The 57671-nt window shown below is 43.2% G+C and carries 49 protein-coding genes (2 of these 49 only partly in view); 36 read left to right on the top strand and 13 right to left on the bottom strand.

Features of this window, described 5'->3' with window-relative positions:
* From JEZ96_RS13360 to JEZ96_RS13350, 3 genes are all read left to right on the top strand, one after another.
* Nucleotides 1–218, top strand: the 3' portion of a protein-coding gene (locus tag JEZ96_RS13360) for a hypothetical protein (protein WP_011788693.1). Its footprint begins 85 nt before the window's first position; 218 of the gene's 303 nt are visible here — the last part of the coding sequence; its start codon lies beyond the left edge, outside the window; its stop codon occupies nt 216–218.
* Nucleotides 219–387: 169 nt separating this feature from the next.
* Entirely contained in the window at nt 388–900 is a 513-nt protein-coding gene (locus JEZ96_RS13355) for a GNAT family N-acetyltransferase (RefSeq protein WP_011919662.1), read from the top strand.
* A 60-nt stretch (nt 901–960) separates the two neighbouring features.
* Nucleotides 961–1494, top strand: coding sequence for a GNAT family N-acetyltransferase (locus tag JEZ96_RS13350; RefSeq protein WP_011788695.1), 534 nt, complete (start codon nt 961–963; stop codon nt 1492–1494).
* A 129-nt stretch (nt 1495–1623) separates the two neighbouring features.
* Here the strand turns inward: JEZ96_RS13350 and JEZ96_RS13345 are convergent, their stop codons facing one another.
* Nucleotides 1624–2319, bottom strand: a complete 696-nt coding sequence (locus JEZ96_RS13345) for a pirin family protein (protein WP_011788696.1) — start codon at nt 2317–2319, stop codon at nt 1624–1626.
* Between the two features lie 11 nt (nt 2320–2330).
* Nucleotides 2331–2774, bottom strand: a complete 444-nt coding sequence (locus JEZ96_RS13340; RefSeq protein ID WP_011788697.1) for a DoxX family protein — start codon at nt 2772–2774, stop codon at nt 2331–2333.
* Nucleotides 2775–2940: 166 nt separating this feature from the next.
* On the opposite strand from JEZ96_RS13340, the gene JEZ96_RS13335 reads away from it, so the two are divergent.
* A complete protein-coding gene (locus tag JEZ96_RS13335) occupies nt 2941–3834 on the top strand; it encodes a LysR substrate-binding domain-containing protein (RefSeq protein WP_061783212.1) in 894 nt (297 codons plus the stop codon).
* Between the two features lie 29 nt (nt 3835–3863).
* Here JEZ96_RS13335 and JEZ96_RS13330 read toward each other — a convergent pair whose 3' ends face one another.
* A complete protein-coding gene (locus tag JEZ96_RS13330) occupies nt 3864–5609 on the bottom strand; it encodes a bifunctional metallophosphatase/5'-nucleotidase (protein WP_025008706.1) in 1746 nt (581 codons plus the stop codon).
* A 139-nt stretch (nt 5610–5748) separates the two neighbouring features.
* Nucleotides 5749–6840: a CNNM domain-containing protein gene (locus JEZ96_RS13325; protein ID WP_011788700.1), complete on the bottom strand. Its 1092-nt coding sequence runs from the start codon at nt 6838–6840 to the stop codon at nt 5749–5751.
* A gap of 144 nt (nt 6841–6984) precedes the next feature.
* Here JEZ96_RS13325 and JEZ96_RS13320 point away from each other — a divergent pair, with 144 nt between their 5' ends.
* From JEZ96_RS13320 to der, 8 genes are all read left to right on the top strand, one after another.
* Entirely contained in the window at nt 6985–8106 is a 1122-nt protein-coding gene (locus JEZ96_RS13320; protein WP_011919657.1) for a bifunctional tRNA (adenosine(37)-C2)-methyltransferase TrmG/ribosomal RNA large subunit methyltransferase RlmN, read from the top strand.
* Nucleotides 8107–8138: 32 nt separating this feature from the next.
* Nucleotides 8139–8927 (top strand): type IV pilus biogenesis/stability protein PilW, encoded by a 789-nt coding sequence (pilW, locus tag JEZ96_RS13315; RefSeq protein WP_011788702.1) that lies wholly within the window; start codon nt 8139–8141, stop codon nt 8925–8927.
* On the top strand, nt 8924–10009 hold the full coding sequence (locus JEZ96_RS13310; protein WP_061783214.1) for a RodZ domain-containing protein: 1086 nt from the start codon (nt 8924–8926) through the stop codon (nt 10007–10009). The genes pilW and JEZ96_RS13310 overlap by 4 nt, the downstream gene beginning before the upstream one ends.
* A 49-nt stretch (nt 10010–10058) precedes the next feature.
* Nucleotides 10059–11174, top strand: coding sequence for a flavodoxin-dependent (E)-4-hydroxy-3-methylbut-2-enyl-diphosphate synthase (gene ispG, locus JEZ96_RS13305; RefSeq protein WP_011788704.1), 1116 nt, complete (start codon nt 10059–10061; stop codon nt 11172–11174).
* A 130-nt stretch (nt 11175–11304) separates the two neighbouring features.
* Nucleotides 11305–12582 (top strand): histidine--tRNA ligase, encoded by a 1278-nt coding sequence (hisS, locus tag JEZ96_RS13300; protein WP_011788705.1) that lies wholly within the window; start codon nt 11305–11307, stop codon nt 12580–12582.
* A gap of 13 nt (nt 12583–12595) precedes the next feature.
* Nucleotides 12596–13216, top strand: coding sequence for a tetratricopeptide repeat protein (locus JEZ96_RS13295; RefSeq protein WP_011919655.1), 621 nt, complete (start codon nt 12596–12598; stop codon nt 13214–13216).
* Nucleotides 13217–13227: 11 nt separating this feature from the next.
* Entirely contained in the window at nt 13228–14415 is a 1188-nt protein-coding gene (gene bamB / locus JEZ96_RS13290; RefSeq protein WP_011788707.1) for an outer membrane protein assembly factor BamB, read from the top strand.
* A gap of 79 nt (nt 14416–14494) precedes the next feature.
* Nucleotides 14495–15961 carry a ribosome biogenesis GTPase Der gene (gene der / locus JEZ96_RS13285; RefSeq protein ID WP_011919654.1) on the top strand — a complete coding sequence of 489 codons (1467 nt, stop codon included), beginning with the start codon at nt 14495–14497 and terminating at the stop codon, nt 15959–15961.
* An 82-nt stretch (nt 15962–16043) separates the two neighbouring features.
* On the opposite strand, the gene xseA is transcribed toward der, so the two are convergent.
* Entirely contained in the window at nt 16044–17390 is a 1347-nt protein-coding gene (xseA, locus tag JEZ96_RS13280) for an exodeoxyribonuclease VII large subunit (RefSeq protein ID WP_025008709.1), read from the bottom strand.
* A gap of 120 nt (nt 17391–17510) precedes the next feature.
* Between xseA and guaB the strand changes: the two genes are divergently transcribed.
* Nucleotides 17511–18977, top strand: a complete 1467-nt coding sequence (gene guaB, locus JEZ96_RS13275) for an IMP dehydrogenase (RefSeq protein ID WP_011788710.1) — start codon at nt 17511–17513, stop codon at nt 18975–18977.
* Between the two features lie 117 nt (nt 18978–19094).
* Nucleotides 19095–20672: a glutamine-hydrolyzing GMP synthase gene (guaA, locus tag JEZ96_RS13270; RefSeq protein ID WP_025008710.1), complete on the top strand. Its 1578-nt coding sequence runs from the start codon at nt 19095–19097 to the stop codon at nt 20670–20672.
* Nucleotides 20673–20737: 65 nt separating this feature from the next.
* Here the strand turns inward: guaA and JEZ96_RS13265 are convergent, their stop codons facing one another.
* Nucleotides 20738–22123 (bottom strand): IS4-like element ISSpu12 family transposase, encoded by a 1386-nt coding sequence (locus tag JEZ96_RS13265; RefSeq protein ID WP_025008858.1) that lies wholly within the window; start codon nt 22121–22123, stop codon nt 20738–20740.
* A 152-nt stretch (nt 22124–22275) separates the two neighbouring features.
* Between JEZ96_RS13265 and tadA the strand changes: the two genes are divergently transcribed.
* Complete coding sequence (gene tadA, locus JEZ96_RS13260; protein ID WP_025008386.1) at nt 22276–22800, top strand: tRNA adenosine(34) deaminase TadA; 525 nt, start codon at nt 22276–22278, stop codon at nt 22798–22800.
* A gap of 457 nt (nt 22801–23257) precedes the next feature.
* Here the strand turns inward: tadA and mltF are convergent, their stop codons facing one another.
* Complete coding sequence (gene mltF, locus JEZ96_RS13255) at nt 23258–24691, bottom strand: membrane-bound lytic murein transglycosylase MltF (RefSeq protein WP_011788713.1); 1434 nt, start codon at nt 24689–24691, stop codon at nt 23258–23260.
* A 278-nt stretch (nt 24692–24969) separates the two neighbouring features.
* Here mltF and purL point away from each other — a divergent pair, with 278 nt between their 5' ends.
* The 5 genes from purL to JEZ96_RS19535 all read left to right on the top strand — a co-directional run bounded on the left by purL (nt 24970) and on the right by JEZ96_RS19535 (nt 33393).
* On the top strand, nt 24970–28851 hold the full coding sequence (gene purL / locus JEZ96_RS13250; RefSeq protein ID WP_198779881.1) for a phosphoribosylformylglycinamidine synthase: 3882 nt from the start codon (nt 24970–24972) through the stop codon (nt 28849–28851).
* A 1243-nt stretch (nt 28852–30094) separates the two neighbouring features.
* Nucleotides 30095–31651, top strand: a complete 1557-nt coding sequence (locus JEZ96_RS13245) for a cytochrome ubiquinol oxidase subunit I (protein ID WP_011788715.1) — start codon at nt 30095–30097, stop codon at nt 31649–31651.
* A gap of 15 nt (nt 31652–31666) precedes the next feature.
* A complete protein-coding gene (gene cydB, locus JEZ96_RS13240) occupies nt 31667–32806 on the top strand; it encodes a cytochrome d ubiquinol oxidase subunit II (RefSeq protein WP_011788716.1) in 1140 nt (379 codons plus the stop codon).
* A gap of 29 nt (nt 32807–32835) precedes the next feature.
* On the top strand, nt 32836–32952 hold the full coding sequence (gene cydX, locus JEZ96_RS13235; protein WP_011788717.1) for a cytochrome bd-I oxidase subunit CydX: 117 nt from the start codon (nt 32836–32838) through the stop codon (nt 32950–32952).
* Nucleotides 32953–33207: 255 nt separating this feature from the next.
* Entirely contained in the window at nt 33208–33393 is a 186-nt protein-coding gene (locus tag JEZ96_RS19535; protein WP_233058881.1) for a hypothetical protein, read from the top strand.
* Between the two features lie 66 nt (nt 33394–33459).
* Here JEZ96_RS19535 and JEZ96_RS13230 read toward each other — a convergent pair whose 3' ends face one another.
* The 3 genes from JEZ96_RS13230 to JEZ96_RS13220 all read right to left on the bottom strand — a co-directional run bounded on the left by JEZ96_RS13230 (nt 33460) and on the right by JEZ96_RS13220 (nt 39878).
* Entirely contained in the window at nt 33460–35463 is a 2004-nt protein-coding gene (locus JEZ96_RS13230) for a methyl-accepting chemotaxis protein (protein WP_011788719.1), read from the bottom strand.
* Nucleotides 35464–35688: 225 nt separating this feature from the next.
* Nucleotides 35689–38766, bottom strand: coding sequence for an efflux RND transporter permease subunit (locus JEZ96_RS13225; protein WP_128090278.1), 3078 nt, complete (start codon nt 38764–38766; stop codon nt 35689–35691).
* Nucleotides 38766–39878 carry an efflux RND transporter periplasmic adaptor subunit gene (locus tag JEZ96_RS13220; protein ID WP_014610996.1) on the bottom strand — a complete coding sequence of 371 codons (1113 nt, stop codon included), beginning with the start codon at nt 39876–39878 and terminating at the stop codon, nt 38766–38768. The genes JEZ96_RS13225 and JEZ96_RS13220 overlap by 1 nt, the downstream gene beginning before the upstream one ends.
* 138 nt (nt 39879–40016) lie before the next feature.
* Between JEZ96_RS13220 and JEZ96_RS13215 the strand changes: the two genes are divergently transcribed.
* Nucleotides 40017–40646, top strand: coding sequence for a TetR/AcrR family transcriptional regulator (locus JEZ96_RS13215; protein ID WP_025008389.1), 630 nt, complete (start codon nt 40017–40019; stop codon nt 40644–40646).
* 117 nt (nt 40647–40763) lie between these two features.
* Nucleotides 40764–41708 carry a DUF6268 family outer membrane beta-barrel protein gene (locus JEZ96_RS13210; RefSeq protein WP_128090279.1) on the top strand — a complete coding sequence of 315 codons (945 nt, stop codon included), beginning with the start codon at nt 40764–40766 and terminating at the stop codon, nt 41706–41708.
* An 18-nt stretch (nt 41709–41726) separates the two neighbouring features.
* Here JEZ96_RS13210 and JEZ96_RS13205 read toward each other — a convergent pair whose 3' ends face one another.
* From JEZ96_RS13205 to JEZ96_RS13195, 3 genes are all read right to left on the bottom strand, one after another.
* Complete coding sequence (locus JEZ96_RS13205) at nt 41727–42287, bottom strand: chalcone isomerase family protein (RefSeq protein ID WP_025008390.1); 561 nt, start codon at nt 42285–42287, stop codon at nt 41727–41729.
* 38 nt (nt 42288–42325) lie between these two features.
* Nucleotides 42326–42805 (bottom strand): DUF2947 domain-containing protein, encoded by a 480-nt coding sequence (locus JEZ96_RS13200; protein ID WP_128090280.1) that lies wholly within the window; start codon nt 42803–42805, stop codon nt 42326–42328.
* A 116-nt stretch (nt 42806–42921) separates the two neighbouring features.
* Nucleotides 42922–45387 carry a 6-hydroxymethylpterin diphosphokinase MptE-like protein gene (locus JEZ96_RS13195; RefSeq protein WP_025008392.1) on the bottom strand — a complete coding sequence of 822 codons (2466 nt, stop codon included), beginning with the start codon at nt 45385–45387 and terminating at the stop codon, nt 42922–42924.
* A gap of 380 nt (nt 45388–45767) precedes the next feature.
* On the opposite strand from JEZ96_RS13195, the gene pseB reads away from it, so the two are divergent.
* The 14 genes in view from pseB to JEZ96_RS13125 are tightly spaced (at most 53 nt apart) and all read left to right on the top strand, a layout consistent with a single transcriptional unit that may run on beyond the window.
* Nucleotides 45768–46763 (top strand): UDP-N-acetylglucosamine 4,6-dehydratase (inverting), encoded by a 996-nt coding sequence (gene pseB / locus JEZ96_RS13190; RefSeq protein ID WP_061783051.1) that lies wholly within the window; start codon nt 45768–45770, stop codon nt 46761–46763.
* Nucleotides 46760–47908 (top strand): UDP-4-amino-4,6-dideoxy-N-acetyl-beta-L-altrosamine transaminase, encoded by a 1149-nt coding sequence (gene pseC, locus JEZ96_RS13185; protein ID WP_011788728.1) that lies wholly within the window; start codon nt 46760–46762, stop codon nt 47906–47908. Before pseB ends, pseC begins: the two co-directional genes overlap by 4 nt.
* Nucleotides 47905–48609, top strand: coding sequence for a pseudaminic acid cytidylyltransferase (gene pseF / locus JEZ96_RS13180; RefSeq protein WP_011788729.1), 705 nt, complete (start codon nt 47905–47907; stop codon nt 48607–48609). The genes pseC and pseF overlap by 4 nt, the downstream gene beginning before the upstream one ends.
* Nucleotides 48606–49721 carry a UDP-2,4-diacetamido-2,4,6-trideoxy-beta-L-altropyranose hydrolase gene (pseG, locus tag JEZ96_RS13175; RefSeq protein WP_011788730.1) on the top strand — a complete coding sequence of 372 codons (1116 nt, stop codon included), beginning with the start codon at nt 48606–48608 and terminating at the stop codon, nt 49719–49721. The genes pseF and pseG overlap by 4 nt, the downstream gene beginning before the upstream one ends.
* Before the next feature lie 3 nt (nt 49722–49724).
* On the top strand, nt 49725–50774 hold the full coding sequence (gene pseI, locus JEZ96_RS13170) for a pseudaminic acid synthase (protein WP_011788731.1): 1050 nt from the start codon (nt 49725–49727) through the stop codon (nt 50772–50774).
* A 53-nt stretch (nt 50775–50827) separates the two neighbouring features.
* On the top strand, nt 50828–51355 hold the full coding sequence (locus tag JEZ96_RS13165) for a GNAT family N-acetyltransferase (protein ID WP_227498147.1): 528 nt from the start codon (nt 50828–50830) through the stop codon (nt 51353–51355).
* Nucleotides 51352–51582: an acyl carrier protein gene (locus JEZ96_RS13160; protein ID WP_011788733.1), complete on the top strand. Its 231-nt coding sequence runs from the start codon at nt 51352–51354 to the stop codon at nt 51580–51582. Before JEZ96_RS13165 ends, JEZ96_RS13160 begins: the two co-directional genes overlap by 4 nt.
* Nucleotides 51582–52328 carry an SDR family NAD(P)-dependent oxidoreductase gene (locus JEZ96_RS13155; RefSeq protein WP_011788734.1) on the top strand — a complete coding sequence of 249 codons (747 nt, stop codon included), beginning with the start codon at nt 51582–51584 and terminating at the stop codon, nt 52326–52328. The genes JEZ96_RS13160 and JEZ96_RS13155 overlap by 1 nt, the downstream gene beginning before the upstream one ends.
* A gap of 32 nt (nt 52329–52360) precedes the next feature.
* Nucleotides 52361–53722 carry an AMP-binding protein gene (locus JEZ96_RS13150; protein WP_011788735.1) on the top strand — a complete coding sequence of 454 codons (1362 nt, stop codon included), beginning with the start codon at nt 52361–52363 and terminating at the stop codon, nt 53720–53722.
* On the top strand, nt 53719–54774 hold the full coding sequence (locus JEZ96_RS13145; RefSeq protein WP_011788736.1) for a LuxE/PaaK family acyltransferase: 1056 nt from the start codon (nt 53719–53721) through the stop codon (nt 54772–54774). The genes JEZ96_RS13150 and JEZ96_RS13145 overlap by 4 nt, the downstream gene beginning before the upstream one ends.
* The gene (locus tag JEZ96_RS13140; RefSeq protein ID WP_011788737.1) at nt 54753–55943 is read left to right on the top strand and encodes an acyl-CoA reductase; all 1191 of its coding nucleotides are present in this window, start codon (nt 54753–54755) and stop codon (nt 55941–55943) included. Before JEZ96_RS13145 ends, JEZ96_RS13140 begins: the two co-directional genes overlap by 22 nt.
* Nucleotides 55936–56781, top strand: coding sequence for a LicD family protein (locus JEZ96_RS13135; RefSeq protein ID WP_011788738.1), 846 nt, complete (start codon nt 55936–55938; stop codon nt 56779–56781). The genes JEZ96_RS13140 and JEZ96_RS13135 overlap by 8 nt, the downstream gene beginning before the upstream one ends.
* 15 nt (nt 56782–56796) lie before the next feature.
* A complete protein-coding gene (locus tag JEZ96_RS13130) occupies nt 56797–57537 on the top strand; it encodes a class I SAM-dependent methyltransferase (protein WP_011788739.1) in 741 nt (246 codons plus the stop codon).
* Nucleotides 57538–57546: 9 nt separating this feature from the next.
* Nucleotides 57547–57671 carry the 5' end (the start) of an HAD-IB family phosphatase gene (locus tag JEZ96_RS13125; protein WP_025008397.1) on the top strand. The gene runs 475 nt beyond the window's last position, so 125 of the gene's 600 nt are visible here — the first part of the coding sequence; it begins with the start codon at nt 57547–57549; its stop codon lies beyond the right edge, outside the window.

Below are 57671 nucleotides of genomic sequence, written 5' to 3'. Positions count from 1 at the left end.
AAGGAACTGTTGTTGATACAATGAACGGCGGTGGTTACACCTATGTTCAGATTAAAGAGGCAGATCAGACTTTTTGGGCTGCTGGTCCTCAAACTGAAGTTAACAAAGGTGATAAAGTGGCCGTTGTTGAACAAATGTGGATGAACGAGTTCACCAGTAAAACATTAAATCGTACCTTCGATAAATTGCTTTTTGTTGGACAAATCGAAAAGAAATAATCGCGTTAATATTGCCATTGGCGAACGCCAGTTATTAAACGGCCTCGAAAATTTCGAGGCCGTTTTGTTTTCAGTGGCGTATTCCCTGCTTATTTAGAGTGCGCTAATGCTGTCGGTAATCTAAAAAATGCGGCAGAATAATCGTTGATTAATTTGGAGCTTGAAATCAATGGTGACTCTTGTTCGACAAGTGGAAATCCAACCTTACCAACCTAAATATGCTCAAGCAGTCAGTGAGCTATTTCACTTGTGTGTCCACAACATTGAGCATGAACGCTATTCGCAAGCGCAGCTTAATGCTTGGTCTAAAGCGCCAAGATCGGCTAAACATTGGCATTTGCGTTTAAGTCGTTCCCAAGCTTGGATTATTTTGGTGACATCGACCGAGAGCTTATCTAAGATTTGTGTTGGTTTTATCAACGTTGAAACCGATTATTACCATCGTGGTTATATTGATAGCTTCTATATTCACCCCGATTGGCAGCGCCAAGGGGTGGGTGGGCGTGTTTATTGTGAGTTAGAACAGTGGGCTAGGGGGCAGGGATATGCCAGCTTAAGTGTTGATGCCTCTTATTTATCTAAGGGGTTGTTTACCCAATTGGGATTTGTCCAAATCCAACGTAACTATCAACAAAAACTGGGGCAAGTGCTCACCAGTTTTTATATGACCAAAAAACTGTAACTGAATGGGATTAGTCTCCCTTTTGTCAATTGACCCTCATTTTCCAGAGGAGTGAACACTATGCAGATACGCTTATTCTCCCCTAAGGATGTTTCACAAATAGCCTCCGTATTTAATGCCAGTGTCATGGAAGGCGCACAGGAATATTACTCATTGACCGAACGTTTAGCTTGGGCACAAAATCAAGGTGAAGCCCGTAGTGATGATTACTGGCTTGCTAAGCTTGAAGATACAACCACTTGGGTGGCAGAGCTGAATGATAAATTAGTGGGTTTTATCACCTTGAAACCTTGTCCTATAGTTGAACTCGATGTGCAAGTTGGTGAGGTGGATTGTTTATTTGTTCACCCTGAATATAGTCGAGCAGGTGTTGCCACTCTGCTATATCTGGCATTGTTTGAAGAAGTCAAAAAACGAGAATTTAAGCGTTTGACCGTCGAAGCCTCATATCAAGCTCGGCCATTTTTTGAAAAGCATGGATTTAACTGTATTCGCCGTAATGAGCTGCGTCGATATTTAACTCCAGAGGATAAGCTACAGGATAAAGCACAGATATTGGTGAACTTTAGTTTGATGCTTTCACTTTCTCACTGATGTGGCATTTATTCACTAAGACTTTACTTGGTTAATGGCTTTTGATGCTATCCCATTTGGGCAATAAAAAAACCGCCAATTTACATATAGGCGGTTTTTTGTATTGAGTCCGACTAAGGCAATCTGACATTAAGCTAAGTCAAATACGAGGGCAGTTACTGTCCCTTGCAATGCCGTAAATGTCAGTGTATCCAGTTCTGTGATGTGGGCACCATCCCCAGGATTTAACAGAGTGCCATTGATACTCAATTGTCCTTCAACTAATTGTACATAGAGATTACGGTTCGTTTGCACTTGCTCCATCGTCACTTGCTCGGCAGGGGCAAGCTGTAGTCGATAGAGTGTTGCATCTTGTTGTACTTTCAGTGTGCCATTTTCACCTGTTGGAGTAACTATTGGCGTAAGCGCCGAAGTTTGAACAAACGCTTTTTGTTGGTAGCCCGCATCAATCCCTAAGGTATCTGGCTGGATCCAAATTTGTAAAAAGTGTAATGGTTCAGTGTTTGAAGCATTGAATTCGCTGTGATAAATCCCTTTACCCGCAGACATCAATTGAAACTCTCCTGCTGGCAAGGTTTTGATATTTCCAAAACTATCTTTGTGGGCGATAGCGCCAGATATCACATAACTGATAATTTCCATGTCTTTATGACCATGGGTATCAAAACCTGCACCGGGCACCACTCTATCATCGTTGATGACTCTTAGGGATGAGATCCCCATATGTGCGGGATCATAATAGCTAGAAAAAGAGAAAGTATGTTGACTCTTTAGCCAGCCTAAGTCTGCTTGACCACGATCCTGTGCTTTTCTTAGTGTGATCATACTATATCCCCTTATTTGATGCGGTTGGCCAATAAGTTGTCTAGCGATAATTTACCAGCACCTGAAATCGCAAGAGAGACAGTTGCTGCTAATAGGGCTAAGCCAAACTCATAACCGTTATTGGCAAGGAACAGGCCATTACCTATATGCACTGAAAAAATCGCGACAACCATAGTGAATGACAATACAAGGGCCGTTGGTCGGGTTAGTAGGCCGAGTAACAGGAATAGGCCGCCGAAGAATTCACTTGAACCTGCCATGAGTGCCATTAAATAGCCTGGTGTTAGACCAATTGATGCCATCCACTGCCCAGTGCCTTCTAAGCCGTAGCCGCCAAACCAGCCAAACAATTTTTGAGCACCGTGGGCGATTAAGATGATCCCTATCGGAATACGCAAGGCCAGTGGTGCAAAGCTAGGAGCTGATGTCAGTGTTTTTACGATGAGTGCTTTCATGGGATATTCCTTATTTCAAATTTTTTAACTAAGTGAGTTAATCGTATTGTTAGGTGGATGTTCTCTTTGAACCTCTCCATTGCTAAACAGTTTAGACTTGACCTTAGGCAAAGAAAATCGGAACATTTTCAATATTAATTTCAAATAATTTGAACAAGAGGCGCTTATGTTGCCAGCCATTAGCCTTGATGGATTAATTGTGCTCGATGCGATTGATAAAAAAGGGAGTTTTTCAGCCGCGGCAGAATCGTTATTTCGAGTACCTTCTGCCTTAACCTATACAGTACAGAAACTTGAAGGCGATTTAGGTGTAAAACTATTTGAACGTAAGGGACAAAGAGCTGAACTGACACTAGTCGGTCAATTAGTATTGCGTCAAGGTCGGGAGATCCTTGCTGCCACATCAAGGCTTGAAGAGGCGGTACGCCAATTGGAAACGGGCTGGGAGTCTTCCTTAACCTTAGCGATAGATACTGTTGTACCGATTTCTCCTTTATTGCAGCTTATTGGTGAGTTTACGGAGTTGGGTAAACAAGTCACGGTGAATATTAGTGAAGAGTCCTTAGGTGGAGGTTGGGACGCGCTCTATTCAGGGCGAGCTGATATTGCTATCGGCGTTACTGGGGAACTGCCAAAAGGACAATATCATTTGGTTGAAATTGGCCATCTTGAGTTTGTATTTGCACTTAATCCAACCCATCCCTTGGCTTTGTATAAGTTGCCGATACCGACTGAGGCGCTGTTACAGTTTCCATCTATAGTGGTTGCGGATAGTTCTATGGCATTAGCACAGCGTTCAAGTGGTTTATTCGATAGTCGACAAGTGATTCGAGTACCCAATATGCAAACTAAGATTAAAGCGCAGCAATTAGGCTTAGGCGTCGGATATATTCCTGCGCACCTTATTACTAAAGAACTGGCATCGGGTGATTTGATTGCCTGTGCAGTCGAGATCCCCCGCTCCGCACAGAAGGTATTTTTGGCATGGCGCAAGGGTAATCAAGGTAAGGCGCAAGCTTGGTTTGCCGAGCGGTTACCCCATTGTGAATGGCTGTTTTAATTTAATATGTCAGGTTAGACAGCTTAGTGCTATCCAGAACGTCTTAAATGGCTAGTGTAGTGAACATGTGGCGATAAAAAGTCCGCTAAATTAGGTGATCTATTTAAAAAGCGAATAAATGCCTGTGGCAAGGTAAGCGATTCCATTGACTCCTGCCAGCGAGCCTGCAATAGAGGGTGATAACCTTCTTTACCTGCAGCCGTATATGAGGTGGATACACCAACATACAAAGACTCGGGTTCGACGGGATACCAAAGCTGTTGGCTATCTTGCTGCATCATTTCAAGTTTAAATAAACGCTCACCCAGTGGGCGTCTACCATCATAGTAATAACGTAAACCATAGGTATAAGGGAAACTACCTGCGCCAGTCCCTCGCACACTATTATTAGTGGCAGCATTAATGGCAGATTCCAGTGCTTGATAGAGGAACTGGCCTTGAATTTCATATTTCACTAGTGGTAATTCAAACGGCAACAATTGCCCCATCACGTCGGCGAGAGTGAGTCGACCTTGAGCAACGGATTGGCGAACACCCCCAGCATTATGCAGTGCAAAATGTACCCGAGGATCTTCAATTTTTGCTTCTTGAAACATACTGCGGCTTACCCAAGGGGCGATTTCGCTGCCATGGGGCAACGCTTTTGATGGTAAGCGAGTGTGAACTAGGTTCTTAGGGACTAGAGCAAGAACTTTATTTTCCATTTCGGCAATCGCAGGGCGATAAATAGCATTAATGACGTCTACGATATCTTCATCTGCGTCATCCCAATAAATATGGGGATGACGGCAGAGCTGTTGACGTACGGCTTGGTAATCGGCATCGCTCACACTTGTGCTAGCACTTAATATAAAGTGCTGATCGAGCATGAAATAGTTGCCACCCTCAAGCTGGATAAATTGGCCATTGGCGTCAAATTCGATCTGAGCTAAGCCTATGGTTTCTGCATATTTCCCAGCATGGACAATCGGCGTGCCATTGATAACTTCACCATAGGGAAGGTTACTTAAACCTAGATCGCGAAAATCCCCCTGCAAAGTATGGGTGTGCCCACCCACAATAAGGCTGATCCCTGAAACTTGTTCGGCAAGGCGTTTATCCTGATCTAATCCTAAGTGACTCAGGACAATAATATGCTTAATCCCTTGGGTATGAAGATAAGCTACTGTTCTTGCTGTGGTGGCGATAGCGTCTACAAAATGGGTGTCAGGATCGGGGCGAGCAATTTCTTTCATTTGATCTAACGTAATGCCAATGATGGCCATTTTTTGATCATAAAAGGGTTTTAGGATATAGCTTGCCAATTGCTGTTCATGGTCATAGGCCAAGATATTCGGCTCGCCTCGTAAACAGCCTGGCTTATTTATATCTTCTTGGCTTAAATCCATATTGCCGGCAAGCAAAGGAAAATCGATTTGTTTGGCGAAATGAGCAAGCAGGGCATTGCCCTCATCAATATCGTGATTGCCGATAACCATCGCATCAGGTGCTAACAAATTGAGTAAATGGGCATTGGCTTTGCCTTTAAAATGGCTGAAGTACAATGTGCCTTGGAAGCTGTCACCACCGTGTAGAAAAATAAAAGGCGTATCGGTTTGTGCAGCGGCGTGACGTGCTTTTGTTATCTGATAGCCTATGCGCGCATAGCCGCCACTATGGCAGGTGACACCGAGCGGTTGTTGACCCACGGTAAGGGAAAATTGCACACGGCTGGGTTCAAAATTTGAATGTGTATCGTTGATGTGCGCGAGTGAGAGAATGTAGCCCTGTGTCATAACTTACCTCTTTTACGGCGGGAGAGTATATACCCAAGCGCCCCCAAAATGCGAGTATTGAAATGAGTTGGGTATTCTCTCTAAAACAATAAAGGGAGCTAAGCTCCCTTTATATTAACAAGTGCTAAATGAAATACTATTAACCCGATCTTGCCTCATCATCATCGGCAGCGGCTTCAAAATCACCGTCATCAGAAAGGCGAATACCTTTTTGTTTCATGCGTTTTGCCCATAACTTACGTGCCAGCTGTTGCATATCCGTAGCAGGATCATTCACATCCACAATCTCTAGACCTAACATAGACTCGATGATGTCTTCTTGTGTCACAATACCTTGGCTACTGCCATATTCATCAACCACCATAGCTATTTGCGTATTACGCTTAATCATTCGCTCAAATAATGGCAGAATTTTGGCGGTTTCTGGTACAACGAAGAGACTACGTTTTAGCTCACCAATTGGAGCATCTGGTGTGTAACGCTCGGCTAGCAGCACATCGGTACGAGTGATATAACCAATAATATCATCGTGATCCTGATCGTATATTGGAATGCGGGTAAAAGGTTTATCACGGTACTCTCGAACAAACTCATTTTGAGTGAGATCAACGGGCAGTGAAAACATCACAGTGCGTGGTGTCATAATAGCAGTGACGGGCATATCTCGTACTTTTAGCATTTGAGTCAAAATTTTTGACTCTTGCTCATCAAGTTCGCCAGATTCCTGGCCAATTTTAGCCATCGCGCTCATCTCTTGGCGAATATATTGCCCTTCTTCGCCTTTACCTAAAAAGTGAGTAACCTTTTGTGACAACCAAATCAATGGCTTCGTCACCTTTTTCATCCAAGTGATCGCAATAGAAACGCTTGGTGCAAGGCGTCGCCAATGGTTTGCTCCCACAGATTTAGGAATAATTTCTGAGAAAAACAGAATAATAAAAGTTAATACGCCAGAGAAAACACCCAGCATTTCATCCCCAAACACTTTTGCAGCCTGTGCACCAGCCACCGCAGCACCAACGGTATGGGCAACAGTATTTAAGGTGAGAATAGATACTAAAGGTGCTTCGACATTGTCTTTGAGTTTACGTAATCTCGCGGCGGCAGCACTGTCGGTTTGCTCAAGTGAGGCGATATAACTCGGGGTAACCGAAAGCAAAACAGCTTCGAAGACACTACACAGAAAAGAGACCGCGACAGCGACAAGCACTATAATGATGAGGGTTAACATATAGGTGGTATTACAACTCCGTATTTTAGGCCAACATTAGCCCAGCGAGATTCTACCATAGTAGAGTTGTGTCGCTGGCTAAAAATTTATTGCATCTGTATAATTCGCCGCCCTGTTGCAGGTTTTGGTGTTGAGGTGAGTGGTATGAGTGAAAAAAAGATCAATTTATTAGACCTTGATCGTAAGGCTATGCGCGCATTATTTGCGGATCTAGGGGAAAAGCCCTTTCGTGCCGATCAACTCATGAAGTGGATTTATCATTTCGGTGTCAGCGACTTCGAAGAAATGACGAATATCAATAAAGTGTTGCGTCAAAAATTGGCTGCACGCTGTGAAATTGTTGCGCCTGAAATTTCCAGTTTCCAAAAGTCCACCGACGGGACAATTAAGTTTGCGATACATGTTGGTGAAGGGCAGGAAGTTGAAACTGTCTATATTCCAGAAGATGACCGTGCGACTTTGTGTGTATCATCTCAGGTGGGATGTGCGCTTGAATGTACGTTTTGCTCAACGGCTCAACAAGGTTTTAACCGTAATTTGACCGTATCTGAAATTGTCGGCCAAATCTGGCGGGTTTCACATTTCTTAGGTTTTGCAAAGGATACTGGCGATCGTCCGATCACCAATGTGGTGATGATGGGTATGGGTGAGCCACTGCTTAATTTAGCCAACGTTATCCCTGCAATGGATATTATGCTGGACGATTTTGGGTTTAGCCTATCAAAACGCCGGGTAACCCTGTCAACTTCTGGTGTTGTGCCAGCCCTTGATAAACTTGGTGATGCCCTTGATGTGGCATTGGCCGTGAGCATTCACGCTCCTAATGATGAGTTACGGGATATTTTAGTCCCAGTGAATAAAAAGTATCCATTGCAGGAGTTCCTTGCAGGGATCCGTCGTTATATTGCGAAATCAAATGCAAACCGTGGCCGTGTAACCGTTGAATATGTGATGCTCGATCATATCAACGACAGCACTGAGCAAGCTCACGAGTTAGCAAAACTAATGGAAGATACGCCTTGTAAAGTGAATTTAATTCCTTTTAATCCGTATCCTGGTTCACCCTATGGTCGTTCATCGAACTCGCGTATTGATCGTTTTTCGAAAGTATTAATGGAATATGGCTTAACGGTGATAGTACGTAAGACCCGCGGTGACGATATTGATGCTGCCTGCGGTCAGTTAGCGGGGGATATTCGCGATAGAACTAAGCGTTTGGCAAAAAAACGCATGCAAGAAAATCAGATTTCAGTCACAATGAATTAACTCATTGTTTGCACAGATTTATAGGCTTGCCCATGAAGCATGGATTGTCAGGGTTTTCATTAGCAATCACCTTGTCATTAGTCATGACAGGGTGTGTCACTGAGCGTACATACACAGGAACAGATATCCCTGTATCAGAGCGAAAATTAGATAGAGTCGCCGCGGCACGGGAGCGAATGCAGCTCGGTTTAACCTATTTGAATCGAGGTAACTCGGAACAAGCCAAATATAACCTTGATAAAGCAATAGAATACGCGCCAGAACTTGAAGATGTTCATGTTGCAATGGCCTATTACTATCAAACCGTGGGTGATCTTGTACGTACCGAACAAGCGTATCAGAAAGCCATTAGTACTAAGGACGCCTCTGGCGATTCCATGAATAATTTTGGGGTGTTTTTGTGCCAGCAAAAGCAATACGAAAAAGCTGAAAAAATGTTTTTGGCCGCAATAGAAATGCCCAAATATACGCGCACCGCTTCGAGCTATGAAAATTTAGGTTTATGTAGCCGAGAGTCGGGAAAAGCAGAAAAGGCACGACAGTATTTTCAGATGGCGTTAAAGTATGACCCGAGACGTTCGGTGTCATTGCTGGAGCTTGCTGAGCTTGAGACTGAACAGGGTGATTTTATTCAAGCGCGTAATCAATTAGCGCGATATCACCAAGTGGCAGCTCAGACTCCAGAGAGTTTAGCGCTCGGAATAAAAATAGAGCAGGCAATGAATGATGATGCTGCCGTTAAGAAATTTGGTATTTTATTGCTTGCCAAATTTCCAGCATCACCTCAGGCCAAGCAATACAGAGTTAATTTGCATCAATGAAAGATCACGAAACCAACGCGTCAATTGAAGTTAACGAAACAGAAACCACGACGCCTGATGTAACGCTCGGAAATATTTTAAAAAATGCCCGTGAGGAAAAGGGATTAAGCATTGCCGATGCCGCAGTGAAATTGCATTTGCGTCCGGGTATTGTTGAAGACCTTGAAGCTGATAATTTTACCAATATAGCGTCACCCACCTATGTTCGTGGTTATGTGAAAAACTATGCACGCATGTTGGGTATTGACTATGCACCAATAGAGGCTTGCCTCGCTAAGCAAGTACCTTTAGTGACATCCCCTGCGATGCAAAGCTTTTCACGCAAAACAACCTATCAAGCGAGCGATACTAAATTAAAGTGGGTCAGCATATTTATTGTCATCGTATTACTCGGGTTGTTGGTTGTATGGTGGATGCAAAAATCGACGTTACTGACAACGGTCGATGTATCACAACCGACAATGGAAGAGGTTGCCGCAGCAAACCTCACGCTACCTGGCGATGTGTTGTTGACTGAAACGGATGTTAGCCAAGGGCTGACTGATATCGCAGTCAATGGATCAATGTCGATAGATGGTCCCATCAAGGATACGGATGCAAACACGATTGATCCAAATCCGATGGATACTGATGCATTAGAGTCTAATGCGTTAACGGCCGGAAATACTCATAGTGTCGCCAGTAGTAATGTTGGCGTGCCTGCGACTTCAAATCAAGCTGTGGTGGCTAATACTCCTCACACTAACAATGCCACAGGTAACATATCTACAGCCTCGTCTTCGGCGACCTTACCCGCGACGAATGCACCTACAGCGCAAGGCACAATTGCCGTTGCTGGGCAGTCTAATCTAAATATTCAACTAGCAGGTGATTGCTGGATTAATATTGTTGATGCTCAGGGCAAAGTGTTAGTTGATGGTGTAAGAGGGGCAGGGGCAAATATCCAAGTGAACGGTACTGCACCGTTTAAAGTAATTTTAGGGGCCCCCCATGTAGCGACGCTAAGTATGGATGGCCAAGCCGTAAGCCTAGCTGATTTTCCTAAAGGCCGAGTTGCTCGTTTAACGCTTCCTAAAGCGTAAGACTGACTAACAGGCGCAGCAGAACGTACCGAAATAGAGCGTATTAAGTATGTATAATGAAACTCCCATAAAAAGACGTCCTTCCACCCGCATTTATGTGGGTAATGTACCGATTGGTGATGGGGCGCCGATTGCCGTTCAGTCAATGACGAATACTAAGACTACCGATGTTGAGGCTACTATTGCTCAAATTCGCGCCTTAGAAAAAGTCGGTGCCGACATAGTGCGCGTTTCCGTACCGACTATGGATGCCGCTGAAGCCTTTAAAATCATAAAACAATCTGTAAATGTTCCCTTAGTGGCAGATATTCACTTTGATTATCGTATTGCCCTCAAAGTTGCTGAATACGGTGTCGATTGTTTACGCATCAACCCAGGTAACATAGGCAATGAAGAACGTATTCGCAGTGTGGTTGAGTGCGCCCGAGATAAAAATATCCCAATTCGTATTGGCGTCAATGGCGGTTCATTAGAAAAAGATTTGATGGACAAATACAAGGAGCCGACCCCCGAGGCATTGCTCGAATCGGCAATGCGCCATGTGGATATTTTAGATCGCATGAACTTCGACCAATTTAAGGTCAGTGTTAAGGCGTCGGATGTGTTCTTGGCGGTTGAGTCCTATCGTTTATTGGCAAAACAAATCCGCCAACCGCTGCATTTAGGCATTACCGAAGCGGGTGGCGCGCGCGCAGGCTCAGTAAAATCAGCCGTTGGCTTAGGCATGTTATTGGCCGAAGGTATTGGGGATACATTACGTATTTCCCTTGCTGCCGATCCCGTTGAAGAAATCAAAGTCGGTTTTGATATCTTAAAGTCGCTACGTATTCGTAGTCGCGGCATTAATTTTATTGCCTGTCCATCTTGCTCGCGCCAAGAGTTTGATGTGATCAGCACGGTGAATGAATTAGAGCGCCGCTTAGAAGATGTCACTACAGCGATGGATGTATCTATTATTGGCTGCGTAGTGAATGGCCCTGGCGAGGCTTTAGTGTCGCATATTGGTTTAACCGGTGGACACAATAAGAGTGGCTACTACGATGAGGGCGAACGTCAAAAAGAACGTTTTGATAATGACAATTTAGTCGATTCCCTCGAAGCCAAAATTCGTGCTAAGGCGAGCCAACTGGCAAACCGTATCCAAGTAAAGGATACAACCGAGTAAAATGTATGCATTGGTGCCAGAGACTTTGAGGTGTGCCCCGAAACCGATGGGGCCATTTTACGTTTCGTCTTCAGGCGTCTATAATGCGGAACATTTTTATTAATCTAGCGAAATCGGACGAGTCGATACAGTGGCAAAACAGATCCAAGCGATTCGCGGAATGAATGACATTCTGCCAACCCAAAGTCCTCTATGGCAAAAAGTAGAAGCGGTACTTCGTTCAAGCGTCAGTGCTTATGGTTACAGCGAAATCCGCACTCCAATAGTGGAAAATACCGATCTTTTTAAACGCTCTATCGGTGAAGTGACTGATATTGTTGAAAAAGAAATGTACACTTTCGAAGACCGTAATGGCGATAGCCTGACCTTACGTCCCGAAGGTACCGCCTCTACTGTGCGTGCGGGTAATGAGCATGGTTTGCTCTATAACCAAGAACAGCGCTTGTGGTATATGGGGCCAATGTTCCGCCATGAACGTCCACAAAAGGGGCGTTACCGTCAATTCCACCAATTTGGTGTTGAAGTTTATGGTATTGGCAGCGCAGATATTGACGCCGAAGTGCTTATGTTATCGGCGCGTCTATGGGAAAAGCTGGGGATTAGCGAACATGTGACGCTTGAGCTTAATACCTTAGGTGATCCCGCTGAGCGTGCGGCTTACCGCGATGCCTTGATTGCTTTTTTAGAGCAGCATAAAGATAAGTTAGATGAAGACAGTCAACGCCGTATGTACAGCAATCCACTGCGCGTACTGGATTCTAAAGATCCTCAAGTTCAGGGGATTTTAACCGATGCGCCAGCGCTGATGGATTACTTAGGTGAAGAATCTTCACAACATTTTGCACAATTACGTGAACTCCTAGACGCCGTTGGCATCCAATACCGAGTTAATCCTCGCTTAGTCCGTGGTCTCGATTATTATAATCGCACTGTATTTGAATGGGTTACCAACAGCTTAGGCTCACAAGGCACGGTACTTGCGGGCGGACGCTATGATGGTTTAGTGGCGCAATTAGGCGGTAAAGATACCCCAGCGGTCGGTTTTGCGATGGGGCTTGAGCGTATTGTATTGCTGCTTGAAACCTTGGGCCTTACACAGGACATTCCCGCGGCAGTTGATGTGTATGTCACCGCCATGGGGGAGAATTGTCTTGTCGAAGCCATTAAAGTTGCACAGGAATTACGTAGTGCGCTGCCACACCTTAAAGTGATGAGTCACTGTGGTGGCGGTAACGTGAAGAAACAAATGAAGCGCGCCGACAAAAGCGGTGCGAGTGTGGCATTACTGATAGGTGAAGAAGAACTTGCCGAAGGTATGGTCACAGTGAAACATTTACGCAATGACAACGAACAACAACAGGTTGCTCGAAATGCCTTAAGTGCATTTTTAGCTGAACTTACCAAATAAAGGGGATGTGCGCGTGGAAATTTATAGCACAGAAGAACAACAAGTTGATGCTATCAAACAGTTCTGGAAAGATTATGGAACTTCCATTTTAATCGGTGCTGTCGTGGGCCTTGGTGGCCTATACGGTTGGAATTATTATTCCGATATGAAAGTGGCTAAAGCGGAGGAAGCGTCAAAAGCCTTTCAAGCATTGACGACCAAATCTGCCGATGAAGCCGCCATGCTAGCGGGTGTTGCTGAGTTTTCAAAAAATCACGATCAAAAAGGTTATCAAGCACTGTTGGATCTTATCGTTGCCAAAACGGCTGTAGAAGCAAAGGATTATCCTAAGGCTATCGATGCGTTGAACAAGGTTATTACGGCCAAGCCAGGGGCCAGTTTAGATACAATTGCAACCTTACGCTTGGCCCGTATTCAGGCGGAGCTTGGTCAAATTGATGCCGGGTTAGCGACCTTAGAAAAAGTATCCGATAAAGCCTTTTTAGCTCAACGTGAAGAGTTAAAAGGTGACTTCCTTGTGCGTCAAGGTGACGTTGAGAAAGCAAAAACGGCTTATCAAACCGCCATGGATAACGGTGGTGTGGTAACAAGCCCGGCACTTAAAATCAAACTTGATAACCTAAATCAGGCATAAGGGATCCCTTGATGAAGTCTTGGTGCAAAAACCTGTTAGCCGCTGGATTGAGTCTAGCGATGTTATCCGCCTGTTCATCGAGTGATGTTGAAGAAGAGCCGGTAAGTGAGTTAACTGCAATTCAGGCAACGGTGTTTCCTGAAGTAAGTTGGAGCGCCTCTGTTGGTAGTGGTGTGGGGGATTATTATTCTCGCCTTATGCCGGCAGTTCGTTACGGTAAAATTTTTGCCGCAGACCGTTACGGTAAAGTCATTGCGTTTGATGAAGCTACGGGTGACCGCGTTTGGACTAAAGATTTTAGCGAAGAGTTTCGTGATAACGCCTTAGCTAAAAATAAAGGTGCTCGCATTGCCGCAGGTGTCACCGCTGCCCGTAATAAAGTCTTTGTGGGTGGTGAGAGTGGGCTGCTTGCAGCACTGAATATCGAAGATGGCCAAGTATTGTGGCATATCGTTGCGGGTGGTGAGCTTTTATCAAAGCCAACGGTTGCTGATGATGTGGTTGTGGTGAGTACGAGCTCCGGTTCACTCGAGGCTTTTAACGTCGATACTGGCGATAAGCTGTGGGTGTACAAGATGCAGTTGCCGAACCTGACGTTACGTGGCACAGGCTCTGCCGCCTATGAAGCGGGTGGTTTCTTTATTGGTACTGCCGATGGCAAAGTGGCTGTTGTGGTGAAAAACAATGGTCAAGCCGCGTGGGAACAAGCGATTTATAATCCAACGGGCGGTAACGAGTTTACGCGTATGGCCGACGTGGATATGACACCGCTTATTCTTGGTGATAATTTATATGCAGTTAGCTATAACGGTAACTTAGTGTCGATGGAATTGCGTACGGGTCGCATAGTATGGACACGTAAGTATTCAAGCTTTAACGAATTAGCATCAGCAGGATTAAGTTTGTTTTTAGTTGACGATCATAGTCGTATCTACTCAGTTGATAGACGAAATGGTTTAGAGCTATGGAGCAACTCTGAGTTAACAAATCGAACATTAACCTCGCCTGCAGTTTATAAAGATTATTTAGTTGTCGGTGATTTCGAAGGTTATCTACACTTTATTGATCGCAGTACAGGGACGATTGTCGGTCGTATTCAAGTCGATAGCTCTGGATTATACAGTCAGCCATTAGTGGTGGATGATAAAATCTATGTTCAAGGTCGCAGCGGAAAGCTGGCTGTTGTAACACTTCCGTAGTTAAAAGTGTTATCCTTGCAGAGCCCCTGGAAGTGTGTTCCGGGGGCTTTTTATTGAAAAGTTTTTTAGAGGCAAAATCATGATCCCTGTAGTGGCCCTTGTTGGTCGACCGAATGTCGGTAAATCCACCCTATTTAATCGTCTTACGCGTACGCGTGATGCGCTGGTTGCTGACTTTCCTGGCCTAACACGTGACCGTAAATATGGTCGAGCATTCTTATCCGGCTATGAGTTCATTGTGGTCGATACAGGCGGTATCGATGGCACTGAAGAGGGGATCGAGACAAAAATGGCAGAGCAATCCCTTGCTGCCATTGAAGAAGCCGATGTGGTTTTATTTATGACCGATGCGCGCGCGGGGTTAACCGCCGCTGACTTGTCGATTGCACAGCATCTGCGTAGCCGTGAAAAAACCACTTTCGTGGTTGCCAATAAAGTTGACGGTATCGATGCCGATTCGGCCTGTGCCGAGTTTTGGTCTTTAGGTTTGGGTGAAGTCTACCAAATGGCGGCATCTCAAGGACGCGGCGTCACCAACATGATCGAATACGCGCTGACACCTTATGCTGAAGCGATGGGCATTGAGCGTCAAGGTGAAGAAGAAGTCGTCGACGAACGCCAATACACTGAAGAAGAAGCCGAAGCTGAGCAAAAGCGTCTACAAGATTTGCCCATTAAGCTGGCGATTATCGGTAAGCCAAACGTAGGTAAGTCAACCCTCACTAACCGTATTTTGGGTGAAGAACGGGTCGTTGTGTACGATGAACCCGGCACAACGCGCGACAGTATTTACATTCCAATGGAACGTGAAGGTCGCGAGTACGTGATTATCGATACCGCGGGTGTTCGCCGCCGCAGTAAAGTGCATCAAGTTATTGAAAAGTTCTCAGTGATCAAGACTTTAAAAGCGGTTGAAGATGCCAACGTGGTTTTACTTATCATCGATGCCCGTGAAGGGGTTGCTGAACAAGATTTAGGTCTATTAGGTTTCGCGCTTAATGCAGGACGTGCCTTAGTGATTGCCGTCAACAAGTGGGATGGCATCGATCAAGGGATTAAAGATCGTGTGAAGAGTGAGCTTGACCGTCGTCTTGGGTTTATTGATTTTGCCCGTATTCACTTTATTTCGGCGCTGCACGGTACTGGTGTTGGCCATTTATTTGAATCGATTGAAGAAGCCTATGACAGTGCCACACGCCGCGTCAGCACTTCTATGCTGACCCGTATTATGCAAATGTCCCAGGACGATCACCAGCCACCATTAGTGAATGGCCGCCGTGTTAAGTTAAAATACGCTCACGCCGGTGGTTACAATCCGCCAATCGTGGTGATCCACGGGAACCAAGTGAGTAGACTGCCTGACTCGTACAAGCGTTACATGATGAACTATTTCCGTCGTTCATTGAAAGTGGTGGGTACGCCTATTCAGCTGCGTTTCCAAGAGGGTGATAACCCATTTGAAAACAAGACTGAGAAGTTAACTATGAGCCAAGAGCGTCGCCGCAAACGCGCACTGAGCCATATTAAAGACAGAAAAACCAAATAGTGTTTTTTACCGAACACATTTGAAACAAAAGGAACCTTAGGGTTCCTTTTGTGTTTTAAGACGATTTCAGCCTTGCTTAGCCTTATTCGAATGGCTTTATCTGGGTGACAGTTGAGATCACTTGGCCATAGCGTAAGCGAGTTTGTAAGTCATCACCGATAGCCAGTTTATCGACGGAGTCGATCACTTGATTGTGAATATCCGTCGTAATGCTATAACCACGACTTAAAGTGGCTAATGGGCTAACGGTTTCTAATTGATGGGCAGCGTATTTTATCCGCTGTTCACTTTGGCTGAGTTTATCCTGCAATGCATCCTGTAAGCGACTCGCAAGATAACTTAGGCGGGTACCCTCAATGGCGAGTTTATGCTTTGGAGATTGTTGTTCAAGGCGGCTTGCGAGCAACTGCTGACGGCGGCTGAGCAGATGCAAGCGATTTGATAGCGCGGACTCCAGTCGTAATTGCATTTCATCGAATCTTTGTTCGAACTGTTGCAAAGTCCGTTTAGGATCTTGGCGTTGTAATCTATGTTCTAACAAACTTAAGCGTCTTTCTTGCTTGAGCTGATAGTGTCTTACACTTTGCTGCAGCCGCGATAATACAGTCGCGAGTCTTTGGGCTTTATTCTCACTATCTTGAGAGAGAAGTTCGGCACCCGCAGACGGTGTAGGGGCACGGATATCGGCGACATAGTCACTGATAGTGGTATCGACTTCGTGGCCTACGGCGCTGACGATGGGCAGGGCGCTGTTATAAATGGTGTGGGCGAGGGCTTCGCTGTTAAAACACCATAAATCCTCAAGTGAACCGCCACCGCGGGTGAGCAGTAATACATCGACCTCCAACCTTTGATTGGCGATATTAATTGCCTGGCATATGCTCAAGTCCGCAGTTTCACCCTGAACTTGAGTCGGATAGATAATGACTTCGATGGAGGGATCGCGCCTTGCTAATACATGTAAAACATCACGAATTGCGGCACCTGTTGGTGAAGTAATAACGCCAATGCGTTGAATGTTTTTGGGCAGTGGCCTTTTGGTGTCAGCGGCGAATAATCCTTCGGCGGCGAGCTTCATCTTAAGAGCATCAAACTGCTGCGCCAGTAATCCATCACCCGCGGGTAACATGGACTCAATTAATAATTGATAGTCGCCTCTGGGTTCATAAACACTGATTGCGCCTTTGACTAACACTTGCTGACCATTGATGGGTTTAAAGCTGACCGTCTGATTACGGCCTTTAAACATGGCGCAGCGGATCTGGGAGTAATGATCTTTTAGGGTTAAATACCAATGACCTGAGCTAGGGGAAGAAAAGTTGGATATTTCGCCATTAAGCCAAATTTTACCCAATTGTCCCTCGAGGATTTGCCTGACTTCACCATTGAGCCGCGAGACAGTATAAATGTTGTTTTTGGTGCCTTGCATCGAATAACTCAAGAAAATGGGGATATTTGCTATTTTCCATTTACCGCGCCCCATATGCAAGGTATAATCCCGCCGCAATATTTCACCTCTAAATCCTACTCAACTGGGGAGATGTTGCTAATGCTACGTTTAATTAAAGAAGCGCTTACTTTTGACGATGTGTTACTTGTTCCTGCGCATTCTACTGTACTCCCAAATACCGCCGTTCTTAAAACTCGCCTAACCAATACTATCGAACTCAACATTCCGCTTGTGTCTGCCGCTATGGACACAGTTACCGAAGCTCGCCTTGCGATTGCGATGGCGCAGGAAGGTGGCTTAGGTTTTATTCACAAAAACATGAGTATTGAGAAACAAGCCGAAGAAGTGCGTAAAGTAAAAATTTACGAAGCTGGCGTGGTTCAACAACCTGTGACAGTGACTCCTTCAACGACACTTGCTGATCTGAAAGTGTTAACCCTGAAAAACGGTTTTGCCGGTTACCCTGTGGTTAACGAAGCGAATGAGCTTGTCGGTATCATTACTGGCCGTGACGTGCGCTTTGTGACGGATTGGAGCAAAACGGTAGAGGAAGTGATGACGCCTAAGTCGCGTTTAGTCACCGTTGCCGAAGGCACTAAGTTAGATGAAGTGCAAAAATTAATGCACTCTAACCGTATTGAAAAAGTGCTGGTTGTCGATGATAACTTCAAATTAAAAGGGTTGATTACCGTTAAAGACTTCGAGAAAGCCGAGCGTAAACCTAACGCCTGTAAAGATGAGTTAGGCCGTTTACGCGTGGGCGCCGCCGTTGGTGCGGGTGCCGGCAACGAAGAGCGCGTTGATGCGCTGGTTAAGGCCGGTGTTGATGTACTGTTGATCGACTCTTCCCATGGACATTCTGAAGGCGTATTACAACGTATTCGCGAAACCCGTGCCAAGTACCCAGATTTACAAATTGTGGGTGGTAACGTCGCCACGGCTGAAGGTGCTTTAGCCTTAGTTGAAGCGGGTGTTAACGCTGTTAAAGTGGGTATTGGTCCTGGTTCTATCTGTACAACCCGTATTGTAACCGGTGTTGGTGTGCCCCAAATTACCGCGGTTTCCGATGCTGCCGAAGCCGTAAAAGGCTTAGGTATTCCTGTGATTGCCGATGGTGGTGTGCGTTTTTCTGGCGACTTAGCCAAAGCTCTTGCCGCGGGTGCATCTTGTATTATGGCGGGTTCAATGTTTGCTGGTACCGATGAAGCTCCTGGTGAAACCGAGTTATATCAAGGGCGTGCATATAAATCATACCGTGGTATGGGGTCATTAGGCGCTATGTCTCAAGGCTCTTCTGATCGTTATTTCCAATCTGACAATGCTGCCGACAAACTGGTGCCAGAAGGCATTGAAGGCCGCGTGCCTTACAAAGGCAAGCTTAAGGAAATCATCCATCAACATATGGGTGGTTTACGTTCATGCATGGGCTTAACAGGCTGTGCAACCATTAGCGAGCTGAATGAAAAAGCGCAATTTGTAAAAGTGACTTCTGCGGGTATGGGCGAGTCCCATGTACACGATGTGACAATCACTAAAGAAGCGCCGAACTACCGTTCAGGCTCTTAAATGTTTGATGTAGTGGGGCGGCAATAAGCCGCCCCACTAACAATATGTGTGATGCTCTCAAGCTTGACGTTGTCAGTTTTGAGCCAAGTTAAACAATAGATAAAATAAAGGTTATCCATGAGCGATATTCATGAGCACAAGATACTGATCCTCGATTTTGGATCCCAGTACACTCAACTGATTGCCCGTCGTATCCGTGAAATTGGCGTTTACTGCGAATTATGGGCATGGGATGTGACCGAAGCCCAAATCCGTGAGTTTGCCCCTAACGGTATTATCTTAGCGGGCGGCCCTGAAAGTGTGACGGCTGAAAATTCTCCCCGTGCACCTGAATATGTCTTTAACGCTGGCATACCTGTTTTAGGTATTTGCTACGGCATGCAGACTATGTCTGAGCAGTTAGGCGGTAAAGTTATTCAAGGTGTGGGCGAAGGTGAATTTGGCTACGCTCAAATTGAAATGCTGACAAAATCTGCGCTGTTCAAAGATATTGAAGATGCAGTCAATAGCGAAGGGAAACCTCTGCTCGATGTATGGATGAGCCACGGTGATAAAGTCTCTGCGATCCCTGAGGGATTTGTGGCGGTCGCTAAAACCGATACTTGCCCATTTGCTGCTATGGCTAATGAAGAAAAACGCTTCTATGGCGTACAGTTCCACCCAGAAGTGACCCACACTCGTCAAGGCATGCGGATGTTATCGCATTTTGCCTTAGACATCTGTGGCTGTGCCGCCAACTGGAAACCCTCATCGATTATTGAAGATGCGATTGAGCGTTTGAAGAAGCAAATCGGCGATGATGAAGTGATTTTAGGCTTGTCTGGTGGTGTCGATTCTTCGGTTGTGGCTATGTTGCTGCACCGTGCCATCGGTAAAAAACTGACCTGCGTATTCGTTGATAACGGTTTATTGCGATTGAATGAAGCAGCACAAGTGATGGAAATGTTTGGCGATCATTTCGGCCTGAATATCATCCACGTTGATGCGGAAAACCGTTTCCTCGATGCGATGAAGGGCGTTGCAGATCCAGAAACAAAACGCAAAATCATCGGCCGTGTATTTGTGGAAATTTTCGATGAAGAATCGAAAAAATGCGCCAATGCTAAATGGTTAGCCCAAGGGACTATCTACCCCGATGTGATTGAATCTGCTGGCAGCGCCACAGGTAAAGCCCATGTGATTAAGTCACACCATAACGTCGGCGGTTTGCCAGACGATATGGCGCTTGGCTTAGTTGAGCCACTGCGTGAACTCTTTAAAGATGAAGTGCGCAAAATTGGTCTTGAGTTAGGTCTGCCTTACAATATGCTTTATCGTCACCCGTTCCCAGGGCCGGGTCTTGGTGTGCGTGTATTAGGTGAAGTGAAGAAAGAATACTGCGATTTACTGCGCCGCGCCGATGCTATCTTTATCGAAGAACTGCATAAAGCCGACCTGTACAACAAAGTTAGCCAAGCCTTTACCGTGTTCTTACCTGTGCGCTCTGTCGGCGTGATGGGCGATGGCCGTAAATACGATTGGGTGGTGTCACTGCGCGCCGTCGAAACCATCGACTTTATGACCGCCCATTGGGCACATCTGCCCTATGATTTCTTAGGTCGCGTATCAAACCGCATCATCAACGAAGTCGATGGCATTTCCCGTGTGGTTTACGATATCTCTGGCAAGCCGCCAGCGACTATCGAGTGGGAATAACGCCCCCGTTACGTTTATTTTATTAAACTTTGTTTAGTTTAAAGGCGCTTAGGCCTATCTCTTGATCACATCTCGTGTTCAAGAGATAGAGCCAATTCGTAGCCTTCAAGGATGGTTTGCAGTTTGAACCATCCTTCCCATAACCGCTCCCAACCTACTACACCCGTTCCTTTACTATCGTGCCAACCCGCTAATTTTCCTAAACTTAGGTAAGCCCAATGCACACTGGGTGCTTGCTTGGGTGGTTTGCATTGTTCAACTTTCAGCCACAGTAATTTCCACGCTTTGCAACCCAACAATGTCTCACAACTTTGTTGCTTTGCCTGTTCTTCTTGTAACCCAAGATGGCGCAACTGCTGAACTCGCACCGCTATAAACGCTAGGATCGTAATCATACGCTCCAAATTACCTTTGCTTTGTAAGCGCAAATCTTCAACCTGAGTCCCACCGCTTTTCCAGGATTTATGAAAGTCCTCTATCAGCCAGCGCTTTTCATACCAGCACAAGATCGTCAGTGCTTGTTCCGTCGTGGTGACGGGCTCCGACGTCAGCAGGTGCCAGCACAATCCATCGTCATTGCCTTTTTCAATACAACTGACATAAAACAACGGCGTACTTTCGCCAACTTTATTGCTGGGCATTTTCAGGGTTACCGGTGCAAAACGGACTTCACAGGTCGCGACTCTGGCTTTGCGGCCACCTTTTTGTACCACCTCTACCATTCGCTCCCCAGCACTTTGCAACGAATGGCCGTACAGATGTAACTTACCTTCGGCTTCTTCTATATGCCGACTTATCATCGAACGCACCACAAACCGTTGCTGATGTTCGAGTTTATATTGCAGGTACTCAATTAAATCCGCTTCGCGGTCACAGACGCTGACCGCATGTGCCATGTGTTGACCCAAACGGTTAGCGACATTTTGTGAGGCCTGCTGCCATTTAAAACTCTCTTTTTCCCAGTAAGGTCTTTTGGTTGCGTTTTTGTGCTTTCCCATCGTAGCTATGTCGCGGGTCCGCAAATGTTGTTCAATTAAACCAATCAGTTGGTTATGTGATGGTGCGTACAGCAATACTGAATGTGCTTGAAATCCGCGGCTCGATAGATGAGATGTAATATGTCCCAGTTCATCACGGACCCCTTTGTGAGAAAAATTTAGCGAGCTGGTGTCTTCCAGTGCCAGTAAGGTGTCAAATGCTAAGGCTTCTTGCTTCGTTGCCATAAAGCCTGCTTCGGCGATGGCATCGGCCGAAATGGCCTCATTGCGGATAAAACGGTAAGCGGCTTCAATATCAGCGGTAGTTTGACTGGCTTGCGGCACAGATTTTCCCATATGAGCAGCCAGCGTTGCCGATAATGCTATCAAGCGTTTGACGCGCCGAGCATCACCTAAACTGGCATGTTGGAAGAGATGTTGGGCCCATTGTGCTGGGTTGGAAATAAAATTCATAGCGTGCGCCTAAAGTTGTTTTGTAGATCAGATCAACAACATCAGCGCGAGTTCAAAAAAATCCCCGAATTTATCGGGGGATTTGTGTATAAGAGACAGGCCAAGTGCGCCTTTTTTATTGGTTATAGGTATAATTGGCCGTATTTTTACAGATGAGTGACAGTCTAGTGGACCAAATGAAGTTGGACGAATATTGGATGCAAGTCGCGATGCAGATGGCAGAGAAGGCTGAAGCTGCGGGCGAGGTGCCTGTGGGTGCGGTTCTGGTCAAAGACGGTCAGCAGATTGCGACGGGTTACAATTTATCCATTAGCCAACACGATCCTACCGCCCATGCAGAGATCCTCTGTTTACGTAGCGCAGGTAAAAAGCTCGAAAACTATCGTCTTTTGGATGCCACCCTTTATATAACCCTTGAACCTTGCGCTATGTGTGCAGGTGCCATGGTGCACAGCCGGATCGCGCGGGTGGTTTATGGGGCTCGGGATGAAAAAACGGGTGCTGCGGGGACTGTGGTGAATTTACTGCAACATCCGGCGTTTAATCATCAAGTTGAAGTGACATCAGGTGTATTAGCTGAGGCTTGTAGCGCACAGTTGAGTCGTTTTTTTAAACGCCGTAGGGATGAAAAGAAGGCTTTAAAACTGGCTCAAAGGGCGCAGCAAGGGATAGAGTAAAAGCGATAGAAAGTGTTTTTAGTCTTGGGATTGGATAAACGTAAAGAAAAGTTTTTGGCGGTTTAATATTCGACGATGGCGTATTTTTAGCAAAGTACGACGACGTGATGCATTGTTATGATGAATAGTTTTTTTTCTCATATTGACCCCATTTTTGATTATTTTTATTGAGCATTATTTATTCGCATTTTTACTTTGATTTAACGCCTGTAACGCTAATGTTTTATCTCAATTGACTAAGACAGTAGCAGTTGAGATAAGCAGCGGCAATCCCCTTATGGTTATCTGCTTTATAAACCAGCAAGTTAAGGCATCAATTGATGCACTTTAGCGCTTATTCTCTTAATTAAAGATTAAAATTTCTAGATTTTAGGTTAAGAAAGTCAATAGTGAGTGTTGGCTCAATTTCTGTGCGTATAAAAATAACGCTTAAGCATCTTTGGCTTACTTAAATAAGTTATTTAGGTTGATCTGGGCTAAGGGAGCCTGCAGGCATACTGGGGAGTTCTTCAGCAATAAGATCGTTTTGCTCGTCCTCTGGCATAGGCTGTTTTGACTGATTATCCACCCACACCAATGTATCGTAGTAGCGGCGAATACTATCCACGTAATGTACAGCTTCACTGCCACGAGCATAACCATAACGGGTTTTTTGGTAATATTTCCGTTTTTGTAGTAGAGGTAAAACTTTCTTTAGATCTCGCCAAGCATTGGGATTTAATTCCATTGATTCTGCGAGTTTTCGCGCATCTTCCACATGGGCATACCCTATATTGTAAGAGGCTAGTGCAAACCACATACGTTGACTTTCAGGGATGGATTCGGGCAAACGGTTAATCATATCCCTTAGATATGCGGCGCCGCCGCGGATACTTTCTTCTGCATCGAGGCGGTTAGTGATGCCAATTTCTTTGGCTGTGGGTTCTGTGAGCATCATCATGCCACGGACTCCCGTGGGGGAGCGGGCATGCGGATTCCAGTGGGATTCTTGGTAACTTGTTGCTGCAAGTTTACGCCAATCTAAATCACCTGCATGGGTCTCAAACAGTTGACGATAACGAGGAAGGACTGTTTCGATAGCACGCAGGAAAGCACGAGTATCGATATAATCGAAACGTTTAACGTGGCCAAAATACTTTTCATTGAGATGATCGAGCGTCCCTGCGAGCTTTTCTTGATGCCAGAAAGCCAATAATTGGCTCATAAGTGCATCGCTGTGAGTCGGTGGTAATAACCAGACCACATCGAGTTTTTCTTCAAGCACAGGGCCAGAACGTAAATCGGGTAGATAACGACGGTTAATTTGCACACTGCTGGAGTCGGCGATGGTGTAATCAATTTCTTTATTCGCGATCATCGCCAGCAACTCTTCACTATCTTTATCTGTTACTTGATCCCAGACTAAACTCGGATGATGTTTTTGCAGTTGAGTCAATGTCTCTACAAACGCTGAGTCAGCAATGATAGTGATTCTTCCTTTTAACTTGCTGATATCTTTGGGAGCTGCCACGCCTTCTCGATAAACGAGCACTTGATTAACGCGATATAAAGGTGGGCCTAGACGGAATTGTTCTCTTCGCGCAGGCGTTTCTGTCATACCTGCGGCAATAATATCAATATCATTCTTTTTTAGGGCGTCATAGAGCTCTGAGCGGTTAGTATAAGGCACCATTTTTAAGGGGACGTTGAGATATTCGGCAAATCGCAGCGCCATATCGTAGTCAAATCCACTATTTCCTTGGCCGGATGTCATATAGATCTGAGGGCCATAAAGGGTTCCCACCCGCAGTTCAGTGAGCTGATGAGGAACGAATTCTGGTTCGTCCACGGTCACCTGCTGACAGGCAGTCAGTAAGAAACCTAAGATGATAATAAGCAGAAATCGAGTCATTAAATGCGCTTTGTTAAATAAAATCAATACGATGAAAAATAGATGGTCAGTGAGGTATCAGAGATAAAATGGCTGACAGTGCTGTGATTATATCCGTTTGTGTGGGATAACGAAAAAAATTTGTACAGGGGAGAAGGAGGAGTCTGATAACACCACGCTTTTTATCTCACAGGAAACACTGTTTTGCGTAAGGTCACAGGTGATTTGTGATAGACATTTCCCTATAATAGCGCCACATCTGACCCCTGCAATAATAAATAATAAGGTGAATAGACGTGATGGAGATCATCCGCGGAGCCCCCGCACTCTCGATGTTTAGAGTGCAAAAGCTAATGGAGGCCTGCGTAAACGCGGCGCTTCCGGTACGCCAAATCTATGCTGAGTATGTGCATTTAGCGGATTTGAGCGAGTTGCTCGACACAAATGAACGCCAGCAACTTGAAAAAATTCTCACCTATGGACCTGCGATAGAAGCTCATATCCCCCAAGGTTCACTCCTGTTTGTTACTCCTCGCCCCGGCACAATTTCCCCATGGTCATCTAAAGCCACTGATATCGCCCACAATTGTGGTCTTGGTAAGGTGAAGCGTTTGGAGCGAGGCGTTGCGTATTATGTCGAGTCAGATGCACTGACAGCGGCTCAACAACAAACCTTAAATGCGTTGCTGCACGATCGTATGGTTGAAATTATCCTCGATGATTTTGCTAAAGCCGATGTGCTGTTCAAACGCACTGAGCCTGCGCCGTTTAAGAGTGTCAATATTCTTGGGGAAGGTCGCCGCGCACTTGAAGTGGCTAACACTGAATTGGGGCTTGCCTTAGCCGAAGATGAAATCGACTATTTAGTCGAGAACTTTGTCCGTTTAGGCCGTAATCCGAACGATATTGAATTGATGATGTTTGCTCAGGCAAACTCTGAGCATTGTCGTCATAAGATTTTTAACGCAGATTGGACCATTGACGGTGAAGTTCAGCCTAAGTCATTGTTCAAGATGATCAAGAATACTTTTGAAACCACGCCTGATCATGTGTTATCTGCCTACAAAGATAACGCTGCAGTGATGGAAGGTTCGGTTGCGGGTCGTTTCTTCCCCGATCCTGATGGGGTATACAACTACCACACTGAACCTATGCACATCCTGATGAAAGTGGAAACCCACAACCATCCAACCGCCATCAGCCCCTATCCTGGCGCTGCAACCGGTTCGGGTGGTGAGATCCGTGATGAGGGTGCTACGGGGCGTGGCTCTAAACCTAAAGCGGGTTTAACAGGTTTTAGCGTATCCAATTTAAAAATCCCAGGTTTTGTTCAGCCATGGGAAGGCAATTACGGTAAGCCTGAACGTATCGTGAGTGCACTGGATATTATGACCGAAGGCCCCTTAGGTGGTGCTGCATTTAATAACGAGTTTGGTCGTCCGGCACTGGTCGGTTATTTCCGTACCTATGAACAGGAAGTCAGCAGCCACAACGGTGTTGAAGTCCGTGGTTACCACAAGCCGATTATGTTAGCCGGTGGTTTAGGTAACATTCGTGAAGAACACGTGCAAAAGGGCGAAATTACCGTTGGCGCTAAGCTGATTGTGCTCGGTGGCCCTGCGATGAACATAGGTCTGGGCGGCGGCGCGGCTTCCTCTATGGCATCGGGGCAATCGAGCGAAGACTTGGATTTTGCTTCTGTGCAACGTGAAAACCCAGAGATGGAACGTCGTTGTCAGGAAGTGATTGACCGCTGTTGGCAGCTTGGCGATAAAAACCCTATCCAATTTATCCACGATGTGGGCGCGGGCGGTTTGTCGAACGCTTTCCCAGAACTCGTGAATGACGGCGAGCGCGGCGGTTTGTTTAATCTGCGTAATGTGCCTTCGGATGAGCCTGGCATGAGTCCGCTGGAAATCTGGTGTAACGAATCACAAGAACGTTATGTGCTGTCAGTTGCCCCCGAAAATCTGGCGCTATTTACTGCCATCTGTGAGCGTGAGCGCGCGCCTTTTGCTGTGGTGGGTGAAGCGACGGCGGAAAAACACCTGACGCTTAGCGACAGCCATTTCGACAATAATCCTATCGATTTACCACTCGAAGTCTTATTAGGCAAAGCGCCTAAGATGAGCCGTGATGTGGTATCGGCCAAAGCGGTATCGCCCGCGTTAGCGCAAGACAAGATTGATGTTAAAGAAGCGGTTAAACGCGTACTGAGCTTGCCGACTGTCGCAGATAAAACCTTCCTTATCACTATTGGCGATCGCACAGTTACAGGTTTAGTGAACCGTGACCAAATGGTGGGCCCATGGCAAGTGCCTGTGGCCGATTGCGCGGTGACTGCGGCAAGCTTTGATACCTACGCTGGTGAGGCTATGTCACTGGGTGAACGTACACCGCTGGCACTGCTTGATTTTGGTGCCTCTGCCCGTATGGCGGTGGCTGAATCCATCATGAATATCGCTGGTGCCGATATCGGTTCATTTAAGCGTATCAAGCTTTCTGCCAACTGGATGTCTGCCGCGGGTCACCCTGGTGAAGATGCGGGTCTTTATGAAGCGGTGAAAGCCGTAGGTGAAGAACTGTGTCCAGAGCTCTGCCTGACCATTCCGGTCGGTAAAGACTCTATGTCGATGAAGACCGCATGGCAGCAAGATGGCGCGGATAAAACCGTGACGTCGCCTATGTCATTGGTGATCACTGCTTTTGGCGTGGTGCAAGATATTCGCAATACAGTGACGCCAGAGCTACGCACAGATAAAGGCGAAACGTCTTTACTGTTAGTAGATTTAGGTGCGGGCAAAAATCGTTTAGGCGGTTCTTGTTTAGCCCAAGTGTTTGGTGAGCTGGGTGATATTGCGCCGGATCTTGACGATGCTGCACTGCTGCGTGGTTTCTTCGAAACCATGCAAAATCTAGTGGCTAAAAAGTCGGTTATCGCTTACCACGACCGTAGCGACGGTGGTTTATTCACTACCTTAGTGGAAATGGCTTTTGCTGGTAATACAGGTTTAGACATAGATGTAGAAGACTTGCAGGGCACGGATTTAGAACGACTCTTTAATGAAGAGCTCGGCGCTGTGCTGCAAGTGAGCCGTGACAACGCTGCGAAAATTGCCGCTCAGTTTGCAATCGCTGGCGTACCTTGCCATGTGATCGGAACCCTCGCCGACGATCAACGCATCACCATTAAAGATGGCGCGCGTGAAATCTTCAGTGATACCCGTGTTGCGCTGCGTACTGTGTGGTCAGAAACCACGTATCGTATGCAAGCTTTGCGTGATAACCCAGCCTGCGCGCTTGAAGAGTTCAAACTTAAGCAAGACGAAACCGATTTAGGCTTAACCGTTAACTTAAGTTTTGATCCAAGCCAAGATGTTGCCGCGCCTTATATTCTTAAGGGCGCTGCGCCTAAGATGGCGATTTTGCGTGAGCAGGGCGTTAACTCCCACGTAGAAATGGCAGCAGCCTTTGATCGCGCTGGCTTTGAAAGCCGCGACGTACACATGTCGGACATTTTATCTGGCCGTATTAGCCTAGAGGATTTCCAAGGCCTAGTGGCCTGTGGTGGCTTCTCCTACGGTGATGTATTAGGCGCAGGTGAGGGTTGGGCTAAGTCGATTCTGTTTAACGAGCGTGCGCGCGATGAGTTTTCACGTTTCTTTGAACGTGACTCAAGTTTCGCCCTTGGCGTGTGTAACGGTTGTCAAATGCTGTCGAACCTGAAAGAAATTATCCCAGGTAGCGAGCACTGGCCACGTTTTGTGCGTAACCGCTCAGAGCGTTTCGAAGCGCGTTTCAGTTTAGTTGAGGTGCAACAGAGCCCGTCGTTATTCTTCCAAGGTATGGCGGGTTCTCGTATGCCTATCGCCGTATCTCACGGTGAAGGTTTGGCTGAGTTTGCCAGCCCTGAAGCGCTGGCGATTGCCGAAGCGTCAGGAACGATTGCGCTGCGTTTTGTTAATGGTAAAGGTGATATCGCGACTCAGTATCCACAAAACCCGAACGGTTCGCCAAATGGCTTGACAGGGATTTGTACCACTGATGGCCGCGTAACCTTGATGATGCCGCACCCCGAACGTGTGTTCAGAACCGTAGCGAACTCTTGGCATCCGGATACTTGGGGTGAAGATAGCCCTTGGATGCGAATGTTCCGTAATGCGCGAGTGACCTTAGGTTAACCTCCTCAAATACAAGAAGTTTAAAGTTTAGGTCATCAAAAAAGGAGCGAATTTTTTCGCTCCTTTTTTATATTCTAAATGCATGTTTTATTAAAATTAGCCATTTCAATATATTAGCCTTTATTGCAAATAATCTATTGTACTTAAGTAACTAAATTCTCGCTTTAATTGCCAATTACCTCTTAATGAGTATGTTGCACACTCGATAAATCTTTAGTCTCAATCTTCTAAAGCGATTTCCCTTACAAAAAATAGGGTATAGGAAAAGAAAAAGCCTCCAACTCAAGGAGAAGGAGGCTGGTTTTGCGCTAACAAAACTTCAAACTAAATCAGGATCTATATCGAGTAATATGTAAAATCTTAAAGCTCGTGTGCTTTATAAAGTTCAACAAAAACAGGCTTGTAGATGTTAATTAGACGTTCAAATAAGTTTGTCATATCGCTGTCTCCATAACAAAGTTAAACCAAGATGTGCGATATCGGGCTTTTCTGGGACGCTTCACCAGAACGATAAAACTGCCGTCTTAGCACTGGACACATATTAAGCAATGAATAAAATCTTATCAAACGAGAAAAAATACAAATAATCATTAGAAAAATTAATCTTAAATTTTTTTAATGATTCAGATTTTAATTTTTAACTTTTCATATGCATATGATTTATATTTTATTTTTTATTGATTATCTATATGTTTGATTTGTTAAGTAATAGTATATTTGTTGTTTTTTGTATACCTATTGTTGATTTGTGGCGTTTGGTTTTGATTTTCATATGAAAGCGATAAAAATGTCACTTTACATTTAATAATTTACGCTATCTACACCTTTTTTGTTGATTTGTCAATTACCGTGAGTGGGGAAGTGTGTGCCTTGCCGCAAAACCCATCTAAACCCCTGAGTTTGATTGATTTGAATCAAAAGCAGGTGGTATAAAATACTCACAAATGAAAACGAGTAAATATCCTAACTATCTGATATTTATATCGATGGGATCATTTGATTGGTTAGGTTGTGAGGCATTAGTCTCAATGCTATGTGATAGTGTGACGCTTGTCCCAATATGTGATGGAAATTGATACTTTTAGCCCTTGCTGCTTCGATGTAATGCAAAAGATTAATTTTAACGGTTTATACTGTCGCCAGATATAAACACAAAATGAAACTCACTATCCTACAAAGGCACTTGCTATAAACAATTCGGATTTCGTTGTAGCAATTGGACGCACCACGTAAGGAGTTACCGATGATTGTTGAAGAGGTTGTTGAGCTATCGCGGTTGCAGTTTGCGCTGACAGCCATGTATCACTTCCTATTTGTTCCTTTAACTTTAGGGTTAGCATTTTTGCTGGCTATCATGGAATCACTCTATGTGATGACTGATAAACAAATTTATAAAGATATGACTAAGTTCTGGGGTAAGTTATTTGGTATTAACTTTGCCTTGGGTGTTTCAACGGGCTTGGCGATGGAGTTCCAGTTTGGTACTAACTGGTCTTATTATTCGCATTATGTTGGTGACATCTTTGGTGCACCACTTGCCATTGAAGGTTTAATGGCCTTCTTCCTTGAATCTACCTTCGTAGGTATGTTCTTCTTCGGTTGGGATCGTTTCACTAAGCGCCAACATTTAGCTGTGACTTGGTTAGTTGCCTTTGGTTCTAACTTATCAGCGCTATGGATTTTGGTTGCTAATGGTTGGATGCAAAATCCAGTGGGCAGCGTATTCAATTACGAAACCATGCGTATGGAAATGACCAGTTTTGCTGAAGTGGTCTTTAACCCCGTTGCACAGGTGAAATTTGTTCACACTGTGGCTTCTGGTTATGTGACGGGTGCTATGTTTGTGTTAGCGATCAGTGCTTACTACATTCTTAAAAAACGTGACTTACCTTTTGCCCGCCGTTCGTTTGCGATTGCGGCAAGTTTTGGTATGGCATCGATCCTGTCTGTTATCGTTTTAGGTGATGAATCAGGCTATAAAGTGGGTGAAGCTCAGCGCGTTAAGTTAGCTGCGATTGAAGCTGAATGGCACACAGAGCCTGCACCAGCAGCCTTTACTGCTATAGGTTTCCCTAATCAAGAAACGATGGAAACTGATTTTGCAGTCAAGATCCCTTATGCAATGGGCATTGTTGCGACTCGTTCATTGGATGAGGAAGTAACAGGTATTCATGACTTGATTGCTGAGCACGAAGTGCGCATTCGTAACGGTATGAAAGCCTATGAGATGTTGGTGAAATTGCGTGCAGGTGAAGAAACCCCTGAACTACGTGCTGCTTTTGAAACGGCTAAAGTGGACTTAGGATACGGTTTCTTACTCAAACGCTATACCGATAACATTGTCGATGCGACTGAAGAACAAATTAAAGCGGCTGCTAAGGATTCTATCCCAAGTGTTGCGCCTATGTTCTGGAGTTTCCGTATCATGGTGGGATTAGGTTTTGTCATGCTGTTTGTGTTTGCAGCGGCATTCTGGCAAAGCACTCGTCATCAAATTGAAGAGAAAAAATGGGTGCTTAAGGCTGCGCTTTATAGCTTACCATTACCTTGGATCGCCATTGAATGCGGTTGGTTTGTGGCTGAATACGGTCGTCAACCTTGGACAATTTCTGAAGTCTTGCCAACCTTTATGTCTGCGTCGAGTTTAACGACGGGTGATTTATGGTTCAGTATCCTCTCTATCACACTTTTCTACACAATCTTGTTAGTGATTGAGATGTTCCTGATGTTTAAGTTTGCCCGCCTTGGTCCGAGCAGTTTAAAAACTGGTCGTTATCATTTCGAGAAACTAGAAGCCTAAGCAGAGGATTTCATTATGTTTGATTATGAAATATTAAGAGTAATCTGGTGGGCTCTGATCGGCGTACTGTTCATCGGATTTGCGGTTACTGACGGTTTTGATATGGGTGTCGGTGCGTTACTACCAATTATAGGTAAAGACGATACCGAGCGCCGTATTATGGTCAATACGATTGCCCCCCATTGGGATGGTAACCAAGTATGGCTAATCACCGCTGGTGGTGCGTTATTTGCCGCTTGGCCAACAGTGTATGCAGTGTCTTTCTCTGGCTTCTATGTGGCTATGATGTTAGTGCTGTTTGCCCTATACATGCGTCCTGTGGGATTTGACTATCGTTCAAAAATCGAGGATCCAAAATGGCGTAAGTCATGGGATTGGGCTCTATTTGCGGGTGGTTTTATTCCTCCACTGATCATTGGTGTTGCCTTTGGTAACTTATTGCAAGGTGTTCCATTTAACTTTGATGAGTTCCTGCGTGCAAAATACCACGGCGGTTTATTTGGCTTACTAAACCCATTTGGTTTACTGGCAGGTCTTGTAAGCGTGAGCATGTTTATGATGCAAGGCGCTTCATGGTTACAAATGAAGACCGATGGTGAACTGCGTGTTCGAGCGGCGAAAGCAACTCAATTCTTTGCGTTATTAGTGGCAGTGTTGTTTGCTGCTGCTGGTGTGTGGTTAGCCAATGGTATTGACGGTTATGTTGTGACCTCGGCACTTGATCACAATGCGGTATCGAATCCAACGATGAAAACAGTAGCGGTTGAGGCTGGAGCATGGTTAGCAAACTATGACAAATACCCCATCACTATGCTGTTCCCTATCTTAGGTGTGGTATTACCCCTGTTGGTGATTTTGGTTAGCCGCTTTAACCGTTCTGGTTTTGCATTCCTATTCAGTTCACTGACTGTGGCTATGGTGATTTTGACTTGTGGTGCGGCTATGTTCCCATTTGTCATGCCATCATCATTAGATCCTAATGTGAGTTTGACTATGTGGGATGCTACGGCCAGTGAGAAGACCTTAGGTGTAATGACAGGTGCAGCCGCGATTTTTGTGCCTATCGTATTAAGTTACACTGTCTGGACTTACTTCAAAATGTTTGGCCGTATTGGCCGTAAACATATTGAAGATAACAAAGCCTCACTCTATTAATGTTTACGAAGAATTAAGGAGCATCTGCTATGTGGTATTTTACGTGGATATTAGGGGTTTTGTTGGCCTGTTCTTTCGGGATTATCAATGCCCTGTGGCTTGAGAATACAGAGAACATGGACAGATCGGCAGAAGATGCCGAGTAACGTCTAATTCAATCTAAAAAACCTCGCAAGCGCGAGGTTTTTTATTGGGTTTTATTAAGGTACATATCCTCGCTTGGGGCTAATACCAATCACATTAAATATCTAATCAGTTCAGAGCCTCACAGGCATCTCAATCCAAGGCGCATTGACGCTGAAATGGTCATTCCCTTTTAAGTCAATGCAACACCGGAGTGGGGTGCCTGTGTGGCTCCCGAAGGGCGGGTTTCAACGCGCTTTATACTGCGTTGAAGGCTTTTGACAGAGCACCACTATGCCTTCAAGCCTTCGCCTTGTCTAAAGCGCGTTGAACTCCCGCTGAATGAACAGATATTTAATACGATTGGTATAATATTCACGGCCAATGGAGTCACGGTAGTCAGATCAAAAGGTTTAAGTGAACGCTTAAGAGGCGTGGTTGCAGTGATTGAGTGTATTGGTTAAGTCAACGCAATAAAAATGCCACCCAATGTGGATGGCATTTGATAAACAACTCATTCATTAGTCAAATTAGGCTTTAAATTGGCTTATTTGACGTTTTAATGCCGCAGCGAGGGAAGATAATTCATCGGCAGAATGCACTGTCTCAGTAGCACGGTGTTCTCCTTCATTAGCAAGCTCGCTGATTTGATGCAGATTATGAGTAATCTCTTGGGCAACGCTGCTTTGTTGCTCTGTCGCGGAGGCAATATTACGTGAACTAATGGCAAGCTCACCAATTCTGCGGGTGATTTCTTTAAGCTGTTCGCCAGTGATTTCCCCTTGTGTTGCCGAAGTTGTACCAAGTTGATGACTTTGTGCCATTTGTTCAGTTGCATTTTTCACTTGGGTTTGCAGTTTTTCGATGGTTTGGCTTATCTCCAGAATTGAAGATTGCGTGCGCTGGGCTAATGTACGAACTTCATCAGCAACCACAGCAAAACCACGGCCTTGTTCACCCGCTCGGGCAGCCTCAATAGCAGCATTAAGGGCCAGCAGATTTGTTTGTTCAGCAATACTGTTAATGACCTCTGTCACCTTACTGATAGCCTCGCTTTCTTGGCTAACCTTTTCAATAGATTGGTGACTATTACTGAGTTGTTGGCTTAGTTTGAGCAAGTCTTGTACAACCTTTGTCTGTTGGTTGTAGCCTTCTTTAGCTGCTGAATCGACTTGCAAACTCTGCTCTGCACCGTCTTGGGCATGATTGGCAACATCACGGATTGAGGTTGACATTTCTTCAATTGCCGTAGCAATTTGATCTGTTTGTAGCATCAATGCTTGGGCTTCTTCACCATTTTGCTTAGCGATGCTTTGCGCTTTTGATGCCTGTTGTTCTAGACTTTCGACAGAATCTTGCAGGGCAATAATGAGTTGTTTTAATTCGGAAGACATGACCGATACGCTGGTGGTGATCTTGTCCACTTCGTTTTGGCTTCGAGGCTCTGATGGCCTTAAGTTTTGACTGAAATCGCCGCGGCCTAAGGTTTCCATATGATCTTGTAAAGCATGTAATGGTTTGAGTGTCCGAATGAGGACCAGTGACAACAATGCCGTGATCAGTGCAATCCCTGTGATGGCGACAATGGCATTGATAATTAATAAATCGATGCTTTCCTCATTCAGTTCGTTTGCTTTTACTTGGCCAAGAAGTACCCAATTCCAGCCCGCCACTGTTTGACTATAGGCAAACATACGTTCGTTACGTGTATTTGAGTAATTCCATTCTGATTTGTCTTGCAGTGCTTGCTCCAGAGAAAGACCATCAAGAATTGCTTCATTTACTTTTTCACCCTCATTATATTTAGGATGTGAAACCAGAGTGGTATCAGTTTTGCGCATTAATAAAAAGTGACCACTTTCCTCCAAAGTTAAGTTTTTGACCGCTTTCTGTAATTGCAGTAGGGAGCTGGTTATATCAAAACCTATATATAAAATACCAATGACTTGTCCTTTGGGATCGATTATTGGTCGGTAGATTGTCATGTAGTCTTTGCCAAAGAGTTTGGCATAACCTTCGTATTCTTTACCGCTGATAAGCGGTAGGTAACCAGGATGAGTTCTATCTAAAGAAGTCCCTACTGCACGGGCGCCATCGGCTTTTTTAAGGGAAGTTGCAATACGAACAAAATCATCGCCATCACGGACAAAGACTGTTGCATTGCCGCCCGTAATTTTTGCGAATCGGTCAACTTTACTCATCGAAGCGTTTACTTGCTCTTTTTCGTGTAATAGCGCAGGGGTACTGATCCCTAAGATATTGATGCGCTTATCTGGTTTAGTAAATTGTCCGGGGTACATTTCTTTAAAGACGTCGGCATTACGCCTAGCAAGTTGCAAGATGCTGTCATATTGCAACTCTAACATATCTGATACCGCGTGCATTTCGGCCTTCATTGCGCTTATGCCTTTATCTTCCAGTACATTTGATGCGGCTTTGTAGGCTAATGTGCTTAGTATGCTAAAAATGATAAGCGTGAGGAAAAAAGCGAGGGCGCCAATTTGTTTCGCGATAGGCCAGTTTTTATAGTTCATGCTGCGATCCTATAGGTAAAGGTGGCGCTAATGTAACTCAAGTTTGGCTCAATAGTCTTGATTTGAGTCTAATATTTCTCTTTGTTATAGAGAGTTTGGCAAGTTATTTCCAGTTTAAATAATAAGAGTTAACCCTATATTTTGTAATATAAAAATATTCATCAAATCCTGATTGAATTAATCTACCTATTAATGGGTAAATAAAGTCATATCAAAACGATAGTGTTAATGCTCCTGCGCGTTGGCGTATCTATCAGTTTTCAGTTGTCGAGTATTCATTAGAAGTAAATACATTGTGGGTACCCAGACGAGTGATAGCAAGGTTGTTAGGAGTGTGCCACCTGCAATCGCAATAGCGAAGGGGGGCCAAAATCCACCACCTGCAATAATTAAGGGAATAAATCCACCTACCGTGGTAACCGTTGTTGAACCTATATGACGACCACAGCTACTCACCGTAGTGATAATGACATCTTTATCTCCAAGCCTTGCCGCTGGTATCTCTTCGAGCTCAGCCAAGATCACTATGGCAGCGTTTATTGCGAGTCCCATTAGCCCCAATAAACCAATAATGACAGGGAAACCAAAGGGATAGCCAAAAACAAACACGGCTAATAAGCCTAAACCAGCCGATTGCATAGCGCTTAGTAGAATAATGGCGGTGAGCCTAAAAGAGTTAAATGACAGCACTACGGTTGCTAATAGCAAGGTCACTACTAACATAACACTCGATAGTAAATTGCCTACAGCCTCATTGCGTTTTGCACTTTCACCACCAATTTCAATGCGATAACCTGAAGGTAAGGTGAGTTGTGCTATTTTATCTTTGACATCATTGAGCACTTGAGCGGGCAAAACACCGCTGACGATATAGGCTTCAATCGTATTTACCCTTTGGCCATTACGCCTTGGAATGGCTCCGCGGCTAACGTGTATCTCACTATGGGAGAGTGCTGAAAGCGATACCGTCTCTCCAGAGGGAGAAACTAATTGAATTTCTGATAGGCGATTGACTTGCTCGCGATTTTCATCGCTCAAGCGAACTCTTATTGGCAAGGATTCTGTTTGCTCGAGTATGCTTCCACCAATGACACCTGTGGTTGACATTTGAATTTGCTTTGCAATCTCCGTTAGGCTTAAGCCACTCATTAAGCTCGCATCTTCATTCACTTCTAACCATACCTTTGGTGCGCCAGCACTTAAGGTTGCACGGGTATGAAGTACATCAGGGGTCTTTGAGAGGATAAGGCGAATTTCATCTCCAATGGCTCGTAACGTATCAAGATTAGAGCCGAAGATCATCAGTTCCACTGGCGCATTGAAAGGTGGGCCTTGCTCTAATTTTCGGACTAAGACCTGCACCTCTGGAAAAGCGGAGTCCAATTGTTGCTGTAACTCAGGGATCAAGGCGTTAGCACGCTTAAAATCGATCACTTTCACCATGGCCTGTGCATAATTGGCCGCACCTTGCTGGCGCTGAGTTAAGTTATAGTAAAAGGAGGGACTATTACCCCCAACAACCCAATCTACTTGGGTAATGCCATTAATACTTCGTAATGTATTATCGATTAATTGTACTTGATTGAGTGTATTTTCAAGGCTGACATGAGGAGCAAGGTAAATCTCAATCTGGAACATATCTCTGTCTGATGGGGGAAAAAATTGCTCCGTCATTTTACTTGAAGCAAAGAAGCCCAGTGCTGGAATAACGCCTATTGCAATGGCACTTATTATGGGTCTGTTAAGTGCAAATCGTAAGCTAGCTTGGAAATAATGACTCAAGAGGGGCATACGGATCCCATGTTGGTACCAAGCATCATGTTTACCATCGATACTGAAGCGTCCCGCTAAGCCTGCAATTAAGGTATGGGAAATAAGGTATGAACCCAGCAATGCAAATATCACTGACATGGCAATACCGCCTACAAACTCACCCGCAGCTCCTGGCATTAAGACAATAGGGGCAAAGGCTAATATAGTGGTAATAGTCGAGCCAGCTAATGGCAGCCACAGATGATGCAAGGTTTGACTGACCGCCGCTAGCCGGCTCATTCCCTGTTGGCGGCGCTGGGCTATGGCATCGACTATCACAATGGCGTTATCCACCATGATCCCAAGGGCTACGACCAGACCTGTCACTGACATTTGGTGTATAGGGAGGTTGATATATTTCATACAAGCTAATGTAAATAGCGCTGTTAAGGGTAAAGATATCGCTACAATAATGGCATTTCTTACACCAAGGGTGAGTAGCAGCACTAATAAAATGATAATAAACCCTTGAAGTAGGTTGATGACAAGATCACCAAGGCGCACGCTGGTGTAACTATTTTGCTCGAATAACCATTGTATGGTGATATTTGCTGGTACATCGCGGCTGAGTTCGTCGACCACTTTATTAACTTGAGCTTGCCAAAGATCAACTCGAGTATTATCGAGCATCCGTACTGCAACTAATACGCTTTGCTTACCATCAACTAACGCTATGCTGTCGGCTGGTGTTTGAGATTGGCGAGTTACAGTCGCAATATCCCCAAGGCGAATAATTTGCCCTTGAGTGTCAATTTTTAGTGGTACTTGGCGAATACGGGTTTGTGAGTCAAGTTCACCCGATACTTCAACCAAGGCGCGAAATGTAGTGTTATTAATTTCTCCAGCGGAAATTTTACTATCAGCATTAGTTAATATTTGGGCAATTGTAGAGGGGGTGAGCTGTAACTGGCTCATTTGGCTACCGTTGAGCTGAACTAAAATTTCTTCGGTGGGTGCGCCGTAGAGTTTGACAAAATCCGTACCCGGTAAAAGCCGTAAGCGACTTTGCAGTTCCTTGGCGTAGCGGTTCAAGATGTCTGCTCGAATTGGGGTATCAGCATTCCATACTAAGCTTAAAATGGCAGTATAAGCATAACCAATCTGGTCATCTAAGGTGGGTGTTTGAATGCCATTGGGTAGATTGGCCTTTGCGTCGGCTAATAAATCACGCGCCCGTGACCATACGGGCGCCGTTTCCATCACGGTATCTTTTAGTTCTAATTGAATAACTGACACCCCTGGCCTTGAAGTCGATTGAATGAGCTTAATTTCCTCTAATCGTCTAAGCTGATTTTCTATTACTTCAGTGACTAAGGCTTCAACTCTTTCAGCAGAAGCGCCGGGATAGGAGGTGATCACGGAAGCAAAACGGTTGGTAATATGGGGATCTTCCGTACGGGGTAGACTCGATATCGCGCCTAAACCAGCAACGATAAGGAGAGCGATCACGAGACTGACTAAACGACCATTTTCGACAAAGGCTTTGATCATTATTGCCTCGTACCAGAAAGGATTACAGGGGATACGGCTTGACCCACAACTAATTTTTGTAGCCCTTGGCTAACATAGTGTTCATTTTCTTGTATTGCCCCTTGGATATAAGCCATATCTTGGGTCGTGTAGATAATTTCCACATCGCGGCGTTCAATCTTTGCTTCGGCCTTATCTGATGTGACTATGTAGATATTCCAGAGACCGCGAATACCATCGGTTAGTGCTGAAATCGGCACCCAATAACCCGCTTGAGTCATGTGTTGTTGTTGATGTAAATACACTATTTCACCATTAATAACGCTTGATTCTTTTGGTAGGCTAATGCGTAGCTGTAAGGTGCGGCTGATTGGATTGACCTCTGCACTAATACCCGCAATTGTGGCGGTAAAATGTTGACCTTTTACACTAACATTAACCTGTTTTCCGTGACTAAATTGATCCGCAATATCCACAGGAATACCAATGTACGCCTCTGGATTCATATGGCCCACTAAGGTAAATACAGGGCTTCCGGTGGATACCACTTCCCCTAGACTATGAAGACGTTGGCTTATCGAACCATCAAATGGCGCTAATAACTGTGATTTATCAAGTTTTAGTCGATTCGCGTGTTGAGAGGCCATCAGCCGCTGTTTAGCCGATTCTAAACTAACTAATTGACTACGATTTTCATCGAGTAATTGTTCTGACACATAACCTGACTTTTTAAGCTCAAGATTACGTTTTAGGGTACTCCTTGCAAGATCAACATCGGCTTGAGTTTGTGCAAGGCTTGCTTGTATCTCTTGGCGCTCAGCCTCGAGTAGGTGAGTATCTAATTTCGCAAGGACTTGGCCTTGTACGACCTTCGTTCCGCTATCGACATAGAGTTCGCTCAATTTACCTGATAGTTCAAATCCTATACCCGTAGTATTACCCGCACGTATTGTACCTGTGAATATTTGCTCACGTTGATAGCTCGATGTGAACACTAGCGGCATTGTGACCACTTTTTGTAATGAGGCTGAGTTGGCATGCTCTGTGACTTCTCTTTGGCAGGCACTTAATACCACTAAGGCAAATACGCTGATAGCACTAGCGCGCCAAAAGCGTCGGGCAGCTCGATTCATTTCAGTCCATCCATTGTGGGTTTTACGTTAACTCTATGTAACTAGACTTGTTAGTCTAGATGTGTAGAACTAGACTGTCTAGTCTATTTTGTGCTTAACTAATACATATTTATCGTGTCAATAAATGAGAGTGTTGATATGACTCAGTGTTCAGATATGCAATTACCTTTGAGCCGAAGTGAGCAAAAAAGGCAGCAAGTCCTTGTCGCAGCAATTGATTTATTTTGCCGCCAAGGTTTTCCTCACACCAGTATGGATGAGGTTGCTAAACTTGCAGGAGTCTCAAAACAAACCGTGTATTCCCATTACGGCAGTAAAGATGAATTATTTGTTGCAGCAATAGAATCTAAATGTGTAGGCCATAATCTGCATGATGACCTACTCAATGATCCAAGTCAGCCAGAAGCTGCCCTGACTCAATTTGCACTGCAGTTTGGCGAGATGATAGTGAGTCCGGAAGCTATCACCGTATTTAAAGCTTGTGTGGCTCAATCAGAGAGTCATCCTGAAGTCTCACGACTATTTTTTGAAGCAGGGCCACAGCATATTGTGGGCATATTGGCGGATTATTTACTGGCGGTCGAAGCACTGGGGAGGTATAAGTTTGGCAATGCCCATCAAAGTGCAGTGCGTCTGTGCTTGATGCTGTTTGGCGAGTTAAAACTTAGGCTAGAATTGGGGCTTGAGACTGAAGGACTCATGTTAGAGCGAGAGGAATATATTCACGGCTGTGCCGATATGTTTTTAAGGGCGTATCGTGTTGGCTGATGTTTTTCAATGTAATGTGTTTCAATTTGTTACATTATGCTCAGCATCTAAATTTTCTATTAGATAAAGCGTATTATTCGCCAAATTTATCTACGTTTTATATCCCAAGGGGGCAGTGTGGCAAATCTAAGTCATCTACAAAGAAGCTCGATTATTGCAGTATTTAAAAGAAGTTTGCTGCTCCTTCCTATGTTAACGAGTGTTGCTATAGGGGCGGAAGACACGGCTCCAGAGCGAAAACCGTTTAAATTAAGTATTGCCCAAGTCAGCACTCAAAGTGCAGAGGTGTCGGATAGCAATACCGAGCTACAACGGGATACTTTATTACTTAACGCAGGAGTAAATGTTCCTTTAAACAGACAGTGGTCAGTCGGTATTAATTTTGGATACGACAGGCTGGATTACGATTGGCGCAATATCAATTTGACAGGGGCAAACAATGTTTCATCATTGTTTGGGGCAGATGGACAGGCTTGGGATGATATCAATCGTTATCGTGCTGGTGTGTCTTTAACTTACCGTTTAGATGAGCATTGGGCATTTTTTTTAGCGCCGCAGCTCCAATATGCCTATGCAGATACCGCATCCTTTAACCATGCTCAGAGTTATGGTGTCGTGGCTTCTGCAATGTATGTGTTTGATTTTGGCAACATGATAGGTTTTGGGGTGGCTTATCTCAATGATATTGATGAAGTTCGCACCGTTCCATATCTTGCGATGCGATGGCAGATAAATGACAATTGGGCACTTGCTAATCCTTTTAAAGCCGGTTTTAGTGGTCCTGCAGGATTAGAGCTAAGTTATCAATTTAATTCCGATTGGAATATTGGATTTGGTAGTTCGAAGCGTACCGAAAGATTCTTAATCGAAGACGATGATACTGCAGTGGAAATTAACGAATGGGTGGGGTATGTCCGCGGTGGTTGGCAAGCTACGCCTGCAGTATCTGTTAATCTTTATGCTGGTTACTATTTTAATGGCGAGCTAGAAGTGACGCGTCAAGCTGCTGTTGATATGGATAACCAAGGCGCAGCCGCCTTGGATATTGAATTTAAATTTTAATTCCGTTTATTCATCTAGCTATTGGCCCAGCATTGCTGCTTTAAGGCTTTTCTGGGCGGGTTTATCACCAAGCCAGATTTTTAGTAATGCCTGACGGAACATTTCACCTTTGATGGTGGCTTGTTCCTGATCATTCTTATAGGCTGTCACGCCTTGCTCTTTGCTTGTCAGCAGTGTGAATTGGTCGCCTTCTTTTATGTCTTCATTAAACAATGCCATAAAAGTATCGATTTGTGCCTGAATATCCGTGGTGTTATCCGCCGTCGCCTGCTCAAAACCTTCTGTAATAGCTTCACGCATTTTATCTGAGGTGATCATGCTTGACGTAATATTGAGACGAATGGCTGCTACTGGCGCATCAATTACTGCGTTAGTTGTGGATAAAGGTGCTGGCACATAGAGGCTACCAACATATAAATCCATAAAAAACTTGCTACGAACACCGGCACCATTGAGTACTAAAGAAACATTTTCTAGCGTGATAGTGTCAGCCACTTGTACACCAGAGATTACTTTTGCCATTGAGATATTAGGTAAAAGTAATATGGTTAGTAAGGTAAAGGTAGAGAGTAACTTCATAATACACCTCTTATCATTTTGTTTTAATTATGGTTAGCTTAACCACGAATGCCGAGTTTATATTGACCATTTTGTTCGAACATAACCGCTTGTTTTTGTTTTGGTGATATAAGGATTGGGCCATCATCAAAAAATAAAAAACACTTCCAATTCCGCACAAAAACATCCCATCGAGTTTCTATAACTTGGTATTTTTCATAGCAAAAAAAGACTGGGGTCTCATCAGGCCATTGAATGAACTCGGCCAACATGACAGGTAAATCACTATCTTCACTATCCCAAGCGCCTTGCCAGTAGTCTGTTTTTGTCCAAGCATTGGCTTTGGCAGCCCAATCACCTTTAGTGAATTGTTCAGCACAACTACTTTTATTGCCGATCCATTGATTCCAGACATCCATCGCACTTTTATCCGTCAATGGTAGGATATAAGCCTTGTCTTCGTCGGTTACTGGTAAATCTTTGTGGTTGAAAATCCACTTACGGCGGTAGGTTTCTAAAGGTATATAGGTATAGGCCAAAAAAGTCTCCTAAATATGGTGAAAAGCCAATAATTTGAATGCTGTTGATTATACGGATTATAGGATATTTATGAAATGGCCGAACCCATGGCGTTGGGTTCGGGCCAATATTAGGGCTAAAGTGGTGGCGTCATTAATTGTGTGAGTTCAGTTAAATAGTGTTGTGCAACTTGATTCGTAGGATCAGCATTTACTGCATTAGAAAATGCGGTATGAGCTGGTTCTATCTGGTTAATTTCAACCATAAACAATCCAAGTTTGACCCATGTTTGTGTATCTGAAGGATACTTCTCTAGGTAGTCGAGGTAAATATTGATCGACTCTTGGACTTTCCCTTGTAGTTTCAAAATATACGCATACTGTGGCATATATTCATCACTATGAGCCAAAATTTTGACAAGTGTTGATGATGCAAGCTCTAAATCTCTTTGCTTTAATGCGAGTAAAATAATTTGTTTTAACTCCATCTCTGTATAGAGGTGTTCAGGCAGTGCCAATAGAACCTTTAAGGCTTGCTCAGGCTGTTGTTCTAGGTTTAACTTGAATGATAAAGCTAAATGATACAATCTGTTAGCTTCTGGATTAGTCTCAATTATCGACTTTAAATTATCGACAATAAGCGTGAGACCTTGATGATGTTGTGACTGGTTTAGTCGTATGATTTTGGTATAAACACGTTCCATAGAGGAGCCTGCTGTTAACTTGTCAACATAGGTTTGTCTAACCTCGGTAAGACTTTTTTGATATAGCTCATGAATCTCTAGCAATAATGATTGTTCATCTACACTAAATACTCGTGTTTTGTGCATATTTTGCCAAATAATGCCTCTACCCGGCTGACCTTCATTTTTCCACTTTGACGCTAAGTCTGATAATGGAGTATCGCCTAGTTCATTTAACCTAAATTGTATTTTATTACAGGCATTTTCAACTAAATTTAAGATATTCGAGCAGCTAGAGGATAGTGCATCATAGTATCTTTTCGTCATTTCATTTATATGCGATTGAGACCAGGTTTCAGTTTCTCGTGTCGTTAAAAAATGGGAGAACTCAAAATAACCATAAAATTTAGCTAGCTTTGCTAGTTCTGAATATTTTTTGTTTATTTTGTATTCTATTTTATTTATCTCATCAAGTACATTCGCTGATGATTTTGAATTTAATGTTAGGTTGGTAGACAACACTTGTGCTTTTTTTGATAATGAAAGCAGCTTGGTTAATTCATCTTTAGTTTTAATACATTTTTTTTGTATATATAATAGATCTTTTTTAATATCACTCGATGACCAATCAATATTATCTATTTTTTTTGAACCAAATATATCTAATGTGATCGCTTGTGGGGCAATGTGAGATATCCCTTGGATTTTAGCTGCGTTACTACATAAATTAAACATTTCAACTTGAGGATTGTTTTTTGCTTCTTGTTCGAGAGCTTCCATAGCATGTTTTAGCTGTATTAATGTTTCAGCTTGATAACCTGCATAGGTCTCAACCCATATAGTGTTATGACCTAATCTAGGCCCAAGACTCGCTTCAATAGTCCCACTTGCATGACTATAACCAGACTTTGAATAGCAAAAATCAACTCCACTAAGCAATATCTTGCTAAACCCCATTTCAATAGCTAGCCGCACTGAACTATTAGTAACCGTTGGCCCAACAGTGATAATGTTATCGTGATCTATATCACTTTCCCACGGTAAGCGTTGGCCCATATAAAGGGACTTTCCTGGCCATTGGGATAAAATTTTTGGGCTAACATGATATGAATTGACAAATAGTGTTTCATTAGTTAAATGAAACATACCACGACTGACATCGAAGCTGACCTCTTGTGGATCAACACTGACAACGATATCAGGAGTAATACCATAATTAACTAATCTTCCTGCAATTCGAGAGACTGAAAATATAAATAAATCTTTTTGATTTTCTTTAATCCAGTCAATGTTATCATCCAAAGATGGACCTCCGGCGATAACTATACTTGTTTTGCCATTAAATTTATTTCTCAATAATTTTGCTTGGCTATGGTTGTCTGGAATATTATTTAGTTGTGTTTGGATAAATATTTTCTGAGTGAAATTTATTTGATTTTCGAAGTGTTCACTTTGCAGTCTAGATTCAACAATATTTAATAAGATGTTGTAATCTTCAATGTGTTTAGCTGCTACTGCAAGTGATGAGTATATACTGTATTCTGTTTTTGCTATAAATAACTTTATATCTTCTAGTTTGAATATTTCATCAAATTGTGATTCATCGATAATGATAAGTTTTTTTTGTAACTCAGTTGGAATATCAATGACTAATAGTGGTAATACTGAAGATAACTCGACTATAACAAATTTACTACCATCAGGAATGCCTTCTTCTAATATGTAATTCGCTAATAACCCAGAATCCATACCAACAATGATATTAAGCCTGTCTTTTTGAGAAAAAGCCTTTTTAAACTTACCATCATAGATGGTTTTGGAGTCAAGTCCTTCAAAGGTAGAGCGATTTATGCTGGGTAAGTAGTACTCGTTGAAGCGACTTATTGCAAAGTTATTCAATATGTTGGTTTGTAGTTGCATATTTTCCTCGATTGGGGAACAACTTGAACGTAGACTTTAAGTGCCATAACGATAAATGCCACTTGATTGCAGTTTTTCGACAATGCAATTTATGTTCCAGCGCATTTTTGACGGTGTAGACGGTGTAAAGCCAAAGTGTTTAGGTTGAAAAAATTTTTTAAATGATGAGTTTGTTATGAGTGTAGCAATAAGTCTATAAAAAATATTTTATTTGTGCTTTTTTATAATACTATCACTTGTTTGTATGGTACTTTTGCTCTTGATTGTTTCAATATGAATTTATGGCGTGGATTTTGTATGGTATGGCGCTACATTGACAAATTGACTTATCGTTGTCACAAGTTGCGAATTGAAGATCTCAATAGTGGGCGGGAAACTCTATGTTTGATAACAAAACAATTTTGATTACCGGTGGCACTGGGTCATTTGGACAAAAATACACCAAAACCATTTTACAACGTTATAAACCGAAGCGGTTGATCATTTTTTCCCGTGATGAACTAAAGCAGTATGAGATGCAACAAATATTTAATGCCCCTTGTATGCGTTATTTTATTGGTGACGTGCGTGATGGTGAGAGACTAAAGCAGGCCTTCAAAGACGTAGACTTTGTGATCCATGCCGCTGCACTTAAGCAGGTTCCCGCTGCTGAATACAATCCCATGGAGTGTATAAAAACCAATATTCATGGAGCCGAAAATGTGATCCGGGCAGCCATCAGTAATAATGTTAAGAAGGTTATTGCTCTCTCAACTGACAAAGCTGCAAGCCCAATTAATTTATACGGTGCAACTAAACTGGCCTCCGACAAACTCTTTGTTGCCGCTAATAACGTAGTCGGTGATGGTAAAACCCGTTTTTCTGCAGTTCGTTATGGTAATGTTGTTGGCTCGCGAGGCTCGGTTGTGCCTTTCTTTAAACAACTGATCGCCAATGGGGCGACTTCGCTGCCCATTACGCATCCCGATATGACACGTTTTTGGATTACATTACAAGATGGTGTTGATTTTGTTTTGAAAAACTTTGCTCGAATGCAAGGTGGTGAAATTTTCGTGCCCAAAATTCCTTCTATTCGTATCACTGATCTTGCCGCAGCCTATGGGCCGAATTTGGAGCAACAGATTGTAGGTATTCGTCCGGGTGAGAAAATGCATGAGGTGATGTGCCCTGGAGATGACTCACACCATACCATTGAGTTTGCTGACCATTTTGTGATAACGCCAAGTATCAAGTTTTTTAGTCGTGAAAACGACTATACAAAAAACTTGTTGAATGAAAAGGGTCAAGCAGTTTCACAAGGATTTGAATACCACTCGGGTAACAATCCACATTTTTTAAGTATTGATGAAATACTAAAACTGGATTCAATATCATGATTCTTTATGGAAAACAGGATATAAATCAAGTTGATATTGATGCAGTTATTAATGTGCTGCAGTCTGGCTTCCTTACTCAGGGACCAAAAGTTACTGAATTTGAGCAAGCAATCTCTGAATATGTCGGTGCTAATTATAGTGTTGCAGTCAACAGTGCTACTTCGGCATTACATATCGCTTGTTTAGCCTTAGGTGTTGTGAGCAATGATTTGGTATGGACGACGCCCATTACCTTTGTTGCCTCGGCAAACTGTGCCCTTTATTGCGGTGCAGAGATTGATTTTGTTGATGTTGAACCTGCGACGGGAAATATGTCGTCTTCGGCCTTATCTGCAAAGTTGCTCTTGGCTAATGCAAATGGTCGGTTACCAAAAGTGATCATCGCTGTGCATATGGCGGGACATTCTTGCAATATGCAAGCTATTGCGCAGTTGGCTAAACAGTATGGCATTAAAGTGATTGAGGATGCCTCCCATGGCATTGGAGGATCTTACCAATCAAAAAAAATTGGAGCTTGCCAATATAGCGATATTACAATTTTTAGTTTTCATCCGGTAAAAATAATTACCACGGCTGAAGGCGGGGTTGCTACAACAAACAGTAAACCTATTGCTGACGCAATGGAAATGTATCGAAGCCATGGTATTACTAAAGATCCTGCCTTAATGGAAAGGCCGCAAGAGGGCGACTGGTATTATGAGCAGCACCATTTAGGTTTCAATTATCGGATGACGGATCTGCAAGCTGCTCTCGGAGTGTCTCAATTAACTCGGATAAACGAGTTTGTGGAAAAACGTAATATATTAGCTGCAATATATCGTAGTCAACTTACTGACTTACCTATCAATATTGTTGAACCAATAGAACAATCCTACAGTGCAAGGCATTTGTTTATCATTAGGTTATTACAACCTGATAAACGTAAAGCGATTTTTGACGCAATGCGTGCTCAAGGCATTCAAGTGCATGTGCATTATTTTCCTGTTCATCTTCAACCTTACTATCAGAAACTCGGGTTTAGTGTTGGACAATTTCCTGAGGCTGAGCGTTTCTATCGGTCGATACTGACGTTGCCTTTATATCCTAATCTTACTGCTGAGCAGATTGGTTATATCTGTGACAACTTAAGGGAATTGTTGATATGAGAGTGGCGATTATTCCCGCACGAGGAGGAAGCAAGCGTATTGCGCATAAAAATATTCGCAATTTTAATGGTAAGCCAATGATTTCGTATCCTATCACTGCTGCTATACGTAGTGGGTGCTTTGATAAAGTGATTGTATCGACAGACTCGATGGAAATTGCCACTATTGCTAAGTCTTTTGGTGCTGAAATTCCTTTTATGCGTCCGACAGAACTAGCTGATGATTTTGTAGGGACAACTCCTGTTGTACGTCATGCACTTAATGAGTTAGTTTCTTTAGGCCATATGGTGGATATTTGTTGTTGTATTTACGCAACGACTCCTTTACTTCAATACTCGTTTTTACGAGAGGCTGGTGAGTTACTAGAATCGACACCCAATCTTGATTATGTGTTCTCAGCTTGCCGTTTTTCATTCCCTATCCAAAGGGCTTTGCTGTTAGATGCTAATGGTGGAGTATTACCCTTTGATAACAAAAGTATTAGTCAACGATCGCAAGATTTAGTTGAGACATATCATGATGCTGGTCAGTTCTACTGGGGGAGAGCTAGTGCTTTTTTGAATGAGGAAACTCGAGTGTTTGGTGCTCGGTCTCGAATGAAACTCTTGCCCAATTATATGGTTGCAGATATTGATACCTTAGAGGATTGGGAACGCGCCGAGGTGTTATACGATGTATTGAAAAAGCAAGGAAAGTTATGAAATTGGCCATTCGTGTTGATGCTTCTATTAGAATCGGTATTGGCCATGTTACCCGTTGCTTAGCGTTCGCGAACGCGTTAAAGAAAACCTTCCTTAATCTGGATATTACCTTTCTTTGTCGAAATGCACTTGGCAATATGAATGCCCACATACGTGCACAAGGATACCGTGTTTGTGAGTTAGATATAAATGAGGTTGATTTGGCATTTACTGGTAGAGAACTACCTGTAAATTGTCAGCAGAATGAGGCTGATATCTGTATTAAACAACTTGAAAGTAATAAGTATCATCTACTCATTGTCGATCATTATGGGTTAAGTGAGTCTTTTTGCCGCAAGATGCGACTTAAATGCGAGCAAATCATGGTGATTGATGACTTAGCAAATCGTAAACACGATTGTGATTTACTGCTTGATCAAAATTTATTGCCTGAATTCAGTAATCGGTATCAGGATTTAGTCAACAAAGAGACTTTGTTATTGTTAGGCCCTAAATATGCCTTATTAAGGGATGAGTTTTATTTGGAATACCATCCTATTTTGTTCGAAAAAGTACCAAATATTTTAATTTTTTTTGGTGGAAGTGACTCCGCAAATGTCACTCGAACTGCGTTGTTGGGGCTGACTCGGGTTTTAAAACCAGAATTCAAAGCTCAAGATTTTAATATTGATGTTGTTCTGGGGGCCTCGAATCCCTGGAAAGAAAGTCTATTTGCGGAATTTGCAGATTGTCAGAACCTAAAGTGGCATGTGCACTGCGATTATATTGCAAAGTTGATGGTAAATGCGACCTTATCACTCGGCGCGGGCGGGAGTAGCCATTGGGAGCGTTGTATCACTGGAGTACCTTCAGTTGTTATCACAGTTGCCGATAACCAGATTGCAACAACCCAATACCTTGCTTCATTAGGAGCTTGTCTCTTTCTTGGGGACGTTAAGGATGTCACTTCTGAGGAGATTGCTCTAGCGGTTAACAGACTCTTAGAGTCATTAGAATTACGTCAACAATTATCGAATAATGCGCGACACATCATCAAGCCTAACGATGGTTTGCCCAGAGTTTTAGATGTCTTAAAAACACATTTGGCTACAACAGGTATGGGAGAAAGTTAAATCATGCAGGTAATCAAAGTTGACCATTGTCACATCGGTCCTGGCCAGCCAGTATTTGTCATTGCAGAATTATCAGGAAACCATGGGCAATCGCTTGAAAAGGCAAAAGAGATGATATTGGCCGCCGCTGAGGCTGGGGCGAGCGCTATTAAGCTACAAACATATACTCCTGATACTATTACCTTAAATGTTAGCCATGGTGAATTTTTTATTCAGGACCAAGACAACTTATGGAAAGGGAGAAGCCTTTACGATCTCTATAGTGAGGCGATGACACCTTGGGAATGGCATCAGCCATTATTTGATTACGCTAAGTCGTTAGGTTTAGTTGCGTTTAGTACGCCATTTGATTTAACGGCAGTGGAATACTTGGAAAAACTTAACGTACCTTGTTACAAAATAGCTTCATTTGAAAATAATGATCATGCTTTACTGGCGGCTGTCGCGAAGACTGGTAAACCTGTGATTATGTCTACGGGAATGGCTGAAATTCATGAGCTTGCTGAAGCTGTTACGGTATTAAAGCAACATGGATGTCGCGACTTGATTTTATTAAAGTGCACTAGCCATTATCCTGCTGAGCCAGTTGATGCCAATCTATCAACTATTCCTCATTTAGCACAACTATTTGATTGTCAAGTGGGTTTATCTGACCACACGCAAGGGATTGGCGTTTCAATTGCTTCTGTGATTCTTGGCGGTACCGTAATTGAAAAACATTTTGTTATCGATAGAAATGAAGGCGGTGTTGATAGTGAGTTTTCCCTTGAGCCGAGGGAGTTTAAGTCGCTCGTTATGGAAACCGAAAGAGCCCGTGTAGCCCTAGGACGAGTGCATTATGGATGTACAGCAAAGGAGATTGCATCAAGAAAATATCGGCGCTCTCTTTATGTTAGTCGGGATATGAGCGCTGGCGATATTTTGACGGTTGATAATCTTCGTTCAGTTCGTCCTGGTTTAGGCATTGCTCCAAAATATTTACATCAATTACTCGGTAAAGCCGTCAAACAGGATATTGCAGCAGGTACGGCTATGTGTTGGGAGTTTGTATAACACTATTGTGTGGCAAACTCGAAAACTCATACCGCATAGAGTTGAGAATTAAATTGAATAATTATGGTGTAGAACTTCGCGCTGTCGAAATGTGTGATTTACCGCTACTTAGACGTTGGCGTAATCGAGATGATATTCGTTTACAGATGATGCAAACGGACTATATATCACCGAATCAACAACGCAACTGGTTTGAAAGTATTCAATATCGGAATGACCAACAGCATTGGGTTTTATGGTGTAAAGGACAACGAGCAGGCTATGTCAATTTAAAGGGGAATATTTCTGGTGAATTATTTGGGCAAGATCTTGCTGACGCAGGAATTTATTTAGGTCCGTCACCAGTACGTCACCCAATGCTTGCGGTAGCAGCTGCATTGTCACAATTAGATTTTGGGTTTGAAACTTTACAAATCAAGGCGATAAGAACATTAGTGAAAACCGATAACCACTCTGCTTTAAGGCTCAATCAGCAGTTAGGCTATCAAGTATTGTTGAATAAACAAGATTTTATCGCATTAGAATTACTTCCAAGTGATTATTTTATTGCACGTGAAAAATTGCGGAGATTTTTTAGATGACCAGATTAGAAGTACTCTTTTCAAACGCATTAGGGCTCGATATTGAAAAGATCCATGATGAATTAGCCTACAACTCTGTACCCGAATGGGATAGCGTGGCACACATGGGATTAATTGCTCAGCTAGAGGATGCTTATGACGTACTTTTAGATACTGATGACATTATCGATATGAGTAGTGTTGGTAAAGCGAGGGTGATACTCGCTAAATATGGCGTTAATTCATAATGTCACTATTACGAGGTAAAAAAGCATTAGTAACTGGTGCCAATCGTGGTATCGGCCTAGCTATTGCCCATAAATTTGCTCAGCAAGGTGCTGAATTATGGATAAATGGCCTCGATTCAAACAAAATTGAGCAGGTAAGAGTTGAAATTGTTTCTAAGTATGGTACAGACTGCCACGCGTTATGCTTTGATGTATCGGATCCACTTGCCGTAAAAGCAGGATTTCAGTATTTATTTAAGCAAACCAAAACATTAGATGCACTTGTTAATAATGCTGGCATTATGGATGATGCTTTGCTCGGTATGGTGACTCATCAGCAGCTTGAACGAAGTTTTTCAACTAACACTTATAGTGTGATTTATTGTACTCAGTATGCTGCCAGATTAATGGAGCGAGCAGGTTCCGGATCAGTTATCAATATTGCCTCTATCATGGGAAGAGTTGGAAATGCGGGACAATCTGTTTATGCAGGAAGCAAAGCTGCGGTGATAGGTATTACTCAATCTTTAGCTAAAGAGTTAGCGAGTAAACAAATCCGAGTTAATGCCATTGCGCCGGGGTTTATTGAAACTGATCTCGTTAAGATATTAAACGAAAATACCTATGAAAGCCGTTTGCAAAGTATAGCCATGGGAAGAGCTGGTTTTGCTAGCGAAGTTGCTGATGTAGCAGCATTTTTGGCCTCTAATATGGCAAGTTATGTCACGGGTCAGGTGATAGGTGTTGATGGGGGGATGCTTATTTGAATATCTGCCTTCAAGGGTGTGGCGTCACTAAAATGTTGTCACATATAAAAGCTGATAATCCAAACTTAGCGTGGTGGGAACCTCAGCTCGGTTGGCTGACATATGGCGATATTCATCAGAAAGCGCTCCAGCTTCAGCAGACTTATCCAAGCTCAAAATGCTTAATTTACTTACCTTTTTTTAATCGTCTTTCACACGTTCTTCATTACATTGTCGCTTTAAGACTGGGACATCCCCTCATGCTTGCTGACCCATTGATGAGTCACGAGCAGCGGCAATTGACCATTGATAATTATGGTGTTAATGCCTGGATTGATGAGTCCGGTATGTTGCATGAGTTGACAAAAAGTAAAACAACTCAGGCTAGGTTGCATCCTTCTCTTGCTTTGCTATTGCCAACCTCCGGAAGTACCGGTGCATTTAAATGGGTACGCTTATCTCACAAAAACCTCCAAAGTAACGCGCTAGCAATTGCTGAGTATTTACAGATAAATCAAGATGAGCGGGCAATTACAAGTTTGCCATTCTTTTACTCTTATGGTCTTTCTGTTCTCAATAGTCATCTTGCCGTTGGTGCCGCGTTAGTTCAAAGCGAATATAGCACAATGGATCGCCAGTTTTGGTCCTTGCTTAGTAACTTGGAGGTAACTAGTTTTGCGGGGGTCCCTTTTACCTATCAAACATTAAATAAATTGAAGTTTGACTGGTCGAGCTACCCATGTCTTCGCACTATGACGCAAGCAGGCGGTCGGCTTGATTCCGAATTAGCGCGGCACTTTGCTACCGAAGCTTTGAAACGACATAAACGCTTTTTTATTATGTACGGTCAAACCGAGGCAGCTCCAAGAATGGCTTGGATAGCTGAAAATGAAATCGTTGAGCATCCCAATTCTATCGGTCGTCCCATTCCTGGCGGTGAATTTAATTTAAAACCAATTGACGGATTAGCGGAAGGGCAAGGTGAGCTTATCTACCGTGGACCAAACGTGATGATGGGTTATGCCGAAAGTGAGTTCGATCTTGCCAAGGGCGCTGAATATAAAGAGTTAGCTACTGGAGATGTTGCTTATTGTGATACAGAGGGACGCTATTACCTTTGTGGGCGTTTAAAACGTTTTATCAAACTTTTCGGTAAACGTACTAACCTTGTAGACATTGAAACATTTCTCGAAAATAAATCTATTATTACTGCTTGCCTTAATAAAGATGATGAGTTGCTGATCGCATATGAGCCAACGGATCAAGATATAGATGCTGTGAAAAAACAACTTTCACTCTGGTTACGTATTCCTATTAACGTGATTAAGTTCATCCTTGTTCCTGTTTTGCCTCGAACTTCAAATCTTAAGATTGACTATAATACGCTGCCGCAATTATTGGAGTCATCATCATGAATTGGCTTTGGGATCACTCCATATTCGCTTTGCCACAGGTTGAGAAGGAAGCGCTGTTATTAGCTGAATTGAATAAGCTGACCTCTCATCACGAGGTCAACTGTCCTAGCTTTGCTAATATATTAAGAGCATTTCACTGGGGACATAGTGAGGATTATGCCCAGCTACCTTATCTTGCTTGCCGACTTTTTAAGTTGATGAAGTTACAAAGTATTCCCGATGCGAAAATATTCAAAATGATCAGTTCATCAGGGACTACGGGGGCTGCATCTCAAATAGTGCTTGATAGAGAAACGGCTTCGTTACAGACAAAAGTATTGGTTAAGATCCTTCAAGAGTTTATCGGAAAACAGCGACTGCCAATGCTGTTGATTGAAAAAACATCACTCGTACAAAATAGAAATGATTTTTCGGCCAGAGGAGCTGGCGCTGTTGGCCTATCATTTCTCGGTCGAGATCATACCTATGCTCTAGATAGCAATATGCAACCAGATTGGAAAACCATAGATGCTTTTTGTGAACGGTATTCAAATCAACCCATCATTTTATTTGGTTTTACCTTTATGGTATGGGAACACTTTTTAGAACAAATAAAAAAAAGAGGACACAAATTATCTTTTGAACAAGGAATATTATTTCACAGTGGCGGATGGAAAAAGTTGCAACATAAGGCAGTTGATAATGCGACATTTAAAATGCAATGTAGCGAATGGTTAGGTATTGCTAAAGTCCATAATTTTTATGGGATGGCTGAGCAAATAGGTTCAATTTTTGTCGAGTGTGAATCGGGCCATTTACATGCTCCACTTTATTCAGATGTGATAATCAGAGAGCCTACGACCTTAGCCCCTTTACCCATAGGCAAAGAGGGGCTAATACAAGTGCTTTCGGCAATCCCTAAAAGTTACCCAGGACATTCACTATTAACAGAAGATATTGGGCGAATAATTGGGATTGATAATTGTTGCTGTGGTCGTAAGGGACAGTATTTTGAAGTGATTGGACGTCAAAAAGGCGCAGAGGTCAGGGGATGCAGCGATACATTTCAATAAACCAAGCTTTAGATGCTCCTGAAGTCGAACATTTACTTAGAGGACAAACCGGGACTCGATTTAATCCTGTCCCTTTAGCCTGTTTTGCGCCTGTTATTAGAGAGTTTTTAGCGGATTTATCACAACGTCTTCAACAGCAATATCGGATGGTACCAGAGCTAGCGGCTTTTGGTTTTTGGTTACGTCCACGGCAAGTTGAACAACAGGTCCTTCGCTTATCAGGTCGTGCGCCACTTGGAATGGTTTTTCATTTGGTACCATCTAACGTCCCGACAATAGCATTTTATTCTTGGATAATGGCCTTGTTAATGGGAAATTCGAGCATTATCCGATTATCTTCACGTAAACACCCCACTCAAGAGATAATGTTGGAACTACTCTCTGCAATGTTACTAGAGTCGCGTTGGAGCCCAATAGCAGAGCGAACCCGTTTTATCCGCTACCAGCATAATGATGAAATAACCAAATGGTTTAGCGAAGAATGTCATCTGAGAGTGATATGGGGAGGAGACAAAACAATCCGTGCGATTAGACAGCTTGGATTATCAGCTACTGCTCAAGAATTGGTATTTCCTGACCGTCGTTCGATGGCGATTATCGATAGTCAATGGGTATCAACATTGGATACTGATACATGGGCAAGTTTAGTGAGTGAATTTAAACAAGACTGTACGTTATTCGATCAAAAAGCTTGCTCGTCACCCACGATGCTAGTTTGGATTGGGCAGCCTGATATTGCAGTAAAACAAAGGCTATTAGAAGAGACATTTTATACTTTTGGGCTTAATTCTAGTTTGGTAATGGAACGTTTAGTTCAAAGCCAAATGAATGCTGCAATTGTTCAATCTCAAGAGTTAACGTGCTACAAAGGTGTAAGCGTATTTTCTCATCAAAAACCGACCATTTTAGATTATACAGGCCCAGGCTTATTAACTGAGAGTGTTATGCCAAATTGGCAGGCGATTAGCAATACTTATTGGGATATTCAGACTTGTGTCTATTTAGGTGAGTCACTTGCACAATGTCGCGATGAGTTAAGTTGTATTGTTGGGCGTGTTGATCGTGTTGTTAAACCTGGCCAAGCACTTGCATTTGATTGGTATTGGGATGGGATCGATATCTTACATTCTTGTAGCCGGAAAAAATGTAATTGGGGGAACCATGGTTAAATATTCAGGAGTTTGTATTTTATTTGGTGCTGGCGGCGGCGGAGAAAATGCACTTTCATTATTAAAGCTTGAAGGATGTAATATTAGCGCTATTGTCGACAATGATCTAAAAAAGCACAATACCTTTTTAGATGATACTCCTATTTATGCTCCTGAAAAATTGAATTGTGATTTGATTTTTGACAAAATACTTATTGCAAGTGGATACTCTAAGTCAATCTTAGCGCAATTGGGGCAATATAATATAAGCCAAGAGCGTATTATTGTATTACCTCAATATTACTTAAAGCCTAATCGGTTTTCCGATCAGGTTTTATACTCTTTAGCTTGGGATTTTATTTTTAGTTTTTCTGAATTAATGAGTAAATTAAATATTCGATATTGGTTGGATTATGGGACGTTACTTGGGCTTGTAAGGGATAATGATTTAATTTCATGGGATTCCGATCTTGATTTTTGCATTTTAGATGAGAATAAAGGTTATTTGATTAATAGTTTTTCTGTTATATCTGAACATATATCCTCCACTATTGGATGTGATGTTAAAATTGAGCTGATAAAAGGTGTTGAATGTGAGCATTCAAGAGTTTTTATATCTTGTAATCGTGATAATGTGATTCTCGATATTGATGTATTTATCAAATTTAACTTCTCTAATTTTGTGTGTTTGGAAGTCATGGATAGGGTTGAGCGTTATAATACTGAGCATTATGTTGCAGTTGACTTTTTGAATGTAAAAGGAATTTCTTTACCAGTACCCAATAAGTATGATCAATATTTGACAAGAGTATACGGTAGTTGGTGTGTTGCCAACAAAGAGTGGACTTTATATTCATAAATGTAGGAGAAAATTATGGCTAGGATTTATGGCGACGATAAATTAAAACTATCCTACGATAATGTTGTAAAGTTCTTTGAGGATAGGGCGAGAAAATCAGCAGTGGTTGGGGATTTAAGTGCTGTTATTTATCAGGATAAAAATCCTGAATTAGCAATAAATCGAGATATCATTGAAAAAAAATTGTTACTCCCAAAACTTGGAATTGACCAAAGCAGTATCGTTTTTGATGCTGGTTGTGGTACAGGGCGCTGGGCACAAGAAATTATTCCCTATTGTGGGCAATACTATGGTGCAGATATTTCTAACGGATTTATTGAGATTGCCAGTAAAAAATTTAAAAGTTATAAAAATGCGCATTTTTTTGTTTCACCTCTTTGGGAAAGGAAAATATTAAGTAAAGGTTTTAAAGGAATATGCACTCATGCTTTATCATTTGGTGTAATGATCTACATGAATGACGAAGAATTAAAAGTTTATTTAGATATTTTACTTCATCTTATGTCCGAGAAGGCTTTAATTGCTTTTAGAGAACCAATTGGTGTTGCACAAAGATTATCCATTATCGAACATTTTTCAGATGATATGGAGCAAGAATATAATGCGATTTATAGAACTGAATTAGAATTGTTTGAAATGATTGATAGTGTTTTTAATCATTCAGGATTTAGCTTAAAAGAAAGTGGTGATGTGCATAGTGCTGCTTTATCTAACCGAAGTGATACTAAGCAAAAATACTATATTTACCAAAGATAGGTTTAATAAATGAAGACAGCATATTGTTTTGATTTAGATAGCACATTAACTACTTTAGAGATTTTACCATGTATTGCTTCAGAATTAAATATTTCTGAGGAAATGGCATTATTGACAAAGCTAACTATGGACGG

The sequence above is a fragment of the Shewanella putrefaciens genome (assembly GCF_016406325.1).
In the GTDB taxonomy this organism is placed as follows: domain Bacteria; phylum Pseudomonadota; class Gammaproteobacteria; order Enterobacterales; family Shewanellaceae; genus Shewanella; species Shewanella putrefaciens.
The sequence above is the reverse complement of the archived record's forward strand: the minus strand, read 5'-3'. Positions and strand labels throughout refer to the sequence as shown.

Coding starts and splice junctions, on each gene's coding strand:
- JEZ96_RS13220 (WP_014610996.1), bottom strand. CDS start 39,878: ATGAATCGAGCTGCCCGACGCTTTTGGCGCGCTAGTGCTATCAGCGTA.
- guaB (WP_011788710.1), top strand. CDS start 17,511: ATGCTACGTTTAATTAAAGAAGCGCTTACTTTTGACGATGTGTTACTT.
- JEZ96_RS13335 (WP_061783212.1), top strand. CDS start 2,941: ATGTTGCCAGCCATTAGCCTTGATGGATTAATTGTGCTCGATGCGATT.
- pseI (WP_011788731.1), top strand. CDS start 49,725: ATGCAGGTAATCAAAGTTGACCATTGTCACATCGGTCCTGGCCAGCCA.
- JEZ96_RS13160 (WP_011788733.1), top strand. CDS start 51,352: ATGACCAGATTAGAAGTACTCTTTTCAAACGCATTAGGGCTCGATATT.
- pseF (WP_011788729.1), top strand. CDS start 47,905: ATGAGAGTGGCGATTATTCCCGCACGAGGAGGAAGCAAGCGTATTGCG.
- JEZ96_RS13225 (WP_128090278.1), bottom strand. CDS start 38,766: ATGATCAAAGCCTTTGTCGAAAATGGTCGTTTAGTCAGTCTCGTGATC.
- JEZ96_RS13130 (WP_011788739.1), top strand. CDS start 56,797: ATGGCTAGGATTTATGGCGACGATAAATTAAAACTATCCTACGATAAT.
- JEZ96_RS13140 (WP_011788737.1), top strand. CDS start 54,753: ATGCAGCGATACATTTCAATAAACCAAGCTTTAGATGCTCCTGAAGTC.
- purL (WP_198779881.1), top strand. CDS start 24,970: ATGGAGATCATCCGCGGAGCCCCCGCACTCTCGATGTTTAGAGTGCAA.
- JEZ96_RS13150 (WP_011788735.1), top strand. CDS start 52,361: ATGTTGTCACATATAAAAGCTGATAATCCAAACTTAGCGTGGTGGGAA.
- bamB (WP_011788707.1), top strand. CDS start 13,228: ATGAAGTCTTGGTGCAAAAACCTGTTAGCCGCTGGATTGAGTCTAGCG.
- JEZ96_RS13230 (WP_011788719.1), bottom strand. CDS start 35,463: ATGAACTATAAAAACTGGCCTATCGCGAAACAAATTGGCGCCCTCGCT.
- JEZ96_RS13345 (WP_011788696.1), bottom strand. CDS start 2,319: ATGATCACACTAAGAAAAGCACAGGATCGTGGTCAAGCAGACTTAGGC.
- pseC (WP_011788728.1), top strand. CDS start 46,760: ATGATTCTTTATGGAAAACAGGATATAAATCAAGTTGATATTGATGCA.
- pilW (WP_011788702.1), top strand. CDS start 8,139: ATGAAGCATGGATTGTCAGGGTTTTCATTAGCAATCACCTTGTCATTA.
- JEZ96_RS13195 (WP_025008392.1), bottom strand. CDS start 45,387: ATGCAACTACAAACCAACATATTGAATAACTTTGCAATAAGTCGCTTC.
- JEZ96_RS13135 (WP_011788738.1), top strand. CDS start 55,936: ATGGTTAAATATTCAGGAGTTTGTATTTTATTTGGTGCTGGCGGCGGC.
- JEZ96_RS13325 (WP_011788700.1), bottom strand. CDS start 6,840: ATGTTAACCCTCATCATTATAGTGCTTGTCGCTGTCGCGGTCTCTTTT.
- JEZ96_RS13215 (WP_025008389.1), top strand. CDS start 40,017: ATGACTCAGTGTTCAGATATGCAATTACCTTTGAGCCGAAGTGAGCAA.
- ispG (WP_011788704.1), top strand. CDS start 10,059: ATGTATAATGAAACTCCCATAAAAAGACGTCCTTCCACCCGCATTTAT.
- cydB (WP_011788716.1), top strand. CDS start 31,667: ATGTTTGATTATGAAATATTAAGAGTAATCTGGTGGGCTCTGATCGGC.
- JEZ96_RS13355 (WP_011919662.1), top strand. CDS start 388: ATGGTGACTCTTGTTCGACAAGTGGAAATCCAACCTTACCAACCTAAA.
- JEZ96_RS13310 (WP_061783214.1), top strand. CDS start 8,924: ATGAAAGATCACGAAACCAACGCGTCAATTGAAGTTAACGAAACAGAA.
- JEZ96_RS13265 (WP_025008858.1), bottom strand. CDS start 22,123: ATGAATTTTATTTCCAACCCAGCACAATGGGCCCAACATCTCTTCCAA.
- JEZ96_RS13320 (WP_011919657.1), top strand. CDS start 6,985: ATGAGTGAAAAAAAGATCAATTTATTAGACCTTGATCGTAAGGCTATG.
- pseG (WP_011788730.1), top strand. CDS start 48,606: ATGAAATTGGCCATTCGTGTTGATGCTTCTATTAGAATCGGTATTGGC.
- cydX (WP_011788717.1), top strand. CDS start 32,836: ATGTGGTATTTTACGTGGATATTAGGGGTTTTGTTGGCCTGTTCTTTC.
- JEZ96_RS13205 (WP_025008390.1), bottom strand. CDS start 42,287: ATGAAGTTACTCTCTACCTTTACCTTACTAACCATATTACTTTTACCT.
- pseB (WP_061783051.1), top strand. CDS start 45,768: ATGTTTGATAACAAAACAATTTTGATTACCGGTGGCACTGGGTCATTT.
- JEZ96_RS13155 (WP_011788734.1), top strand. CDS start 51,582: ATGTCACTATTACGAGGTAAAAAAGCATTAGTAACTGGTGCCAATCGT.
- mltF (WP_011788713.1), bottom strand. CDS start 24,691: ATGACTCGATTTCTGCTTATTATCATCTTAGGTTTCTTACTGACTGCC.
- JEZ96_RS13340 (WP_011788697.1), bottom strand. CDS start 2,774: ATGAAAGCACTCATCGTAAAAACACTGACATCAGCTCCTAGCTTTGCA.
- JEZ96_RS13330 (WP_025008706.1), bottom strand. CDS start 5,609: ATGACACAGGGCTACATTCTCTCACTCGCGCACATCAACGATACACAT.
- tadA (WP_025008386.1), top strand. CDS start 22,276: ATGAGTGACAGTCTAGTGGACCAAATGAAGTTGGACGAATATTGGATG.
- JEZ96_RS13350 (WP_011788695.1), top strand. CDS start 961: ATGCAGATACGCTTATTCTCCCCTAAGGATGTTTCACAAATAGCCTCC.
- JEZ96_RS13245 (WP_011788715.1), top strand. CDS start 30,095: ATGATTGTTGAAGAGGTTGTTGAGCTATCGCGGTTGCAGTTTGCGCTG.
- JEZ96_RS13145 (WP_011788736.1), top strand. CDS start 53,719: ATGAATTGGCTTTGGGATCACTCCATATTCGCTTTGCCACAGGTTGAG.
- xseA (WP_025008709.1), bottom strand. CDS start 17,390: ATGCAAGGCACCAAAAACAACATTTATACTGTCTCGCGGCTCAATGGT.
- guaA (WP_025008710.1), top strand. CDS start 19,095: ATGAGCGATATTCATGAGCACAAGATACTGATCCTCGATTTTGGATCC.
- der (WP_011919654.1), top strand. CDS start 14,495: ATGATCCCTGTAGTGGCCCTTGTTGGTCGACCGAATGTCGGTAAATCC.